Below are 57,671 nucleotides of genomic sequence, written 5' to 3' on the forward strand. Positions count from 1 at the left end.
GGAAGGCTTCACAACGATTTGGTTTGTATCATTCTACAATGTTGCTTAACAATTTACGTTTGTTATATACTTTAGTTTCCTGTCTGTTCATCGGTAAACCTCTATTGAACCACGCGACTATCGCGTGGTTTTCGTTGCACACAATAAATGCGAAAGCTTAACAAAGCTTTCGCATTTTTATTATATTTGATTTTTGTATGCCCCTTCCATCATCTGCGTCAGATGAATCGCTTCGGTCATGCCACAGCCTTCTGTCGGCTCGCCCGAAAGGAACAAATCTATGGGATACGGTTTGTCCTCGGGAATTTCTAAAGGCACAATTTTGTTTTCTGTTGCCTTGGTGCATTTTACCGCGCCCTCGTTGTTTACAAAGCGCGCATAGCCCTTGTCACCGCTTACAATCAGGGTCGTCGGGTCAACGCCCGATACAAACCCCGTTTCGCTCACTGCAATACTGCCGTCCTTATAAGACATCACCGTTACCGCATTATCCTCTACCCCGTCTTTGTTCTTGGGATTGGAATCCCAAAGGGTAAAGACAGAGCTGTATTTTTCGGGCAGTCCCAAAAACCAGTCGATTAAATACATCCCGTGGGCACCCAAATCAATCATGGCACCGCCGCCGCATTCTTTTTTATTAAAAAAGTGTTCGGGCAACCAGTTTCCGATGCTGCCGCTGTGACAGTTTCTGAACCGCACATAATTGATTTTGCCCAGCTCTCCGCTGTCAGCAAGGGCTTTTAACGCCATCATACCGCCACGGAATTTCTGGAAGAGCGAAATAACGAATTTTACGCCATTTTTGTCCACTGCCTCTTTGACACGCAGACATTCCTCTGTGGTAAGAGCCAGCACCTTTTCGGTAAAAATGTCTTTTTTGGCTTCGGCAATGCGTACCATGTAATCTGCATGGGTGTTTGATGCAGTACAGCAAATCACGCCGTCTGCCTCGGATGTAAGCAACTCTTCAAAGCTTTTAAACGCATAAAGCTCGGGAAACTTTTTCTGAAAGCTTTCTCTTAAAGCCTCGTTTTCCTCGTAAAAGCCAAGCATTTCCACGCCGTCGTTGGCAAGTGCTTTTTTGGTATAGTCCACGGCATGAACGTGCCATGCACCGCAAAGAGCAACCTTCATCATTCAAAAATCACCGGCTTTCCGGTCTTGGAAGAGGTGTAGATTGCTTCCAAAATCTGGGAAACCACATAAGCCTGCTCGGGCTTAACTACAGGATCGGTGTCCTCACGGATCGCTTTAATCCAGTTATACGCTTCCACATCCTGGGGAGCGGTGGATGCACCTTCATAAAAGTCAACGCCGCCTGCGCCTAAGTCTACATCGGTTACAACCTGCTTATTAAATTCAACCTTGTTGATTTTAAGCTCGTTGCCACGGATTGCCAAGCCTTCCTTGCTGCCGCAGAGGATACAGCTTGCCGCATCCAGGGGAGAATCCACATTTAATGCCCAGCTGGTTTCCAGCATAATGGTTGCGCCATTCTTCATGCGGATAAATGCACATGCAGAATCTTCCAGTTCGCTGGTGCTTACGCCGTTGTCGCCCCAGATGTTACCTGCTTCGGGATGCTCAAGCTTTTTATGGGTCTTACCGATAACCAGTTCAGGCTCGTAGTTGTTCATAAGCGCCAAAGTCAAGTCTAAAGAATGGGTTGCAATGTCGATGATCGGACCGCCACCCTGCTCTTCTTCGTTCAAAAATACGCCCCAGTTGGGTGTACCGCGACGACGGATTGCGATACAGTTTGCATGATAAATTTCGCCCAGCTTGCCTGCATCAATATACTGCTTTGCATAAAGGGTTGCCTGCTTTTGTCTGTGCTGATAGCCGATGGTAAGCTTTTTACCCGTTTCCTTTGCAGCATCTAACATTCTTTTTGCATCTGCCGCGGTCTTTGCCATGGGCTTTTCGCACATAACGTGCTTGCCTGCATGGAGCGCATCTACGGTCATGTCCGCATGCTCTCTGTTGGGGGTACAAACATGTACCACTTCAATGTCCTCGTTCTTTAAAAGTTCTTTGTAATCCAGATAGATTTTTGCATCGGGTGTGCCGAATTTTTCAGCCGCCTTTTCTGCTCTTTCCTGAATCAGATCGCAAAATGCAATCACTTCCACGCCCGGTACCTTTGTTAAGGCAGGCAAATGCTTACCCATACCGATACCGCCACAGCCGATAATACCGATTTTTACTGTTCTCATAATGAATTCCTCCACTCTTTTTATATTCTTTAAAATAAGTGTAGCATTTTTGAAAAAGTTATGCTATAATATTTTTTAGAAAAAATAGTAAATTTTTGCGTTTTGGAGGATTTTATGAAAAAGGAATATATGGTAGAGCAGGATAATGCACACCTTTCTGCCATGGGTGCGGAAATCTTTATGAGCACATCCCGTAAGAAAGGCATTTATGTTGCGCATGCGCATATGCACACCGCTTTGGAGTTTTTATACATTTTGCACGGAAGCTTCCGCATTGAAGCAGACGGTGAGTATTTTATTGCCAATCCAAAGGATTTTGTGTTTTTCCGCCCCAACACCATTCATCAGATTTTTTCACTGGACAGCGGTGTGACCGACTATCTGGTATTAAAAATCCGTCCGGACATGATTTTGGATTTTGCAGGACGGGACACGGGCGTTTTGTATGTAATGCAGCTTTGTCACCGGCACGACAAAACGGTCTGGACAAAGGAAGAAACGGAAAAGAATGGACTTCGTGAAATTTTAGAGCGGTTGCTGTCAGACTATACCACCCCTCTATACGCCACCGAGCTTTCCTTAAAGGCAAACAGCGTCCTGCTTTTAACCGCCCTTTTGCGCAATCAGCCCGAAAACATGCAACAAAAGGATGCCGTAACCCTCTCTGCTCTGCAACAGATTTATCAGGCAATCAACATTATAAACAGCCGTTATGATGAGAATTTAACCGCCAAAGCCGTGGCACTGGAGGTGGACATGAGCTACACCTATTTTTCGAGGCGCTTTAAAACCATAACGGGCAAAAGCTTTACCCGTTATTTAAACGAGGTGCGCGTAAATCATGCCGAAAAAACGCTGTTACTGACCGACAAATCGGTCACTGAGGTTGCCTATGCCTCCGGCTTTAACGATGCTTCATACTTTATTTCCCAGTACAAAAAGCTTCGGGGCAAGACACCTTACAAACTAAAAACTGAGAACTAAAAACACGCCTTTGGGCGTGTTTTCCTTTTGACAAATATCCTGTCTGTTTTATTTCATAATCATATCCTTCACAGGTGCAGGTACAAATTTGGAAACGTCTTTGCCAAAGCTGTAAAGCTCTTTAACCATAGAGGATGAAACCGCCACATTATCGGCACGGAAATAGACATATTCCAAGTTCGGATTAATCAGTTTGTTGACCTCTGCGATGTTTTCCTCGTAGTTGTAGTCCATGTTGTTCCGAAGTCCGCGAATCATGTAGCCAATGTTGTTTTGCAGGCTGTATTCCGCAATCAAGCCCTCGTAGGCAATCACTTCACAGTTAAAAATGCCCTCTGCCTTTAAGGTTTCTTCGATTGCAAGCTTTACCGCGTTTGCATCATAGCTTCTCTTTTTCTTGGCATTGACACCGATTAAAATATGTACCTTATCAAAAAGCTTTGCGCTTTTTCGGACAATATCCAGGTGTCCGTTGGTGAACGGGTCAAACGACCCGGGATACATGGCAACGTTGCTCATTTTTACGTCCTCCTTAGTTCAGATATTTATTATATTCGGGAAATATTTCCAAACTCCTCTTTAAAATGCCGTTTAAATGTGCAATCAGCACACCGTAATTGGTCATGGCTACGCCCTTTTCCTTGGCACGCGCCATACGGGACGCCATTTCGCGGTCGTTCAGCATGCATCCTCCGCAATGCACAATCAAATCAAACGCCTCGGCATTTTCGGTAAACTCACCACCCGAAGTAAATGAAAATTCAAAATCCTTTCCCGTTTTTTTGCGAATCAGGTTGGGCAGTTTCACCGTCCCGATGTCACCGCATTGTCTGTGGTGGGTACAGCCCTCGGAAATGAGAATTTTTGCGTTTTCTTTTAAATCAAAAATTCTGTCTGCGCCCTCAACCGCGTAGTCCAGCACCCCTTTGTACCGTGCCATCAACACCGAAAAAGAGGTTAGCGGAACGTCCGCTCCCACCGTGTTTGCACAAAAAGCAAACACCTGGGAATCACAAATGACAATTTCGGGCGGATTTTTAAGTTTTTCTAAGGTCTCCGAAAGCTCCGTTTCCTTGCAAACCACAGGAATGCAGCCGCCGTCTAACAGATCGCGGATGGTCTGCTGTTGCGGCAGAATCAGTCTGCCCTTGGGTGCGGATTCATCTATGGGACAAACCAACACCGCAACGCTTCCCCGTTCCAATTTATCCGAAATGATGCGTTTTTCTTTGGTTTCGGGTTTTAATGTGCCGATTTTTTCTTTTAATTCAAAAATACCCGTATTTTCCTTTGCGCTGACCGCCAGTTCGTTTTCCGAAAGCTGTAAACCGGGCTTCAATTCGCATTTGTTGTACACCGTAAGATATGGAATTTCCTTTTGCCGTAAAAGCTCCAAAAACGCCTCATCCTCGGCACTTTTACCAACTGTTGCATCCACAACCAGGATTGCAATATCTGTTTTGTAAAGCACATTTTTGGTCTTTTGCACGCGCAAATCCCCTAAATCACCCGAATCGTCAAAGCCGGGGGTATCAATCACCGTAACAGGACCTAAGGGAAGCAGCTCCATTTGCTTTTGCACCGGGTCGGTTGTGGTGCCCTTCACCTCTGAAACCACCGAAAGACTTTGTCCCGTGACACGGTTGATTAAGCTGGATTTGCCCGCATTCCGCTTTCCGAAAAAGCCGATATGCAGTCTCTCACCATTGGGTGTGTTCATGGCTTTATCCATTCCTTTCTTACAGTCTGAAATCTCTAAGCCCCTTGCCGATGTTTTCTAAGTTTTCCTTGACTAAATTGCGCACCTTTTCCTTGGGCACGTTTTCGATTTCTGCTTTAATAAGCGCTTCGCCGATTTTACGGGTATCCTCGGAAGCGTAGTCCAGTAAATACTCCTTCAAAGTCATCAGTGCATTGGGATGACAGCAGTTCTGAATCTGCCCGTTTTTGCAAAGGGTCATAAAACGGTCGCCCGTTCTGCCCTCTCTGTAGCAGGCGGTACAGAAAGACGGAATAAAGCCAAGCTCCATCAGCCATCTGACTACCTCATCTAAAGTACGGTTATCCGAAACGTCAAACTGAGCAGAATTTTCCTCTTCGGGTTCTTCTTCCGCATAACCGCCCACCGAGGTACGGGATGCACCCGAAATCTGGGACACACCAAGCTCTAACACCCGTTCTCTGCATTCCTTGCTCTCACGGGTGGAAATAATCATGCCCGTGTACGGTACCGCAATGCGGATACAAGCCACAATTTTAGCAAAAATATCATCGTTGATGCCGTTATCAAATACGGTGGGGTCAATATCGTCTGCGCGCTTGATTCGGGGTACCGAAATGGTGTGCGGACCCACGCCATGCACCGCCTCCAAATGCTCGGCGTGCATCAAAAGCCCTGCAAATTCGTATTTATAAAGCTCTAAGCCAAACAAAACGCCAAGACCCACGTCATCAATACCGCCCTCCATGGCTCTGTCCATGGCTTCGGTGTGGTAGGCATAATTGTGCTTCGGACCTGTGGGATGAAGCTGTTCATAGCTTTCCTTGTGATAGGTTTCCTGGAACAGAATGTAGGTCCCGATTTCCGCTTCCTTAAGCTTTCTGTAGTTTTCCACGGTGGTTGCGGCAATGTTTACGTTCACACGGCGGATTGCACCGTTTTTGTGCTTGATGCCGTAAATGGTTTTGACAGACTCGAGGATATATTCGATGGGGTTATTTACAGGGTCTTCCCCTGCTTCTAAAGCCAAGCGCTTGTGTCCCATATCCTGCAATGCGATAACCTCTTTTTCAATTTCCGCCTGACTTAACTTTTTACGGGCAATGTGCTTGTTCTGGTGATGATACGGACAGTACACACAGCCGTTTACGCAGTAGTTGGAAAGGTAAAGGGGTGCAAACATCACAATGCGGTTGCCGTAAAAATCCTTTTTAATCTGCTTGGCAAGTGCCTCGATTTTGTGATTGATTTCTGCATCCTCGCAAACCAGAAGCACGGAGGCTTCCCGATGGGTAAGTCCCTTTCTTTCTTCTGCTTTCTTCAAAATGCTTTCTAAAAGTTCTTTGTTGTTTTTGTTTTGTTCTGCATAGGCTAAGGTGTCTAAAATTTCCTCGTGGCTGATAAATTCTTCTGCCTTTAACGATTTGGGATTATACATATTTGGTTCCTCCTTTGTGGTCAGATTTTAGAATATGCGGCTTTGCAGGTTACCCCGTTTAGGTTTCCGAGCTTACCGCTTAAAGCGCTGATTTCCTGTTGCGGTGCGTCCAGAACTAAGCTGATGACGCTGATTTTCCGTTCTCTGCACGGAATGCCCATTCTGCCGATGATAAAAGGCGCGTAATCATGCAAAATTGCATTTAACGCCTCTACCGACTCGGGTGCTTCCACAATGATGCCTAAAGTAGCAATTCTGTTTTCCATTTTACGTTCTCCTTATGTATTTGTTGCGTAGCGCAATTTTCGCCATTTTAAGAAAACTTTTCTTTCGGGAATAACTTTTCTTGTCTGAAACAAAAAACACGCCGAGAAGGCGTGTTTTTGCTCTTAAAATACAATTTTACACTTCGCCTTCCATCTCAATTTTCATTTTGATGTCAGATTGGTATGTTAGATTGCCTTTACAGGCAGAGCTTTAAAACAAAACTCTTTCTGTGCAGGCAAAAAACGTTTTTTAGTGAATCGGAAAAATGTGTGCAGAATGGACGAAACAAACCCCGAAGGGGTATGCCTGCAATTATACAAAAGTATATTGCAGGTTTGTTTCGTTCATAGCTTATCGGCATTGTTTCAAAGAAACTCTGTTCAACCGAATAGAGTTTCCTCCGATGATTCTTAAACACCAAATCCATCGCAAACTGAATTTATCATTCCCGCCGATAAGCGGTCGGTGCATATTTTTACATTCACTGCGGAATTATAGTTTCTTCGGGATATTTACTTTCAGGACCACCGATGCCATATACAAAACGGTCACCCTTTTTGGTTTCATACAACACTTCTTCATAGCCTTTGGGATCACCGAATTCACCAAAAGCGATTCTGCTGATTTCAATGGCAGTTTCTGTGTTATAAGTCTTTTTCTTGATAATCTTCTTCATGAGAACGTTTCTCTCCTTCCTGTATTTCGATTTTTAGTATATCACAAATTTGTTTTTTTGTCAAATCCATTTCCCGACAGAAAAGCCAATCAGATGTATTGTGTTTCGCCGGGCTGAATCACATATTCCTTTTCTGCAGTGGCAAACCAGATGGTATGCAGGGTCGGGTTATACACAATTGTCTCGTCCGCGCTGAAAACCAGCGACTGATACGCCGTTACATACTCGTAAATTTCGCCGTTTGTGGCATACCATACATCATCCCTGCCCGCAAACTTTTCGCAGATACGATCCAAAAGCGCCCAGTTCTGATCGTTTGTAAATTCATAGCTGTGTCCCCATATGTAAAACAATCTCGGGGTTTCGTACTTAAAGCGGCCACCCTCCACAGGTGCCAAAAATGCGTCCGCCCATTCTAAAAGGTTCGGATTTTTGTGATGACAGGTGGGCACCCAGGCATGCCAGTCAAAAGGCAGCTTAAAGCCGTCGTTATCTCCGTGCAAGGTTCTTGCATAGGTGATGCCAAGCTCACGCAGATACTGCTTAACCTGCGGATAGGTAACGCCGTTTTCAAACTTTATGATGCCCGAATCGGCATATGCCATACCGCGCACAATACGATTATAGGTTTTTTCTAAATTCAATCTGCAATCCAAGACATCCCGTATACCTCGGGTAACAGGCGTAAGACCTGCTGCCATATGCTCTGCACCGTGCACCGCAATTTCGTGACCGTTGTCCAAAATATGTTTTTTTGCATCCTCCACGGAAATTTTCGCCCTTGCCGTAAAGTTAAAAGTTCCCTTTAAGCCATACTTGGTTAAGGTATCAGACAGTCGGATATCATCAAGGCAGCCGTCGTCATAGCTAAACGTCAGCGCTCTCAATTTACCGCCCGGAAATCTTAAGAATCTGTAATGCATACTTTCTTTTCTCCTTTTTCAGTATGAAAAGGCGCATCAAATGCGCCTTTTGCTTATTCTAAATAATCCTTCAGTTTTTTACTTCTGGAGGGGTGACGGAGCTTTCTTAAAGCCTTTGCTTCAATCTGGCGGATACGCTCACGGGTAACGCCGAATTCCACACCCACCTCTTCTAAGGTTCTGGCTCTGCCGTCCTCTAAGCCAAAGCGCAGACGAAGCACTTTTGCTTCTCTGTCAGTGAGTGTGCCGAGCACGTTATCAAGCTGTTCCTTAAGCATGGTAAAGGATGCCGCTTCTGCCGGTGCAGGTGCATCATCGTCAGGGATAAAGTCACCTAAGTGGCTATCCTCTTCTTCACCAATCGGGGTTTCCAACGACACAGGTTCCTGTGCAATCTTCATGATTTCGCGCACCTTATCCAGAGACATATTCATTTCCTTTGCCACTTCCTCAGGCTGAGGCTCTCTGCCGTTTTCCTGAATGAGCTGGCGCTGGATACGCATCAGTTTATTTATGGTTTCCACCATGTGTACCGGGATACGGATGGTTCTTGCCTGGTCTGCAATGGCACGGGTGATTGCCTGACGAATCCACCATGTGGCATAGGTCGAGAATTTATAGCCCTTGGTGTAGTCAAACTTTTCTACCGCCTTGATAAGACCCAAATTACCTTCCTGAATCAAATCCAAAAACTGCATACCGCGACCCACATAGCGCTTTGCGATGGATACAACAAGTCTCAGGTTTGCCTCTGCCAGACGTTTTTTGGATTCCTCGTCACCGGTCATCATTTTCTTGGCAAATTCAATTTCTTCGTCCAGAGAAAGGAGCGGCACCTTACCGATTTCCTTTAAGTACATTCTGACGTGGTCTTCCACGCTCACGCCCTCGGGTACGGAAAGGTCCTCCATTTCCTCAGCGGAAATTTCTTCTGCCTCTATAGCAGCCAGATGTGCCTCGTTCGGCTCATCGATATCGTCCTCGTCCTCTGTATCGCCCTGCTTGTCCTCTGTTTTTGCTTCCTTTTCAGGCACTCCCTTGTCCCCGACAATCTCGATGCCTAAATTTTCAAGGGCTTCGTAAATCGCCTCAATCTGGTCGGTTTCCAAATCGATTGCTTCCAAAGCATCCATAATCTCCTGATAAGAAAGAGAGCCATCCTTCTTACCCTTGTCCATCAGCTTTTTCACAATCGTTCTTCTTGTTTCCTCTTTCGGCATATTAATCCTCCTTATGTAAAGCGTTCATGACGCCTTCTACATCACCTGCTGCTGCAAGCTGTTTTAACATCTCCTGTCTGCGGAGCTGCGAAAGCTTACCGATGATTTGTTTTACGGCTTGCGTTGGTGCTTCCTCTGCACCAAGTCCCTGTACCGCACCTGCTACCTTACCGCTGTATTCCAGCGGGAATTCTGCTATAAAATCCGCCGCCTCGGGAATGGGTGTACCCGATTCCAAAAGGGCTGTCATCTGCTCGAAGCAGTAGCGGAACGCCTCTACCTCAAACAGCTCTGCCCCGCCGTTTTCCAATACTTCGGAAAAGGCGTCTTTGTAGCGGAGTGCCAGCGCAATCAGTCTGCCCTCTGCCGCCTCGTGTACCGCAGAGGTATTTAAGGCATGCTGACGGGTGATGCGCTGAATCTGGGTTGCTTCATCCCGTTGGTCGCTTTGTCGCTGACGCAGAACCGCCTTTTTGACCTGTGCAGAAAGCGCTTCCTCCGAAACCGACATGGAAAGCGCCACCTCACGGGTGTAGATTTCCTGCTCCACCGGTTCTTTCAGCCGGGCAATCTCCTCTGCCGCAGCCTTTAAAAATTCCGCTTTCTGTTCGGGAATGTGTACATCATAGTTTGCCTTTAAGGCGTTTATTTTATACAAAACCGGCGGTTTGGCGTCCTCAATACAGCTCAAGAACTTGTCCACGCCGAATTTTTTACAGTATTCATCCGGGTCCTTTGCCCCATCTAAGGTAATGACCTTTGCTTTCACATCTGCTTCACGCAGAAGTCCGACCGCCTTGTGCGCCGCTTTTACCCCTGCACTGTCACCGTCATAACAAAGCACTACTTCGTTGGCATAGCGCTTTAAAAGCCGTGCATGACGGGCGGTTAATGCCGTACCCAGCGATGCCACCGCGCGTTCGATGCCGTACTGATAAAGAGTCACCACGTCCATATAGCCTTCCACCACTAACACCTGACCGCTTTTGTCATTTTTGGCAAAGTTTAAGGCATAGAGATTGGCACTCTTATCAAAAATCGGGGTGTCTGCGGTGTTTAAATATTTGGGTTTGGAATCATCCAGAACACGTCCGCCAAAACCGATGACATTGCCCACCACATCTAAAATCGGGAACATCACACGGTTACGGAAACGGTCGTAGGTTGACCCTTTTTCGGTGCGGGAAATCAGACCCACTTGCACCAGCAGGCTTTCAGAAAAGCCTTTGGATAAGAGATGCTTTTTGAGCGCGTCCCAGGAATCGGGCGCGTAGCCGATGCCGAATTTTTTAATCATCTCGGCACTTAAATTTCTGTTTTTAAAATATTTTCTGGCTTCCTCGCCTCTCGGCTCGGTCAGGCAGGCATAGAAAAACCGTGCCGCCTCGCGGTTTGCCGTGTACATCTGCTTACGTTTTTGTTCATCCTTGTCCGAGCGGTAAGAATCCTCGGGCACCTGTACACCGCATTCGCTGCCAAGCTTTTTGACCGCGTCCACAAAGCTTAAATTCTCCACCTGCATTAAAAAGTGGATTGGACCACCGCCCTTTTGACAGCCGAAGCAATAGTACATCCGTTTCTGGGGCGTTACCCGAAAGGACGGGGTTTTCTCGGAATGAAAAGGGCAAAGCCCCACAAAATCATTGCCCGAGCGCTTCAGGTTTACATAACGGGAAACCAGGTCGGCAATGTCAGTCCGCTCGTTAATTTCCTGTATAACACTCGACGGTATTGCCATTCGTTTCCCTCCTTTACAAAAAGCCACTTAAATGTTATTCGACAACGCTTTCCATTTTCCTTTTTTGTACGACCGCGTACGAAGTTTTTTCCGACTTTACATTCTCTGCGCGCAAAAGCCGAAAGCTTTTCCCCACACAAAGCACTTTAATCTCTCGCGCGCACGCGCGCTTGTTTTGTTATTGTTATAATTGTTATATTTGTTTATATTGTTTATATATAATAAGAAGAAAAATTCTCAACGGACCCTCAGCGAATCCTCAACGGACTCTCAGAAATTTTCAATGCCTCTCAAAGGCGCATTACAAAAGGATTTCTCAAGGGGTGCAAATTGGACCCTCAACGGACCCTCAGCTTACGCTCAAAAGATCCTCAAATTTAAAAAACTCTTCAAAAAAATCATATGCGGGCGGCAAAAGGACTTGCCGCCCGTCTTAAATTCATGGTTTACGACACTTCAATCACACCGTATTTCCCGTCTTTACGGGCATATACAATGCAGGTCTGTTCGGTTTCCGCATCTTTATACACAAAGAACTGATGGTTCAAAAGCTTCATCTGCAAAACGGCTTCTTCCGCTTGCATGGGCTTTACATAAAACTGCTTTTTCTTCACCACATCAAATACCGTGTCCTCTTCGATTTCATATTCCAAAGGCTCGGGCACATAGGCAGTTTTGATTTTCTTTGCCAGCTTTGTTTTATATTTACGCATCTGACCGTCAACAATTCCCACCGCACGGTCAATGGCGCATCTTGCATCGGTATCGTCCGATTCAGCACGGATGATGACATCCCCCGAACGGATGGTTACTTCCAGGAAAATGCGGTTTTTCTGTGCGTAAAAGGTTGCGGTTACAGAAGCATCTGCACCGAACACTTTTTCAAACTTGCCCAGTTTTTCCTGCAAATAAGCTTTGGTTGCATCTTTTAAATTTACTTTTCTTTCAACAATCTGAACCTTCATACCGATCTTCCTTTCGTTACAGTATCACTGTTTTGTGTCGGGTGACATGACAGCTCATGTTTACCGCCACCGGAAGCCCTGCAATATGTGTGGGATAGGTTAGTATGTTGACACCAAGTGCCGTGGTTTTTCCGCCAAGCCCCGCAGGGCCGATGGAAAGGGCATTGATTTTTTCAAGCAGCTCCTGCTCCAGCTCTTTATAAAAGGGCTGTTCGTTTTCCGAATCCACAGGACGCATAATTGCCTGCTTGGCAAGCATCGCTGCTTTTTCCATGGTGCCGCCGATTCCGACGCCCACCACCACAGGCGGACAGGGGTTACTGCCTGCTTTTTTTACGGTGTCTACCACAAACCGAACCACACCGTCTCTGCCGTCAGAGGGCTTTAGCATACACAAGGCACTCATGTTTTCACTGCCGAAGCCTTTCGGCCCGATTGTGAGGGTGATTTTATCCCCCGGCACGATACGGGTATGAATCACGGCTGGGGTGTTATCCCCGGTATTTCCGCGTAAAATCGGGTCTTTTACCACCGATTTTCTTAAATACCCCTGCTCGTAGCCTTGGCGAACACCTTTTTCCACAGCCGTCTCAAAATAGTCACCGGTGATACACACCTGCTGACCGATTTCGGCAAACACCACCGCCATGCCCGTGTCCTGACAGACCGGCATGCAATCCGATTCAGCGATATTGAAATTCTCAATCAGCTGACCTAAGATTTCACGGCTTACGCCTTCCTCGTTTTCGTAGGCTGTGGTAATTGCCTGCTTGATATCCTCGGGTAAAAAGAGATTTGCCTCGATGCAGGCCTTTGCTACCGCCTCTGTGATTTGTTCCGATGTAATGGTTCTCATGCTTTCATGTTCCCCTTGCTTATATATATTCGACATAAATGTTAAAAATCCTTTTTAAGACTCCTGCAGGTGCCAAGCACCACGTCTTTGCCGTGTACCGCTTTTGCGGTAAACAAAATACTGTCTCCCGAAACGGCTGTTTCAGGCACATCCGCACAGAAAATCAGATTTTTATCGCAGTACACAAAGCTGTTATGCTTTGCATCGGGTGTTCTCCGGTCGCGCCCTAAGAAAATCCCCTCGTGAAGCGTTTCGTCATCCGTAAAGTGCGTTTTTTTCCAGTCCTCGGTGCGTTTTAAGGTCTTATACTCTTCAAAAAACATCCTCTGCCACATACAAATGGCTGTGCGCGAACGGATGATTTCTTTAAACTCCTCTTCGTTTTCTTTGTTCCGGTGCGGATACAGATAATGGTGTATTGACCACTGGGTAAGCACCGAAGCGAAGCTGTCAAAGGGGCATCCGAACGGAATACGAGCGTTAGCGCCTGCTTTTTTGGGCATCAGCACCCGATCGGTCAGATACGGCTCTAAACAGCTTAAAATTTCATTTTTTTCCTCAAATCGGTCTGCTTTTTTTAAAAAATCTTCAAAATATTTGAATAATGCCGAGCAGGCAGAATTATCATACGGAAATGCGCAATCCGTGTCCCCGAAAAGCTTGCAAAGGGCAATTTCTGCCGCCGTCTGCAGGGGATGCACCGCATGCACATCCTTCTGAAGATGCTTTACCAGCAACTGTTGTTCCTTTGTTTCTTTGTCGGTCGTGCACACAATACGGCTTCTGAAAAACGCCACATCTGTTAAAATACCCAAACGGTCTGCCACAAACGAAACGGTAATTGCACGGGCTTTTTCGCCTTTTATAAACCTTGTCCGATTCCGTATCGCCTCAGGCACAAGCTTTGGCATTTCCCCTTTATAGCAAAGGGCTTTTTCCAACGGCTCGAGAGGCAGAATATCGTCCGTCAAATCCGGCACATGCACAAAAACGCGAGTCTTGTCCCCTGCTTTTTCGGTATGAAACGCCAAATCCTCCCGAATCAAACAAACCGCATGATGGGTAAAATCCTTTCGGATATAATTGGTACGGCGCGGTGCTTTTTCGAGGGTTTCTTCCGCATCAGCGGGCAAATAATCCGAAAACCGCTTTTCAATCAGAAACCGCTCAGAACGGGACGCACACACCTGCTTTAAAGCACGGCAAACCCGTTCCTGAGGCGTATAGGGCATAGAATCCCGCCAGTTTTCCTTTAAAGCCCTGGCGGACACCGTTTTAAGCTGTTGACAAGGTGACGCCATTTCAAATGCCTTTTTACGGAGGGCTTCGCCGTTTACAACCTCTGCATACACAAAGCTACCTGCAGGAAGACTGCTTTCACCCTCTGCAAAATAAATTTTATCTCCCAGCTCCTTATCATCCGGCACCACAAAAAGGCCCTCCGCATCCTGCTCTACTCTTCCGCAGAACAAGTCGCTTAAGGGGGCGATAATTTCTTCAATTACACCGCGCAATTCAAAGGCACCCGACTCATCATAGCCGTTTAACGCCACCCGGACCCGATCATTATGCCGTGCGCCGAAGGTGTATTTGGGTTCCACCTCTATAAAGCCGAAAAAGTCATCCGGCTTTACAAAACAAGCACCTTTAATCTCCACCACTCTGCCGGTAAACCGTTTTCTGTAGTCCTTATCCACCCCGTACCGTCCCGAGGGCAGACGCATCAAAAAACGCTTGAAAACCAGATAATTTAAGGTGTATTCCATCCGTTCTCTGGTTTCGTTGTAATAGCACATAAACCAGGAAAGCGGTTTTGGCTCATAGCACGGATGCTGGGTATATGCCTGCACCTTTTTGTACAGTGAAAAACGCGGTTTATACACTCTGTCCGGATTTTTTCCCATACCAATCCTCTTAAAAAATACAAGGGTAAGGCTTTTGCCTTACCCTTTTGAATTATTTCAGCAATGCCAAAGCCACCGAAGTGATGATGAACAAGACTGCTACGATAGAAGTAATCTTGCTTAAAATGCCATCAATTGTTCTGCCTTTGTTCTGACCGAAGAAAGATTCAGCACCGCCCGCAATGCTACCGGACAAACCGGCAGATTTACCGGACTGGAGCAATACGACCAGAATCAGCACAACCGCAATAATAATATGCGCGATGGAAAGAATAGTTGTCAACATTTCATTCAATCCTTTCTTGTTTACAAATGTATAGTGTATTATACCACAAAAATCAGTTTTTGTCAAGTGTTTTTTTGATTTCCGCTAAGGTGTCGCCAATGGTTTTACCCATGCCAAAGTAGCCGATATCATTGGGATGACAGCCGTCTGCTAAGCTGTCCTGCTCCATGCCCGGGAGAAACATTTCAAATCCTTTTACAAAATAAAGATTTTTATCCCCTTCTGCAAGACCTTTTTGGAAGTTGTCCCAAAGGGCATTAAATCGAGCCTCATCATCGCCCTGCTTAAGGTTTGCAACGGGTCTTGAGCACATCACAATAGGCAAATCGGGCTGTGCCTTACGCACCGTTTTGTAAAAACGCATCTGGGTTTCCTTCAAGTGTTCGGGGTTGGGGGAATTGTGGTCATAATCCAGTACAAATATGCTCATTTCAAGTCCAGCCACATATTCTGCCATTTCTTTCTCGCCCTTGGCGTTGCCCGAAAAGCCAAGATTTAAAAAGTCCCAGTCAAAACGACGGGAAATAAATCCCTGATAAATGGTACCCGGTCGCCCTGCACCCATACCCATGGTAATGGATGAGCCATAATATACAACAGGTTTTAAAGGACAGGTGTATTCATCTGCCACCTCTAAAGCTGCACCCTCCGGCACACCGATATAAAGGTCTGCAACAGGGTTCGCGATGGGCATATACATGGTGATATCACGCATTTTGGCGTTGCTCTTTTTTAAGTTTGCAACCACCTCAAAACGACCGCCCTCAAACCCTAACGGTGCACTTGTTGCGCCAACATAAATGTATTCTCCGTTTTCACGGCTGAAAAAGTCAAACCCTGTTCTGGAAAACTGCGAGCTGTTGCAACCACCGTGCCAGTCAACCATAAAGCATTTTACGGCAATCTTTTCCGCATCAGTCTTAAAACGAAGTCTGCCGCCCGAGGGATAGCGATTCATCACATAAACCGCAGAACTTACCTTTTCCGCATCTTTCGAGGGCATACGCACCAAAGAATCTGCACCTTCTTCTTTGTGGGTACCGTACATAGTAAAGGGTGCCTTTGTTGCATCGTAAAACTGAAATCCCTCTACATTGGTTTCGGTTTTCATATTTTTGTCCAGCTTATCTACACCGACATTCATGTTTTCACCTCATTTAAGCAAGCTTTCGCCACTCATTTCTTCCGGTTTTTCAATGCCCATAATATCCAAAAGTGTGGGCGCGAGGTCAGCAAGTCTGCCGTCTTTGAGTTCTTTGTCGCCGCCTGCATAAATCAACGGAACCATATTTGTGGTGTGTGCAGTAAATGCACCGCCGTCTACATCTAACATCTTGTCTGCATTACCGTGGTCTGCAGTAATGAGTGCTACACCGCCCTGATTTAAAATAGCATCTACCACTTCGCCAAGGCAGGTATCGACTGTTTCAACAGCCTTTACAGCCGCCTCAAACACGCCTGTGTGACCAACCATGTCGCAGTTTGCAAAGTTTAATACAATTAAATCGTATTCGTCAGACTTAATGCGGTTCACAACTTCATCTTTAACTTCCACAGCACTCATTTCGGGCTGCAGGTCATAGGTTGCAACCTTAGGAGACGGAATCAAGGCTCTGTCCTCTCCTTCATAAACCGCTTCCACACCGCCGTTAAAGAAGAAGGTTACATGTGCATACTTTTCGGTTTCTGCAATACGGAGCTGTTTCAAGCCCTTGTTGCTTACGATTTCACCCAAGGTGTTTGTAAGCTTTTGGGGCTTAAATGCCACTTCTACGTTGGGCATTTGCGCATCATACTGGGTCATACAAACAAAGAACGGTTTAATAAATTCTCTTTCAAAGCCGCCAAATTCGGCATCCACCAAAGTTCTTGTGATTTCTCTTGCTCTGTCGGGACGGAAGTTGAAAAATACAACCGAGTCGTCCTTTGCGATTTTTGCAACAGGTTTGCCATCCTTTTGCACTACGGTAGGCAGTACAAATTCGTCGGTTACTTCCTGTTCGTAAGAAGCTTTAACCGCTTCATAAGGACAGTCACATGCCACACCGTCACCGTTTACCATTGCATTGTATGCCTTTTCCACGCGTTCCCAACGGTTGTCGCGGTCCATCGCATAGTATCTGCCCATAACGGTTGCAATTTCGCCTACGCCGATTTCCTTGGTCTTTTCGTAGAGGTCTTTTACAAAGTCAGCACCGGAAGAGGGCGGTACGTCACGACCGTCTAAGAAACAATGCACATAAACCTTTGTAAGGCCTGCTTTTTTTGCAAGTTCTAACAAACCGTAGAGGTGCTCGTTATGGCTGTGCACGCCACCGTCCGAAAGAAGACCCATAAAATGCAACGCAGAGTCATTTTTCTTGCAGTTTTCGATAGCAGCAAGCAAGGTTTCGTTTTCAAAAAAGTCGCCGTCTTTAATGGATTTTGTGATACGGGTTAATTCCTGATACACAATTCTGCCTGCACCGATGTTGGTGTGACCAACCTCAGAGTTACCCATCTGACCCTCGGGCAGACCTACGTCCATACCGCTGGCAGACAGCTTGGAATTGGGATATTTTGCAAATAAACCGTCCATAACGGGGGTTTTTGCTTCATAAATGGCATTTACGCCCTTTGCGGTATCGCTGTTTAAGCCATAACCGTCTAAGATAATCAAAGCAACAGGTTTTGCCATGTTTTTTCCTCCTATTATATGCCTATTTTACGCTCAAACAGAGCTATGCTGTGCATAGCTCTGTAAGGAACATGAATTTTTCTTATTTCGCAGCCTTGGTGATTACTGCAAAGTCAGCAGCTACCAAAGAAGCACCGCCAATCAAGCCACCGTCGATGTTTGCCTTTGCGAGCAACCCTTCTGCATTTTTAGCATTCATGGAACCGCCGTACTGAATGGTGATTGCTGCAGCGGTATCTGCATCATAAAGCTGTGCCAATACAGCACGGATGCCTGCGCAAACCTCTTCAGCCTGGTCGTCGGTTGCGGTTTTACCGGTACCGATTGCCCAGATGGGTTCGTATGCAATAACAACTTTCGCAGCATCGGATGCTTCAATGCCTGCAAACGCCTTCTTAATCTGGATGTTGATCAAGTCCATGGTGATGCCTGCTTCTCTTTCTTCCAGAGATTCACCCACGCAAACAATCGGAATCAAGCCCTTTTCCAAAGCTTTGATGGTCTTTTTGTTTACGGTTTCGTCGGTTTCTGCAAAATACTGTCTTCTTTCGGAGTGACCGATGATAACGTATTCAACGCCCAGGTCTTTTAACATATCTGCAGAGATTTCGCCGGTGAATGCACCCTTGTCTTCAAAATGCAGGTTTTCTGCACCAATTTTAACATGTGTGCCTTTAGCCGCTTCAATAGCGGGAGCGAGGTTTACATACGGTGTGCAGCAAACCACTTCGCAGGAAGAACCCTTGGTTGCTTCCACAACTTCTTTTACATAACCAAATGTTTCGGACGGTAACTTGTTCATTTTCCAGTTACCTGCAATAATGTACTTACCCATTTTTCATTTCTCCTTTTTCTCGTTTCGTTTTTTGTCCAGGAAATCCATATAACAATTCCAGTCCTCACGGCTTAAGAAATGTCTGCCCTTGCGGATGTGATAGCCGATTTCACCGTCTATCAGATTTGTGCCCGGTTCAGGCATGGTTTCCTTATTATATACAAGACCTTTAAGTCCGTATTGTTTATAAGCTTCAGATGCCGCAACACAGCTTAAAAATTCGCTTTCGGGGTCTGCGCCCCAGTCTTCTTCCGCACTGCCCACGCAAAGATAACGGGGTGCAATGCACGCCAACAGAAAATGCTGGTCGTAAGGTTTTTCGTTTTCCCTGCACATGTAGTCGGTAAATGCCGGACACATCCAGTCCTTCGAACCGTATTTATCAAACATCGCGATACTTTCGCCTGTGCCGTATTTGGCAATCGCCGCACCACCGTAGCCCGAGCAGTTGGAAATGGTGCAATACACGCGCTCGTCCTGCGCACCGCACCAAAGGGCGGTTTTGCCAAGACGTGAATGCCCGATTACCGTAATTTCTTTGGAATTGATTTCGGGGCGGGTTTCGAGGTAGTCAATCACAAGACTTGCGGCAAACGCCCACATACCGATTTTTCCCCATTCATCTTTCTTGCGCTCATTGTTTTTCACATACATACCTGCCATACCCTTTGTAAAATCGGAATCTATGGTGTCCGGCACCACATCCTGATAACAAATGGTACAAATGGCATAACCACGGTCTAAAATTTCCTCGGTCGGCTGATGACGGTCGGGAATATCTTTTCTGAAATTAATATGCAAAAATGTGGGTGCTTTTTCCACACCGTACGGAATCAACAGATAAAAGTGGAAAAAGTGCATACCGCCGGGGGTCATATAATTCATCTGAAAGCGTTGCTGTAATGCCTTGCCTGCAAAAGCAATTTTGCTTTCTTCTATCAAATCCACATTCCACACTTTCGGTCTTTCGGGTGTGAAACCATATTCATAAGTTGCAAGAATGTTAAGTAACTCTTTTCTGCGTTCTTCCCAGGATTTTTCACCGTCTGAAAGGGGCAAAAGCTCTCTGTCCTCTAACATTTTCATATTGTTTCACACTCCCTTTCTTTGCGTTTTTTATCCAAGAAGTCCATATAATACATCCAGTCGGTTCTGCTTAAGAAATGTTTGCCTTTTCGCAAGTGGTAGCCGATTTCGCCATCCGTAAGTGCCGTACCGACTTCAACCATAGTGTCTCCGTCATATTTAAGACCTGTCTTGCCCAAAGCTTTATAAGCTTCGGAGGCTGCAACACAGCTTAAAAATTCGCTTTCAGGGTCTGCGCCCCAGTCTTCTTCGGCACTGCCGACACAAAGATAACGGGGTGCAATACAAGCAAGCAGAAAATGCTGATCGTAAGGCTTTTCATCATCTTTTCCCGAATAATCGGTAAAAGCAGGGCAAAACCAGTCTTTCGAGCCTGCATCTTCAAACATATAAATTTTTTCGCCCGTACCGCCTTTGGCAATTGCCGCACCGCCGTAACCCGAGCAGTTGGAAATGGTGCAATATACTCTTTCATCCTGCGCACCGCACCAGAGGGCAGTTTTGCCGAGACGGGAGTGTCCGATAACCGAAATTTCCTTGGAATTGATTTCGGGACGGGTTTCCAAATAATCCATCACGCAGCTCGCCGCATATGCCCACATCCCGATTCTTCCCCACGAATCTTTCCTGCGCTCGTTGTTTTTCTCAAACAACTGTGCAATACCTTTTGAGTAATCAGAATCTAAACTGTCAGGCACCACATCGTTATAGCAAATGGTGCAGATTGCATACCCACGGTCTAAAATTTCTTCGGTGGGCTGATATCTGTCCGGAATGTCTTTACGGAAATTCAGATGCAAAAATGTTGGTACATTTTCTTTCTTATTGGGTGTAACCAAATAAAAATAGAAAAAGTACATACCGCCGGGCGAGGTGAAATAAAATTTCAACCATTGTTGTGTCGCCTTGCCTGCAAAGGCATTTTTATCTTCGGTTATCACATCCACATGCCAGATTTTGGGCTTTTCGGGTGTAAAACCGTACTCATAAGTCGCTAAGATGTCTAAAAGCTCTTTTCTGCGTTCTTCCCAGGATTTCTCCTCGTCCAAAAGAGGCAGTAACTCTCTGTCATCCAACATTTTCATATCAATCAGCTCCTTTGTATATTTACATCAATATACAACACGGCATCCGCCTCTGTCAACAATAGCAAAGACGGATGTCGGAAAACGCATCAATTATTTATCGTTGAGTGCAACGATACCGGGCAATTCCTTACCTTCCAAGAATTCGAGGGATGCACCGCCACCTGTGGAAATGTGGCTCATCTTTTCACCAAGACCTGCCTGGTTTACAGCTGAAACAGAGTCGCCGCCGCCGATGATGGTGGTTGCATCGATTTCAGCAAGTACTTTTGCGATTGCATTGGTACCCTTTGCAAAGGTAGGCATTTCAAATACGCCCATCGGTCCGTTCCAAACAACGGTCTTTGCCTTTTTAACTGCATCGGAATACAGTTCGATGGTCTTTTCACCAATGTCAAGACCCTGCCAGCCTGCTTCAATACCGCCACGGGCTACAGTTTTGTGTTCTGCATCGTTTGCAAAATCGGTTGCTACAACTGTATCGATCGGAAGCAAGAGTTCAACGCCCTTGTCTTTTGCCTTCTGAACCATTTCGTTTGCATAGTCGAGGTAATCAGCTTCCAGCAAGGAATCGCCAACTTCTTCGCCTGCAGCCTTCATGAAGGTGTAAGCCATACCGCCGCCGATGATTAAGGTGTCAACCTTTTCGAGCAGGTTGTTGATAACAGAAATCTTGGAAGAAACCTTAGAACCGCCTAAGATTGCAACGCAGGGACGAACGGGGTTGTTTACCGCATTGCCCAAAAATTCGATTTCTTTTTCAATGAGGAAACCGCATACGCAATCGCCTTCGATATAGTCGGTAACACCAACGGTAGAGCAATGTGCTCTGTGTGCAGTACCGAATGCATCGTTTACAAATACTTCAGCTAAAGACGCGAGGTCTTTGGAGAAGGTTTCAATGTTCTTGGTTTCTTCTGCTCTGTAACGGGTGTTTTCCAAAAGAACAACATCGCCGTCCTTCATTGCTGCAACTGCTGCCTTTGCATTGTCGCCAACAACGTTTGCATCTGCTGCAAATACAATTTCTTTACCGAGCTTTTCGGAAAGCTTCTTTGCAACGGGTGCTAAAGAGAATTTCGGAATTGCTTCACCCTTGGGCTTGCCAAGATGCGAGCAAAGGATTACTTTTGCATTATTGTCTACCAAATACTTAATGGTAGGAAGTGCACCGTCGATACGGGTTTCGTCGGTGATTTCGAGATTTTCATTGAGCGGTACGTTAAAATCGCAACGAACCAGCACTTTTTTGCCTGCTACGGCAATGTCTTTAATGGACTTTTTGTTCATGATTTTTCCCTCCGAAAAAATAAATTTAAAATGTTTTTATTACTATCTAATCTATTGTACACTACTTTTAAAAATTTTTCAAGTGTTTTTTAGAATTTTTTATCTACGATACAAAGACCCAAAACCCCCGGACCTGCATGCGCACCGATGGTGATACCTACGTCATGACGCATATCCACGGGTCTGCCGATTTCTTCTTCAATTCGTTTAGCCAGTGCGGATGCCTGTTCTTCTGCATCCCCGTCCAAAACAAAGAACATCGCCTCGTCGGGATTGGGTGCTTTCTGATGTAAAATTTCGATAAATTTAGGCAATACCTTTTTCGCACCGCGTACCTTATCGAGGGATTCCACCACCCCGTTGTTTACATAAAGGATGGGACGGATATCCAGCACACCGCCGATAACTGCGGTTGCAGACTTGATTCTGCCGCCGCGACGGAGATATTCCAAAGTTTCCACCACGAAAAAGCTCTGGGTGTGCGACAATACCTCACGGATGCGGTCTGCCACATCCTTTGCGGAAGCATCTGGATTTTCGGCTAAATATTTTGCACCGCAGATGGTCGCATGTCCCGTGCCGAAGGCTAAGTGCAGAGAATCCACGATTTCTACATTCACAATCCCCTCGTCCTCCACAACGCCTTTTGCAATGGTCGCAGACTGGTTTGTACCGCTGGCAGTCGAGCCGATGGTAACCATAACAATATCGGTATACCCTTCCGCTGCAGCCTTTTTATATTCGTCTTCAAATTCAGCAGGGGTAATCTGCACGGTTTTGGGTGCTTCATTCCCCTCACGCATTCTTTTATAGAATTCTTCCGTCGTGATATCCACACGGTCGCGGTATTCGATGCCGTCACCAAAATTGGTCTTAAAGGGAAGCACACGGATACCGTATTCTTTTGCTTCTTCGGGACGGATATCGCCCGAGCTGTCTGCCATAATCAAAATTTTGCTCATGTTCAAAATTCCTTTCTGTAATGTTTTTTGTGCGATTCACATAATCTATCAGGATAAGTATACTATAAATTCCCGTAATTTTCAAGTTTTATTTTTGCACTTGACAAATTTTCCCTGTTGTGCTATATTAAAGCTGTAATTGCGCAATTACACTTAAACTGAATAGCCGACCAAAGGTCGGCAACGGGGAGTTGCTGTTTGCGACTGAGAGTAGAACTTAAAGTTCTTGACCCTTTAACCTGATTTGGGTAATGCCAACGTAGGAAAACTAACTAATGTACTAAACACGCATCCCAAGGATGCGTGTTTTTTATTGGTATTCCCTTTTCACACAACAGAAAAGGAGGAAAAAACATGAATCAAAAAACAAAAAACTTAACCTTAAGCGCTATTTTAATCGCGCTGGCAACGGTGCTTGCCGTTATTTCCAACATCCTGCCCATCCGCCTGCCCTATGGCGGGTCGGTCACATTGGCATCCATGGTGCCTATTATTCTGATCGGTATCCTGTGCGGTACAAAATGGGGCTTGCTTTCGGGCGTTGTATACGGTGTAATCCAAATGCTTTTCGGCTTTTATCCTGCCCCGACCCAAACCCTGTTTGACAACATCTTAGTGGTGCTTTTGGACTACATTCTGGCGTTTGGCGTGCTGGGTCTTTCGGACGTATTTTTCTGTCTTACGGGCAAAAAAGTGTATTCGGTTGCCTTCAGCGCCTTTGCAGTTACCACTCTTCGGTATATCTGTCACATTTTATCGGGCGTGATTATCTGGAGCGTATACAAGGAAGCTGAACAAACTGCCCTTGCATATTCCCTGATTTATAACGGAAGCTACATGATTCCCGAAATCATCTTAAGCACCGCGGTTACAGCCCTTTTGTTCCCGCTGATTCAAAAGCAAAAAGCAAGATAATTTCAAAATACCCTTTGTGCAATTTTATTGATAGAAAGTGCAAGACTTTTTTTGTCCCGGTATGCTATACTGAAAGCAGGAGGGATATTTATGAAACACACACGAAAAGACAATACTGCGTTGGATTTCCTTGTCCCGGTTGCCATAGACGGCGACTGGCCAACCACCGATGAAATTATACAAAATCTTTTGGAAATGAAAGAAAAATTCGGACAAAAACGCTTTTTGTTATGCGGTCCGTCTGGCGGCTGGCGCGCAAAAGGGCTTCCGCCCATCTCCTTTTATGAGGAGCTTGCACATTTTTTTAAAACCGTAAAGGACGCGGTTGCACCATACGGCATTCAATGCGGCTGGTGGAACTGTCTTACATTAAAAGCAGGCACAGACAAAGCTTATCAGCATGTGGTTAAAAGCGACGGCACCGAGCATCCCTTTGGCTGTTGCCCTTTAGACCCGGCTTTTCAGAAAGCATTTGCCGAGAGAAATGCACGGTTTTGTGAAATCGCAAAGCCTGCTTTTGTAGCCTTTGAGGATGACTACGCATTAGGCGCCTCGGCAGGTAGCTTTGGATGTTTTTGCAAATTCCATTTGGACGAATTTGCAAAACGCGAAGGCAAATACTATACACGCGAGGAACTGGTTGAAATTTTTAACCAAAGAACTCCCGAGAGCTATGCCTTAATGAAAAGATGGCGCGATTTTCGGGCAGATTCCATGGTCAGCATTTCGGAAGCCGTGCGCAAAGCGGTTGACGTAAAAAGCCCCGAAATTCCGTTCGGGCTTATGCAATCGGGTGCTTGTGATGTAGACGGCAACTGCACCGAACGGGTCTGCCGGGCACTTGCAGGACCCAATCATACCCCCTTTGCAAGATTACACGGCACCGCTTACTGCGATGTAACGGGTGCAAAAAACATTCCCACAATATTATATCATGCTCTTTACGCAAGAGAGCATATCAAAGGCGATTTTGCCTACTACCATGAATCGGACGTATTTCCGCACACAAGATTTTTTATGCCTGCGGTAAAAATGCGTGCATTGGAATCGGTTGTATTTTCCAACGGCTTTGACGGAGCCATTTTCTACAATTGCCAGATTTTAGACGACCGACTGGAAGAGCCTGCATACAGCGATATGCTCGCCTGCGAACGGGAACGCTTCAACGAAATCAACCGCATCAGCAAAAAGTGCAAAAGAGAGGGCGTTGAAATTCCGTACGACCCCTTCTGGAACACCGCTGAAGACATTACATTTGTGCCGTTCTGGACAGAGAGTGTAGCACGGTTCGGCATTCCGTTTATCACCGCCGAATCGAATGTGGCATTCTGGGATTCCCGACAAGCCAAATACTATTCCCACGAGCAGATTATGCACGGTCTGCAAAAAGGTCTGTTTTTAGATGCTGCTGCCGCCAAAGCTCTATGCGATCGCGGTTACGGCAAGTATTTAGGTGTTCAGATTGGTGATGCTGTTATAAAAGGAAACATGCAATACGATATTGCCGCAAAAGAAGTGATAAAAGCGCCCTTTGATATCTACAGCAAAGGAAAGGATATGCCCATTTCCTATTTCTATTCTCCCCTCGGTACAGGAACATCTCTCGAAATTCAAATAACCGACCCCAAAACAGAGGTTATTTCGGAAAACTACACCTACCAGAAAGAGCTGATTTCCCCTGCCATGGTGCGGTTTGAAAACGAGCTTGGCGGTCGCATTGTTATTTATGGTACGACCATGCAGGGCAACCGTTCCCACTCTTTGTTAAACTACCGCCGTCAAAGACTGTTTCATGCCCTTTTGAAGTGGTGTGATGATGCCTATATTTTTGCAGAAAATCAGCCCAACATCTATACGGTTGTCAACAGAGCGGAACATCCTGAGCAAGACGGCTTTTACGGCATGCTTACCCTGAACAATCTCGGGGAGGATAAAATTGAAAGTGTCACCTTTAATCTGCCCGAAAAATGGCAGAACGCAACCGAGTTTTTGGTGTTGAATCGGGAGGCAGCCTGGGTAAAAGGAAATATTGAAAAATGCAAAAATAAGCTTACCGTAAACCACACCTTTAATTACTGTGACCCGATATACATACTTATAAAGTAAAAAAAGACTCCCGAGGGAGTCTTTTTATTTTTTCATATTCAGAAGTCTGCAGGAATTTAGGACCACCAACACCGAAACGCCGTTATGCAACAGCGCACCGCCCACGGGGCTTAAGTACCCTAAAAAGCTTAGAATCACCGCAATAACATTCACCGTCATGGCAAATATAATGTTGGTTTTGATGGTGAACAACACCCTTTTTGCGCTTTGGATAAGCCACGGAAGCACCGTCAAATCCTCGGTGAATAAACAGATGTCTGCGTTTTGTGTGGCAATGTCACTGCCAAGCACGCTCATGGAAATGCCCACATCCGCGGTTGCAAGGGCAGGCGTGTCATTGATGCCGTCCCCCACATACACCGTTTTGCCTATATCCTTTAAAAATGATACAATTTCGGTTTTCTTCTCGGGCATAAGGGAATGCTCTACTTTTGAAATACCCGCCTGATTTGCAATAAATTCCGCTGTACCGCCATTGTCCCCTGTCAGCATCACAGGTTCAATCTGCATGCCTTTCAACGCTGTGGCAGTATTTTTCGCTTCTGCTCTTAAGGTATCTGCCAACGCACAAAGCCCGATTGTTTCGTTGTCCACCGTCAGAGTGATAACCGTTTTGCCCTGCTGTTGCCAGGTCTGCACCACAGCATCCGCATCTGCTTTGGCACGCATTGCCTTTACCGCCTTACCGTCTATCACACAGCTGACACCCATGCCCCGATGCACCGCCTGCTGTTCACAAGGGAGTACGCTTCCCCGTTCATCTTTTAATATTGCCTTGGCAATGGGATGCTCCGAAATGCTTTCAGCGGTTTTCAGCAGGCTGAAAAAAGTCTCCTCTTCTACGGTTAACAACTTGATATCGGTTACCGCAAGCATGCCTTTCGTAAGGGTTCCCGTTTTATCGAACGCCACATATTTTGTATCGGCAAGTGCTTCCACCGCACCGCCCGACTTTGCCAGTACGCCTTGCTTTGAAAAAGCACCAAAGCTTGCGGAAATGGCTGTGGGGGTTGCAAGGGTTAACGCGCAGGGACAAAAGACCACCAGCACCGAAACACCGCGCACCAGCGCATCAATCAGGCTTACCTGCAAAACAAAATATGCAGTCAGAAAAATCAGCACCGCGATCAATGCCGCAACAGGCACTAACACCGATGCCCAACGGTCTGCCGTACGGGCAATGGGCGCTTTTTTGCCCTGTGCCTCTTCAGTCAGCCGAATCATGCGCGAAAGTGCCATATCCTCACACTTTTGCGTAATCTGTACTTCCAATACACCGTACACATTCCGTGCACCACCGTAAACAAAATCGCCCTTTGCGACGTCTGCGTGTACCGACTCGCCCGTCATGTGACTGTTGTCCACTGCACTTTCACCTTTTATAACCACACCGTCTGCAGGCACGGTTTCTTCGGGGTTAACCAAAATCACATCCCCGATATGCAATTTAGAAACCGCAATTTCTGTCCATTCGCCGTCCCGCATCGCTTTTGCAGTATGCGGCAGAAGCTTTGCCAGCTTCTGTACACCGCTTTTGCTCTTTTTAACGGTCTTTTCCTCTAAAAATTCGCCTAAACACATCAGAAAGGCAATTTCCCCTGCAGCAAACAGATAGCTTTCCCCATGATGTCCCCCCGCAAAGCCGAGTAAACAGAAAATCTCCAGCGCCACCGATGCCAGAATCGCCACCGACACCAGCAGGGATGAGGTGATTTTCTTTTGGCGGATGGCTTTAAATGCCCCGATAAATATATCCTTACCGCAAAGCAGAATGGCAATCCAGGCAGGGTCTATGTAGGGTACAAGTTTAAAAAAGCTCAGCACCAGCCCAACCAGAGACAATCCTAAAACCAAATACTCCAAAACAGCTGCCTTTTCTTTATGGTCATGACCGCAGCCGCAGTCACAACCGCAGTGCGCGTGTTCATGCTCGTGTGCCATGTATAACGCCTCCCTTTAAAGATAACTTTCCAGCACTTTATTAAAACGGTCTAAAATATCCCCGTCTCCGTTTTCAACACCCTCTTTGACACAATGGTTCAGATGATGCTTTAAAATCAGTGTGCCTGCATTATGCATCGCACTTTCTACTGCACGGATTTGGGTCATCACTTCTTCGCATTCCCGACCGTCCGACAGCATTTTGCGGATGGCACGGACGTGACCTTCAATGTTTGCAAGCCGTCTGTCCGCCTGCTCATACACTTCATTACACATACTATGCATCTCCTTTTTTCTTATACCCCCTCCCAGGGGGTGCGGATAAAGTATAACACAGTTTCTTTATTTTGTCAACAAAAAAAGCACCGCGATGCGATGCTTTTGCTTTGCTTGGTTTTTATTCTTCTTCCGGCTCGTTCATAGCCTCTTCATATTTTGCCAAGACAGCTTTCTGAAGCGATTCTCTCATATCCGCATGAATGGGATGTGCGATGTCTTTGAATTCACCGTCAGCAGTTTTGCGGCTGGGCATTGCGATAAACAATTTGTCCTGACCTTCGATAACTTTAATGTCGTGTACAACAAAAGCATCGTCGAAGGTTACGGAAACAACCGCCTTCATTCTTCCTTCCGAATTGATTTTTCTTACTCTGATATCAGTGATTACCATGATGTTACTTCCCTTCTCTTTTTAAATATTCTCCCGGCAAACATGTAAATTTATTTACCTTATGTTGATTTTAGTCCTTTCGCCCGCATTTGTCAAGAGATTTGACGGCATTTGGTCATTTTGCACAATAATTTTGGTCATTTTCTACATTTGTGTTGAAAAGTGCCATAATCCGTGTTATAATAAGGAAAAAAAGGAAAGGGTGCTGATATGCAACACACAATTTGTGTAAAAGAATTTGTCGCTTTACCCACAAACGATGCCACACCCGGCATTTTAAAAGCCATACAGAAAGCAAAACAGGAGCAGGCGTCGGTTTTAGAATTCGAGGCAGGCATTTATCCGTTAAAATCCCACAACCCATTCAAAACGGATTTAACCGCACACGATGCAGGCGCAGAGCTTCTGCCCGAAAAGGATGTACACATTCTCCTTTGCGGTTTAAAAAACATCACGATACGCGGTGCAGTTGACAAAGAGGGCAATCCCGCAACCGTCTTATCTGCAGACAACAACTTAGAACTTCACAGCCTTCTCCCCTCTTTGCTCTGGATGACCGACTGTGAAAATATCACCGTCGAAAATTTCAAATTCAAGCGCGACCCGGAATTCTGTTCGGCAGGACGCGTGACCAAAATCGAAAACGATACCCTTTTCTTAGAGGTTTTCGAGGGCAATCCCTGCTATGATAATATGGGTACCCATTGCATGAACCGCTTCACCCCCGAAGGGGAATTAAACGGCGAAAGCCTTTCCTACGGACCGGGGCTTGCGGAAAAATTCAGACTGGTGGGCGACCGTCTGCTTTCGTTAAAGGACGAAAAAGTTGCCTCCCGCGTAGAAACCGGTGATATCATAACCTTCCACCAGGGAGCAAAAACCGACTTTCAATGCTACTTTGGTGCAAGCAAAAACGTAACCTTGAAAAATTTACACACCGTAAATGCCAACGGCTTTGCCTTTCTTGCCTTTGACATTCGCAATCTCACCATTGAAAATGTAAAATTCAAACCGGAGGGCAACCAGTATTTCACCGCCCCCAGAGATGCTTTTAAACTGCACAAGTGTCAGGGCGATATCTTTGTAAATCAAATGTATATCGAGGGTGTGCGCATGGACGGGCAGAATATGCACTCCAATTTTCTGTTCCCCGTGGCACAGAAGGATAAAAACACCCTTGTTCTGTTTTCCCGCTATGCCTACCTCAAGCTTCCCGAAAACACAGAAATGGAATGCTATGCAAAGGGCGAAGAATCGCTTTTTAACATCCTTAGCGTAAAGAACGCAGAGCCTGCAACCTTAGATGACTATCCCGGCTACAACTACACCGTTACCTTTAAAGAATCTCTTGAAGGCATGGATATAAGTGAAGCTCTGTTTTTAGCCCGTGCCTGGGAGCCTGATAGCTATGTTTGCGAAAATTCCGTATTTACAAACATTGCAGGTGCAGGTCACCTTTCCAGAATTGACCATATGCGTATCCGCAACTGCACCTACAAAAATTTAATGAACAGCGGTATCTGGCTGGGTGTGGAATTCCCGAGCCATGTGGAGGGCGGAAATGCAACCGATATCGAAATCGAGGGCTGTACCTTTATCCATTGCGGAAACACCTCCCGTTGCGGTGCCGGAGGCTGTATCGGTATGAATTCTTATCAGTTCGATGCATATCACAACAGAGATATCCGCATCCGCGACTGCATTTTCAAAGACAGCGACATCGGTATAGACGTTCAGAACGCACAGGATGTACATATTGAAAATTGTACTTTTTCGGGCGTAAAAAACGAAATCTGTACAAATAATTGCAATTCGGGAAAAATTTATGTTGATTTGCAACAGATTTTGTGATATACTATATTATCATATAGAATGCAAAATTTGAATCATATATACTGGAGATTTCGAAATGGAAAAACTACTGATAACCGGCGGAACGCCTTTAAAGGGTGATGTAACCATCGGCGGAGCAAAAAATGCCATTGTGGCAATCATTCCCGCAACCCTTTTGGTTGAAGGTAAGTGCGTGATTGAAAACGTACCTGCCATTAACGACGTTTCTGTCATTATGGGCATATTGTCCCAGCTGGGTGCCGAAACCCGCTGGATTGATGAAACCACCATTGAAATAGACTGTTCTTGCGTAAACTCCTGCCGTGCTACCTTTGACCTGGTTAAGAAAATGCGTGCCTCTTATTATCTGATGGGCGCACTTCTGGGTCGGTTCAAGCACGCAGTTGTATCCTCACCCGGTGGCTGTAATTTCGGCTCAAGACCTGTGGATCAGCACTTAAAAGGCTTCCGTGCTTTGGGCGCTGAAGTCAGCGAGCATCACAGCTACTTTGATGCAAGCCTGAACAAAATGATGGATGATTACTATGAACTGGAAACCGACCAGCTGGTAGGCGGTCAGATTTTCTTTGACGTGGTATCGGTGGGCGCAACCATCAACGTAATACTGGCAGCTGTCCGTGCCGATGGTATTACCATCATTGAAAATGCTGCAAAGGAGCCCCACATTGTAGACCTTGCCAATTTTTTAAACTCCATGGGTGCACAAATCAAGGGTGCAGGTACAGATGTCATTAAAATTAAGGGTGTGGACAGCTTACACGGTGGTACATACTCGGCAATTCCTGACTATGTGGAAGCCGGTACCTACATGCTGATGGCGGCAGCCACCAAAGGCGAAGTGATGATTAACAATGTCATCCCCAAACACTTAGAGTCCATCACCTCCAAAATCCGCGACGTAGGCGGTCAGGTGGTTGAATATGACGACGCGGTATTTGTAAAAGGACCGCAAAAAGTGCGTTCTGCCCGTGTTAAAACCCTGCCCTATCCGGGCTTTCCTACAGACCTTCAGCCCCTGGTCGGCACATTGCTTGCCATCGGTCAGGGCACAAGCTTTTTAACCGAAGCTGTATGGGACAACCGTTTCCAGTATGTGGAGGAATTAAACCGCTTTGGCTCTAAAATCACCGTCAGCGGTAGCACGGCGGTTATTGAAGGTGTTGAAAAGCTCCACAGTGCAAGAGCACGCTGTACCGACCTTCGCGGCGGTGCGGCAATGGTTATGGCAGCACTGATGGCAGACGGCACTTCGGAAATCAACAACCTGATTCATGTAGACCGCGGTTATGAAAATTTTGAAGAAAAGCTTCGGGCTCTGGGCGCAGACATCCGTCGCGTGAATTCAGACGACTAAAAACTTTTTTGGGGGTAGCAATGGCTACCCCTTTTTTCAAAACAGAAAGGAGATAAAAAATGAAACGGACATTTTTCTTACTTGCACTCTGTTTCGTACTGCTCCTGTCCCTTTTGCCCGTACAGGCATTGAACGTGGGCGATGTAGTCGGTACCATTTACAACACAGATATTCTGGCCTTTGTGGACGGTGAACCGATCCGCTCTTTCGCATTGGACGGCAAAACCGCAATTTTAGTGGAAGACCTTGCCCGTTTCGGCTTTGTGGTGGGCTACGACGATGCCTCCCGTACCCTTTATGCCTATGTTAAGCCCAATACCTTTCCGCACCGTCCCGAAGAAAACATCACGCGTGGCACAGTCGGCGGCACAGCAGGCAATATTTATCATTCGGACATTCAAACCTACATAAACGGTGTTTTAGTCCCCTCCTTTGCACTGAACGGCGTATCCGCTGTTGCCATTGAGGACATCGCAACCGACAGCACCACCGACAAAAGCTCTCACACCTGCATGACCTATACCTGGGACGGAGAAAACCGCACCATCCGTTTAAATCCCGTGTATGACAACACCGCAAAGGTGGCAGGCGCAGGCAATTTCTATATTGAAAACAGCGAAATTCATTTCGTGCAGGACGGACGCGTGCCGGAAGGTGTTTTTGCTTCCATCCCCGACAACGCCTATGCCCTGCCCTTGACCTATGAAAATCAGGTAGTTGCCCATGCGTATCAGACCTATATTACTGTGCCCGACCAGAACAATTCGGACACTCACCATCTTCGCACCGACAAGCGTTTTATTATCGACTGGGATTACGAGGCATTTCTGCAGCGAATCGCAGAAAGAGAAAATCCCGTTTACACCCATGCTCAGCTTTTCGCGCAGGAAAGTGCAAAACTGACCGACCCCAAAACCATGGAATTTGAAGAATACACCTTGCTGTATGACACCCAAAGCATTCTTTCGGTTTCCAAATCAGAACCCTCTTACGTTACCGATTTTTCCGAGCTGATTGCGCTTGACGGCATGGTGGACGTTGTAACAACCTATCAAAAACCGAATTTCACCGTAAAAACTGCTCAAAAAAATGAGAATTTCGGTATATTCTTCATTGAAAGCGATAAAGGGCTTTTCATGCTCCGGGCAGAAAACGGCTATGGCTTTCTTTCAAGATTTGAGCCTGCCCAAAGCGATATCGGCACGGTATATACCAGAAAATCCACGCGCACGGTGCAAATGCAAAAGGGCGCGGTAACGATAGACGGAAACCAAACGCCCATTACCGAGATTGTGTACTACGGTATGTGGCGGTATCTGCCCTTAAAAGAGCTGACCGATGCCATCGGCGGTACGGTTACTACCGACGGGCTTTCGGTTTCGGTTACTGCAGAAGGCAACCACACCTATTTTTGCGAAACAGAGGATGTAAACCACTTCCCCGAGGTTTATCCCCTTGCGGATAACGGCTATCATCCCGTATTTTTGGTAAACAATACACCAAAACAGCTTACCACTCAAATCACCACGGGACATTTTGAAAACACATCCCTCCAGACTGTGGAGTTGCCTCTTATTTGTATGAACGGCAAAATCTATGTTCCCGTAGCACCCCTAGACTTTTTAGAATACAAGGAGAATTAACCTATGCAATTTTGTTCGGTAGTCAGCGGCAGCAGCGGAAACTGCTTATATGTCCGGGAAAAGGATACCCGTCTTTTGATTGACTGCGGTTTAAGCGGAAAAAGCACCAAAAGCGGACTTTTCTTCAACGGCATAGACATAAATGACATTGATGGGGTTTTAATCACCCACGAGCATATTGACCATGTAAAAGGCATCGGCGTGCTGGCAAGGCAGTATAAGATTGATATTTACCTTACCAAGCGTACCTATCAGGCGATGCCGTTGTCGGTAGGCGTGATTCCGTCTGAGAAGCTTCATTTTATCTCGGACACCCCTTTTCGGATTAAAGACATTTCGATTGAGCCATTCCCCATCCCGCACGATGCGGCAGACCCCCACGGCTTTCAGCTCTGGGGCGAAAAAAAGGTGTGTATCGCAACCGATACAGGTAAAATCACCCCCGAGCTTTTAAGTGCTGTAAAGGGTGCGGATTTTGCGTTGCTCGAGTCCAATCACGATGTGCATATGCTAACCCACGGTCCTTATCCATGGAGCTTACAGCAACGTATTTTGTCAGACTTCGGGCATCTGCCCAACAGCGATGCTGCACAGCTTTGTGTGTGGGCGGCACAAAACGGCACCAAACGCATTATGCTGGGTCATTTAAGCGGTGAAAACAACACCCCCGAGCTTGCTTACAAAACCACCCACACAGCGCTTTGCAACGCAGGCTTTACAAATGTTGCCAAAACCTTAGAGGTTGCCTCCCGCTCGTTCCCCTCGGAGTTATTTGAAATCCTGTAAAGGTACAGAATAAGGAGTGAATTTATGAAAAAAATACTGATTGTTGTGGATATGCAAAAGGATTTTGTGGACGGTGCACTCGGTACAAAAGAGGCGGTTGCCATTTTGGACAATGTGGTACGCAAAATCGAGCAGTTCGACGGAGATATTATTGCAACCTATGACACACATCCCGAAAGCTATATGGAAACGCAGGAGGGCAAAAATCTGCCTGTCCCCCATTGTATCAAAGGCACAGACGGCTGGCAACTTGACCGAAGAGTACAGACCGCGCTGAACAAAAGAACTTACAAAGCCATTGAAAAGCCTACCTTTGGTGCAACCGCACTTCCCGAATACATCAGGCAAAGCTACAACCCAAATGAAATCGAAATTGAATTAATCGGACTTTGTACCGACATCTGTGTGGTATCCAATGCGCTGTTACTCAAAGCCAACTTTTTGGAAACAAAGGTAAGCGTAGATGCTTCCTGCTGTGCCGGGGTAACCCCAAAAAGTCACGAGGCGGCACTTTGCACCATGAAAATGTGTCAGGTGCATATTCTTTAAAAACGGAGGAATTTTATCATGTTCAATGCAGAAAAAGTAAAAAACGACTGTGTTTTATGGATTCGGGATTTTTTTGAAAAGAACGGCCCCGGTTGTAATGCAGTGGTCGGCATCTCAGGCGGTAAAGACAGCTCGATTGCCGCGGCACTTTGTGTGGAGGCTTTGGGAAAAGACAGAGTTTACGGTGTTTTAATGCCCCAGGGCAATCAGCACGATATCGACATGGCATATCTTCTTGTCAACCACCTAGGCATCCGCCACTTCGAAGTCAATATCAAAGACGCCGTAGACGGCATTTTAAAAGGTATGCCTGAAAATCTTGAAATCACGGCACAGACCGTACAGAACATTCCGCCCCGCATCCGCATGACTACGCTTTATGCAGTCTCCCAGAGCGTAAACGGCAGAGTTTGTAACACCTGCAATCTCTCGGAGGACTGGGTGGGTTATTCTACCCGTTACGGCGATTCTGTGGGTGATTTTTCTCCCCTTTCACATCTTACCGTAACCGAGGTCAAGCAAATCGGACATCTTCTCGGCTTACCCAAAGAGCTGGTGGAAAAAACGCCCATCGACGGACTTTGCGGTAAAACCGATGAGGAAAACTTAGGCTTTACCTACGCAGAGCTTGATGTATACATTCGTCAGGGCATCATGGAGGATGCCGATAAAAAAGCACTTATCGACCGCAAGCACAAAATGAATCTTTTTAAGCTGGAGCTTATGCCCGCCTTCAAGCCCGAGCTTTAAAAGAGAATGTAAAAAAAAAGACTGTAAAATTCACTTGAATTTACAGTCTTTTTTTTATTACTCAATTATATCACCGAGTGGCGTAAAGCTTCCGTTTCCGTACATGGAACGGTTCCACAAGAATGCTTTCTGATTTTCTTCTAAAGTCAGCTCATAGCCGTCAAAGAAGCTTGCGTAGCCGTTTTCCACATGGTCAACGCCTAAGAATGCACCGTTTTCGTCATAGTTTGCCACAACGATTCGAATCAGGCTTGCGCCGTTTGCCAGAAGCAGGAATTTGCCCTCCTGCATCTTAAAGTCAAACACCTTGCCGTCGGCATTTTTGTTTGCCAGATACAGGTTGCTGTGGTCATACACCTCATTTACGAATACGCCTTCTTTGTGGAGGTTGCCGTTTTCGGTTGCATATACCCAGTCATCGCTTTCCTTGCTCACATTCAGCATACTCTGTATATGCAAATCGGTTCTGTCATCCGCACGCACAACCGCATCCACCGGCACGCCCTGCATAAACAGCTTTTCGCCCTTTTTAACCGTATACCCGCCGTTGGTGGTTACATTGGTTTTCAGCGAAACAAAGCCTGTAAGCTTTGCACCCTTAAAGAATGCCGTTGCACTGTCGGTATCGCCAAACTGCATCAAGCCGGGAAGCTTAGAAGTTGTCAGGCAATATTTAAGCTTATTGTCCAACGTACCTGTCGCACTCAGCACCTCGGACGCGCGAATGGGTGCAAAGTTTTCTGCCGTTTCCGCTTCCTTTTCAGCGGTTGTAATCACTGCATTTTGCGGAATGGGCAGCATGGATGCCGCATATACCCGCTTACCGTTTACAAAAATATCGTTTGCGGTCACATCAAAGTCGGCATCTGCCGTTATCACCGCATCCAAAACGGTCGCTTCTTTCTGTATACCGCCCAAAACGCTGTTTATATCGCTTGTTTTTCCGTTCACCTCTGCCGTATACGGCTTTGCGGTAACAGAAACACCGTTTACGGTAGCTGTGCCTTCTGTAAGCGTAACCTTTTCAAAATGATTCTGACACAGTTGGTCAAGCAAGGAATGGTTAAACAGATTCTGCTCATAAAGCAATGCTGAAGGACTTTCGTTCACCGGAACAAACGCAAAAGCTTCTACTCTCGCATGTCCCGAAGAACTGTTGTCTATCTGTACAAAAATCGGTTCACCTGTCTTTACATCCACCGTTGCAATCGCACCGCTTACTGTCATGCCATCATCCCAGAACCAGCTGTTGATATTAAAATCATCACTTGCTTTTGTCGGTGCTGTGTCGAATCTGAAAGTTTGTCCGTTGATATTGGCTTTGAGTGGCCGACTGCCTGCGTTTGTATCCTTGCGAAGCGCATACACCTTATATTTTCCTGTCATGTCGGACGTAAATACCCCGAACGGACCTTTCAGTATCGAAATGGTGGCATTATTATAATAGAATGTAAAGTTACCCTCGCCTGCACCGCCATTGACTAACTTATAGGCGTTTGCTTCATAGCCGTATTCGCCACGGTCAAGGGCTTCTGCCGTTAAGAATTTTGTGCCCGTGGGGAACGAACCTATCTGTATGGTCCCCTCGCCACGTTCTGCAGTAATCTTACCCCCCAAAACGGTCATAGCCGGTACAGAAACCAGCTGACTTGCCGTAAGGCTTTCAACCTCTGCAGGCTGTGCCACCCCGTTTGCATCATACACCGTTGCAGAAACAGCATGCTCTGCAATATCCGCAAACGCAAGCTCTAAACACAGCATGGTTTGGGCAGAATTGAGTCTTACATACCGAACCGGAACATCCGCAAAGGTAATTTCTGCTACTCTTCCCTCTTCCACAAGACCTGTGTTTTTCAGGGTTGCACGCACGGTCATGCCCTTAAGGTCTGTATTTTCGATACTGCCTGCGGTAAAGTTGTCAAAGCTCTCATAGCCGAGGGCTTTTTCCTGACCTGCCTTAAGAACAACCGCAACGCCTTTTTGTCCCACATAGCTTGCAGAGCCTGTGCCGTTTGTGGTAAGCTCTACACCGTTTTTCGGAATGCTTGTGGGTGCTGTAACCGTTATTTCGTTATTCACCGTTTCGGTTGCAACAGGTTCAACTGTAGCCGTTTCGGCAAGAGTTTTCACCGAGCCGTCTCCAAAGGTGGTTTCTACGTTAAATTCAATGCCCTTTGCAGTGTTTTCCGCAGGAATAAAGAATTCATACGGGAATGCAGTATCGGTCACCTCATTAAAATTCTCTTCGCCTGCAAAGCGCCATTTCAAAGTGGTGCTTACAATACCCTCATCGGCACCGTCACCGCCACCTACTGCACTGTTTCCGTCTTCATCCACAAATGCAACCTGCTCGGTGGAACGACCGCCCACAAAGATATAACCCATATAATTTTCGGGGTCGAGTGCCAAAGCATACGCCTTTACATCATATCCGGTATTCGCACTGTAAATATGACTACTGTTTACAGGTGTATAGGTTTCGCCCTCATACATCAAACCGATGGCAGAATTGCCCATATCCATCTGCGCACCGTCGGAGGACGCATCAAAATCAATGGAGGCATAAGCAGGCTCCGTAATGCCCGTACCGTTTACCGCAACAGTTACAAGACCTTTTTTCGGAACGGTTACCGTCAGCGCGTTGTTTTTAACGGTGGCCTCGGTCACGTTGCCCTCTGCATCGTAAATGGTTGCTGTACCTTTTACATTTAAGTCTGCGTTAAAGGTAAGGGTTACCGTTTCATTGTTGTCCCCTGCGTTGGAAAGGGCAAAAGCCGCTCTGCCGTTCTTTCTGCCTGCAATCCAGTCGATTTGCTTGTTATCTACCGTTACCGTGCCTTCCTTCAGCCACGGCCACATATCGGTTTCATCATACATTTTGCCCGCTTCTGCGCCGTATGTACGGTTATTAAACCAGGCATAGCCTTCTGAACGGACATACGGGAAATCAATCGCACCGTCTGATTTTACATAGGCATTGGAGAACAGATAATCCTGTACAGAAGCCAGCAAAACAGGGATGTGATGGAAATAGAACTGTGTGGTGTCATATCCTTTATAGGGGTAATCCGCAAGACCCGGAGTCGGATTATAATTGAAGATATAATAACCCGGATAGTTTGCAAATCTGCCTACCAGCGAGGATCTTGCAAGGTCCATCATCAGCTGATCGTCCGAATGGTAACCCAGTCTTAACAGCTCAGGTGCAAAGGTAGACATATAAATGTTATCATTTCGGCTGCCGCAAGTGCTGAACTGTTCCAAAGAAAGACCAACCCTTGCCGTTACCCATTCAGGATATACTGCCGCACTGCCGTCTGCACTTAAGGCGCCGGGCGCATACGCACCTTCACCCAAAGCATTGGCAGGCACCTTTCTGTAATACTCGGAATCGTTTTTGTAGGTGGGATTTGCATAATCCTTCAGCACCGCACCGCGTCTGTAGCCTGTATTTCCGTACCACCAGCAACCGTTTCTGAACAGTCTGGTTTCCAGCCACAGTTCTTCGGTATCTGCGGTACGCATAACCTCTTTGCTTTCGGACATATCGGTCGCACGAAGGGTTGGAAGTAATCTTCTCGCGCCCTCGATTGCCGCATCTAAATATTTGGTTTCGCCCGTTGCCTCATACACATCCATCATAGACGGGAAATGCGGGAAATAGCTGATGTTTATAAAGGTTGATTCATCCACAAAATTGCTTGCAGAGCTGAATGCTCGTTTGCTGTAATATTCATCCGCCAACGCTTTTGCATTGGTTAAGTCGGAATTTCCCATGGCATAATCGTAAAAGAGCGCTTCAGCCGGACTTTTTAAGGAATTCACACCGCCCTTTTCAATATTGGAGTTTTTAATGCCGTCCTGCGCTAAGTTGCGGAATACGGGCATCAACCCACGCGACAAGCGGTATGCACCTTCAAAGGTTGTGTTGCCGGCCGGTGTATCGCTGGTAACCAGAGATTTGTTGATGGGACCCTCCGAACGGTATTCGTAGGTGTATTCTCCACTCATATGCGGACCGCTTCGGGTGAGCATGGTTGCCATCATGGGAAGCGTTCTGTCCATCAGCAAATCCTTATCCTCGGTTAACAGATAATACTGCAAATACGCATGGGGATTGGAATTGGTAACGGTGTAGGTATCTTCAATGTTATAATGGCCAATCAAATCCTTGTCCCAACCGCTGGCAGAATCGTCTTTTAAGAGATTTAACAGATTGAATGCGGTATCGGTCATGGAGGCATAGAAATTGTCACGGTAATCGTAAACGCCTCTTAAATCGGTCGCCACATGCGCATACATTTTATACCAGCCCTGATTTTCACCCTCAGACGAAACGGATGCCAACGGACGGTAGGTAAAGGTATAGGTTGTACCCACCTCAAAATCTGCATCGGTTGTACCGAAAAGGGGTGCAAAAATGGAGGGCTGTACGCCGCCGTTATAACCGACCGTACCCATACCAAAGCCCGAAACTCTGTCATACATATCAATGTAGATCGCTTCTCTGTCCGCGGTTTCCTTGTTGTCATAAAATTCGCGGTTCTGATGCCATACGTTGTCAATCTCTGCTTCATCCGCCGCAACACCCAAGGAAATCTCCTGCCCTGCCTCATTCATCTTATAGGTCATCTGGGTGTGGTTGGTGGTAGAAGTTGCCTCACGGATTAACACACCGGGGTCGGGATATCTGCTTTCCTGATAACGGAACGGATTTAAGATGTAGCCCACTTCTTCTTTATCAATTTCATTGACATTGTTAAACATACCAAAGGAATACACGCCTGTTTTTTTAGCGGTGTAGGTTACCGCAACCTTTGGTTCTTCATCGCCTTCTGCCAAAGACCAGATGGCTTCTGCTTTGGCATATTCGCCCTCGGCAGTCATTTTCACACTGCCGTCAGAAAGCTTTTCCATGCTGCTTGGTACTAACCATTCGGGTATACCTGCACGGAACACGTTCTCGGTTACAATTTCGTAATTGCTTCCGCTGGGGATGGTAAATACGTTTCTGAAGTTTGCGTAATACGCGGTGGTCTGGTCATCGGTGGTTTTATTTGCAAACAGGGATAAAAAGCCAAAGCCCTCTTCAAAGGTATTGGTTGTAACCCCGTCGGTTACGGTTTGGCGCTGTACGGTTTTTGTGCCGTCTGAAAGCGTACCCTCTTTAAAGGTAACCGAAACTTTAGCATTGGAAAGGGTGATTTCTTCTTCTACAGAAGAAAGCGCAGCCTGATATTTTTCGGGAAACTTTACTTTATCATCATACGGCGAACGCGCATCAAAGTTCAGACCAAACTGCATTGCGGTTTCCATATCGTTGCTCGGCACATAATAGGGATCACGGGTCAGCACAATAGCATCCACTCTTGCGTACTGACTCTTTGCTTTAAGCTCGATTTTAAGCTTGCCGTCGGTTACCGCCACGGTATCACCGGGGTACCCCATCTTTTCCCATGCCCACAAAACCTTTGTTTCATCCTCGGGCTTAGAGGTATCCTGGGGATAGCAATGGGTACCGAACTGAGATAAATACACACTGCTGTCACCCGTCTTTTTAAATTCATTGCCGTTAAGCTTTAAAACAAAACGGCGTGAGCCTGTTCTGTAATAGGGATAGTCACCGGTATGTACATACACATAATAGTTGCCGTTTGCAACCTCAAACTCCTGATATGCTGTGGTACTGTCGGTATCTACAGCGGTCGAGCGAAGCATCAGCTCCTTATATGACTCAGGGGACGAATCGCGAAGCCAGCTTCCCAACTCATGAAAATTATCGGGCGAAATTGCATAGGATTCATAGGCATTCGGCACCAGTTTAATTGCAGAAAAACGAGTCACTCCCGTATGCGCGTCACCGGTTACCTGAACGGTTTTTGCACTGCCGTCTAAATAAACCGTACCAATTTTAAGCCAGGAATGCGCCTGTCTGTATGCCGATGCATGACAAAAGCTTTCTTCTGTTTCGGACTTGGCATTCAAAAGATTCACTTTCACGCCCATCTCTGTGGTTTCAGCATTGCCGACAGAGGGGATATAGTAATAAATATCCACCGCGCCGTTTAAAGCGGTCGGCACATCCCAACGCATATTGATGGTAGTGCCTGCACCGTACCAGTTGACGCTTTGCTTATAGCCTGCAACGGTCGTGCCCGATTTGGTCACACCTGCAGAAACCGAAGCATCCGCCTGATAGAAAATATATTCTTCTCTTTCGGTGATGCGGAGTGCACCCACACATCTGTTTGTATTGTTTGCGGTAATTGTTACCGTTCCGCCTGCCGTAAAATCGAATCTGCCAAGGGCATAATAGCCGTTACTGCTTGCAGTAACAGATGTTTCCTGTTCTCCGACTTTTGCGGTAATGTGCATCCCGTCATACAGATAAATTTCTGCATCCGAGGTGGCAGAGGTGGTGTTACCCACCGTAAAAGTCAGGGTTGCCCCTACCTCGTTGGCGGTTGCCTTGTTATCGCTTACCGTAAACTTTGAAGCCACAGCCTGCGATACCTCGTAAACCGTTTCAATTGCCTGTGCGGGCACAATCTCCGCGCCAAATGCCGAAACCGGAAACAGCGCCAGACATAAACTGCACACAAGCAATACGCTTAACATCCTTTTCATAATGTATCCCCTTTCAATTTAAATGCATATCTCTATTTTCCATTATATCACAAATCTTAAAATTTTATAGTAAAAACGTATCTTTTAATTGTAAATGCGTTCCATTTTTACATTTAAGTATATCATAAAAATAAAATACAGTCAATTGCTTGACATATAAAAATTTGGTGCTATAATGAAAACAAAAAAGGTGATTTTTATGAAACACGAGCGTTATTTCGGTTTGCATTTCGACTTTCACGCAGGCAATACCGCAGAAATTGGTTTAAACACCATCCCCGAAGATATTGAAAAATATATTACAGACAGCGGAATTGATTTTATTCAATGCGATTGCAAAGGGCATCCGGGCAACACTTGTTATCCGTCTGCTTTGGGTAATTCTGCCGATAATTTAAAGGCAGACAATTTAAAAGTGTGGGTAGATACCGCCAAAAAGCATAATCTCCCTATTTACATGCACTATTCGGGCGTAATGGATACCCGATATCTGGAAAAACATCCCGAACAACAGGCAACCCCCGGCAACCACAGCAATGCCGTTACTTTGTTTGGTCCTTATGCAGACGACCTGCTTATTCCGCAGCTTAAAGAATTATCCGATAAATACGGCGTGGCAGGGGTCTGGATTGACGGGGACTGCTGGGCAGTAGAGCGCGATTCTTCCGCATACGCAAAACCGCACTTAAAAGAAAATATGACCGAGCAGGAACACAACGAAATGATGCGGGAAGCGTACACAAAATATTTAAAGCATTATGTGGATGCCCTACATGCCCATAACCCCGATTTTGTTGTGGCAAGCAACTGGGCTTACACCTCTTATATGCCCGAATCCATCAAAGCGGATGTGGACTTTTTATCGGGCGATTACCCCAACTATAACAGTGTACATATCGCCCGCTACGAGGCGCGCTGTATTGCAAACCGCGGAAAACCCTGGGATTTGATGGCATGGGGGTTTGAATGGACACACGGAACCGAAAAACCGGCACCGCAACTGATGCAGGAAGCCGCTATGACACTGTCTTTAGGCGGTGGTTTTCAGGTTTATGTAACCCAAAACAAAGACGGCAGTGCCAAACGCAGTTTAAATCCGCGCTTTATTCCTTTGGGCAAATTTATGAAAGAGCGCAAAGCATTAAACTTCAAAAAAGAACCCTTTGCAGAGGTTGCCCTTTACTGTGACGAGCATTCCCGTTATGCAAACAGCAATATTTATAATGCCGCAGGTGCTACAAACGCTTTAATCGGCGGTCTGGAATGTGTATTGGACGCACAATACACCGCAGGCATTTTGTATACCTATCAGTTAGACGAACAGCTTAAAAATTACAAAGCAGTTTATGTGCCCGAATGGGAAGAAATCCTGCCCGAAAACAAGCAAAAACTGCTTGAATTTGCCAAAACGGGCGGTCACTTAATTGTAAGCGGTGCCAAAACCTGTATGCAATTTTCCGCCTCTCCTTTGGGCGATTTGGTTGAAAACACGCGGGTAAATCTATTGGGCAACGACCAAAGCTTTGCGTTGCTGAACGAAGGGGACACCATTAAACTTACCGAAGGAAATGGTGCACTCTGCGCTTTAGCCGATTTACGGTATCCCTTCGGCAAAGCTTACCGTACCGATTCGCTTGAAAAGGGTAAAATTACCTATATTCCTTTTGCTCTCGGCTTGAATTATTATGACCATAAAAACTATATGTTTACTGACCTGATTCGAAACATTTTAGGTACACCTGTCGTTGAAATCAACCAAAAATACATAGACATCACCTTGCAGAAGGATGCTGACGGCGTGACCGTGAACCTGATTAATCTCCTGCAGGGCAGACACAGCTTAAACTATACCGTTTACGATTTTGTGCCCGAGCGGTACGGTGTAAAGGTTAAAATCCACGGTTCTTTCACCGATGTAAATCTGCCTCTCGGCGAAGCCCACACCGTAAAAATCCACAGAGATTACGTAGAAATCGCGTTAGAAAAACTTGAAATTCATTCTTTGATTCAACTGAAAGGAGACCTAAAATTATGTTAATTTCAACCGAAATTGCTTCCGCCGCAAGGCTTGTGGGCGAAGAAAAAGCCATTGAATTTTACGCAAAGGCAGGCTTTGATGCCTGGGATTTTCCCACACATCTCATGCTTCCCTTTGATTGGGATACCATGAAATTTACCAAAACCAATCACCCTCTTGCAGGCAAGGATTATCTGAAGCATGCAAGAAGGCTTAAAAAAATCGGTGAAGACAACGGCATACATTGCAATCAGTCCCACGCACCAGCTCCGTCCTCACTCGGTATTTGTGACCATTTAAAACGTGCCATTGAATGTACCGCAGAGGTTGGTGCGGAAATTTGTGTTTTCCATCCGGACATCTACACGGATGTGGCAGGCAACACCGAGTTATTTTCAGCTCTTTTGCCCTTTGCCAAAGAGCATGGGGTGAAAATCGCCATTGAAAACCTGTTTGCCTGGGAAAAAGGAAGCCCCGATGCCTCCCCGACCGCCTGCTCAACCCCCGAAAGCTTTGACGCCCACTTAAATGCGATAAACGACCCGGATTTTGTGGCGTGTCTGGATGTGGGACATGCAGAAATGCTAAAGGATGCAACCTCTGCCACCCGATTGATTTACACTTTAGGCAATCGGTTGCAGGCCCTGCACATTCATGACAATGACCGCCATGGTGACAAACATCAGATCCCCTTTTCCATGCAAATTGATTTTGATGCCATCGTTAAAGCCCTGAAGGACATCGGCTATACCGGCTACCTCACCTTAGAAGCCGACCGTTATCTTGCTGATTTTACCCCTGAAACCGCTTTTGAGGGCTGTAAAAACTTAGCTGCCTCCGCAAGAAAACTCGCCGGCATGTTTTAAAAAGCAAAAAGACTTTCGCGAATTGCGCGAAAGTCTTTTTTTATCTACTTTAACTCCATTCTCTGTCGTTTGCCCATTCATCATTCCATTGGTCGGTGGGTTCAAACACACCCGGATATTTGTCATGAATGTGCTCCGCAATCAGTTCTTCGTTGAGTGCATCAATGCCAAGACCCGGCTTATCGGGCACATCCACAAACCCGTCTTTGAACAGCGGATTTTCAATGCCAATTGCCAAGTCATTCCACCAGGGCACGTCCACAGAATGGAATTCAACCGCCATCACATTCTGGATTGCCGCCGCAGTATGGATTGCCGCCATGCAGGCAATGGGGCTTTCTGCCATGTGAATCGCCATACCCACGCCATACTGCTCGCACAGATCTCCAAGCTTTTTGGTTTCCAATGCGCCACCGATGGTGAGCAAATCGGGATGCGCCACCGAAATACCGCCACAAGCCATCAGAGGTTCAAAATTCTTTGCCAAATAGATGTCCTCGCCCGTTGCCAGCGGTACGTTACAGCTGTTTGCAATTTTTTGGTAGTGTCCTGCCAAGTGCCAAGGCTGAATATCCTCAAGCCACGCAATATTATACTTTTCAAGGCGCTTTGCAAACTTGATGCAGTCCTCAATTGCCACATGCCCGAAATGGTCAATGGCAAGGGGCACTTCATAGCCTGCCACCTCACGCACCTGACGCACATACTCTTCTAAGTAATCCATCCCCTTTTCGGTAATATGTATACCTGTTGCATAATGGGGAATGGTAAAAATCTCATAGTTTTTGCCCAGCATCAGCTCTCTGTCAATGGAACCGCTCTGATGCTGAATGGCTTTTGCGGAGTATTTCTGAAAATCCCGAATCATCCCTAAGGGCGCATTGATACACCCCGGCTCATCATACAAAAGCTCAATTCCAAGGTCCATTTTCACAATGGTAAAGCCCATATCCATTCGTTTTTTTATGGCATGCCCCATATCGGTCCCGGTGTGCTTACCGTCCACATCGGTATCCCCGTACACACGCACCTTGTCACGGAATTTACCGCCCAGCATCTGCCAGAGCGGAACACCCCACGCCTTACCTGCCAAATCCCACAGCGCAATTTCAATCCCCGACACACCGCCACCCTGACGGGACGGACCGCCGAATTGTTTGATTCTGCGGAACAATTTGTCTACATTGCAGGGATTTTCGCCAATCAGACGGGACTTTAGCATCAGCGCATAGGTCGCACTCGAAGCATCACGCACCTCTCCATAGCCCACCAAGCCCTGATTGGTATAAATTTTAATGAGCGGACAATGCTTGGGCGCACCGTTTAAGTTTGCCACACGAATGTCTGTTATCCTAAGCGCGGACGGATTCGAACATACATTCACGTTTTCTGAAATCATTTCATTTAAATTCAGATTTTTTTCATTGGAATTCAGATTCATTTTGCATCTTCTCCTTGACATTTTCGTTTGATTTTACTATAATATAAATAATAAGGCAAATCATCAAATTTATTTCGTAATTTGCAAAATATATTTCGATTTGAGGTGAGTGCTTGCATCAGATTGTCACCGACAACACCGTTTTGCTCAAATGCTTTTACGCAAGGGTAAAAAAGGGCATCCGTTTAAACCGGATGCACCGCCACACCGAATTTGAAATTTCGATGGTTTTAAAAGGAAAAGGCGAATACACCACCGAAAAGGCTGTTTATCCCATGCAGGAGGGGGATATTTTCCTCTTTTCCACCGACGAACAGCATTGCATCACCAAAACCGAAAGCGAAGAGATGGAGCTTTTAACGTTGCAGTTTTCGCCCCGTTTTATCTGGGCAACCGGCAACCGCATGTTAGATTTTAAATTCTTAAAAATATTTTTTGACCGGAACGAAAATTTCAGCAACCGCCTCTTGGGCGATGCGCCGGAAGTACAGGCACTCCACCCTTTGCTTCGCACCATTGAAGAGGAGTTTTTAACCCGGAAGCCCGAATACGAGCTGATGGTCAAAGCCACCCTTTTATCGCTTTTGGTACACCTGATACGGGATTTTGACTATGTAAAGGATTCGGAGTATGCTTCACCCCGAAAGCAAAGCATTGAAAACATGGAAAAGGTAATGGTTTATATAGACAGTCACATCACAGACGTCTTAACCTTAGACGCGCTTTCTAAAATTGCCATGATGAGCAAAACCTACTTTTCCACAACTTTTAAGCACTTAAACGGCATCAGTCTCTGGGACTACATCACCGTAAAACGCATTGAGCTTGCCGTGGAATATTTAAAGCAAACCAACAAAACCATGCTGGAAATCGCAACCCTTTGCGGGTATAACAACACCGCAAATTTCAACCGAGCCTTCCGCAAGGTGACGGGCAAAACGCCCAAAACATACAGAAAGGATAAAGAATTATGAATTTCCAAGAAAAAATGTTACCCGTAAACAAAGAAGTCGGTACCTTTAGAGACCGCGGTTATTATACCTGGTGCGGTGCTATGACCAAGGAAGGTGACAAATACGGACTTTTGTATTCCAGATGGCCGTACAAAACCGGCATGAACGGCTGGGTTGTATGGTCTGAAATCTGCCTTGCAACCTCCGACTCTGCCACAGGCCCCTTTAAATTTGAAAAAGTTCTTTTAACCCGCGAAGAGGGTGACGAAGCCTGGGACAGAGACTGCTTCCACAACCCCTGCATTCTCTGCCACGAGGGTAAATATTATCTGTATTACATGGGCAACCACGGCAACGGCGAGTTCTGGCCCCACAGAAACAACCAGAGAATCGGCTTAGCTGTAGCCGACAGCATGTACGGTCCCTACAAGCGTATGGATAAGCCTGTTTTGGACGTTGGTGAAGAAGGCTTTGACAGCCTGATGACCTCCAACCCCACCGTGGTAAAACGTCCCGACGGCAAATTCCTTATGATGTACAAAGCGGTAAATAAAGAAGGCAATCCCCCCTGGGGCGGTGCTGTACTGGTGGGCACTGCACTGGCAGACAAGCCTGAGGGTCCTTTTGTAAAGGCAAATGTACCGCTGATGTACAACCCCAACAATTTCTTCTCTATTGAAGACCCGGGTCTTTTCTATTACAACGACACCTGCTACTGCTTGGTTAAAGATATGCATGGCTTTTTCACCAAAACCAACGAAAAATCCATGGCTCTCTTTACCGCAGAGGACGGTCTTTATAAATTTGAACCCTGTGAAGATTTTCCGCTGGCATCCGACAGAACGGTTAAATTTACAGACGGCACAACCATGAAAATGTGCAATTTGGAAAGACCGCAGGTTTATATTGAAGACGGCAAGCCGAAAGTGCTTTGCTGTGCCGTTGCGGAGGACCCGGAATGGAAAATAACCTACAACATCCAGATTCCGCTGGATTTTGAATAATACTTTTGGAGGAACCGAATGGCAAACGGACAGGAAAACATCAGAAATTTTTGCATCATTGCCCACATCGACCATGGCAAATCCACGCTGGCTGACCGCCTGCTGGAAGAAACGGGTGTGTTAACCGCCCGTGAAATGGAAGAGCAAATCTTAGACAATATGGATTTAGAGCGAGAGCGCGGGATTACCATCAAGGCCCGCGCTGTTCGGCTTGTTTATAAGGCGGATGACGGCAAAGAATATCTTTTAAACTTAATCGACACCCCCGGACATGTGGACTTCGGCTACGAAGTATCCCGTTCTCTTGCGGCATGCGAAGGAGCAATTTTAGTCGTGGATGCGGCTCAGGGAATTGAAGCGCAAACCCTTGCCAACACCTATCTTGCTTTGGAACACGATTTGGAATTGGTGCCGGTTATCAACAAAATAGACTTACCCTCGGCACGTCCCGATTATGTAAAAAATGAAATTGAGGACATCATCGGCATTGAAGCCCAGGACGCACCGCTCATTTCCGCAAAGCAGGGCATCAACATCCATGAGGTGTTGGAAAAGGTGGTGTCGGGCATCCCTGCCCCAAAAGGCGACCCCGAAAAGCCTTTGCAGGCGTTGATTTTTGACTCGTATTACGATTCATACAAAGGCGTAATTGTGTATGTCCGCGTAAAAGAAGGCTCTGTAAAGCCGGGCATGAAAATCCGCTTTATGGCAACCAATAAAGAGTTTGAAGTGGTGGAAACAGGCTACATGAAGCCTCAGGGCTTAGTGCCTGCAGACAGCCTTTCCTGCGGTGAGGTAGGTTATATTGCTGCCTCTATCAAAAACGTAAAGGATACCCAGGTAGGCGACACCGTAACCAACGCAAACAAGCCTGCATCCGAGCCGCTTCCCGGCTATCGCAAGGTTAACCCGATGGTTTTTTGCGGTATCTATCCTGCAGACGGCGCCAAGTACGGTGACCTGCGCGATGCTTTGGAAAAACTGCAGTTAAACGATGCGGCACTCATTTTTGAAGCCGAAACCTCCCAGGCATTAGGCTTTGGTTTCCGATGCGGTTTCTTGGGACTTTTGCATATGGAAATCATTCAGGAGCGGTTAGAGCGTGAGTTCAACTTAGACTTAGTGACCACCGCCCCCAGTGTAATTTATAAAATCATCAAAACCAACGGTGAGGTTATGAATCTGGATAACCCCACAAACATGCCCTCACCCACCGAAATTGAGTATATGGAAGAGCCCATTGTAACCGCCTCCATTATGATGCCTGCCGAATACATGGGCAACATCATGGAGCTTTGTCAGGAGCGCAGAGGCGTGTATTTAAACACCGAATACATTGACTCCGACCGTGTAACCCTGACCTATGAGATGCCCCTCAACGAAATCATTTACGACTTTTTCGATGCATTAAAATCCCGCACCAAGGGCTATGCGTCCTTTGACTATGAATGGAAGGGCTATCAGCGCTCCAATCTGGTAAAACTGGATATCTGGTTAAACGGTGAGGTGGTAGACGCTCTCTCGTTTATCATCCATTCCGAAAAGGCTTATGCAAGAGCCAGAAAAATTGCAGAAAAATTAAAGGAAGAAATCCCGCGCCAGCTGTTTGAAATTCCCATTCAGGCAGCAATCGGCAACAAAATCATCGCCAGAGAGACCGTTAAAGCCATGCGCAAAGACGTATTGGCAAAATGCTACGGCGGTGACATTACCCGTAAGAAAAAACTGCTTGAAAAGCAGAAAGAGGGTAAAAAGAGAATGCGTCAGGTCGGCTCTGTAGAAGTGCCTCAGGAAGCATTCATGGCAGTACTGAAATTAGATTAAAAAAGGAGGCGTACCATGCAGGACATTGGTTTATACATTCATATTCCCTTTTGCTTGCAAAAGTGCGCCTACTGCGATTTTTTGTCCTTTGGCGACCACACCCAAAAGGAAACTTATATGAAAGCTCTTTACAAAGAGCTTTCTTCTTTACAAGACCTTTGTAAAGACAAAACCGTTTCTACCGTCTATATCGGAGGCGGCACGCCTACGGTGCTTGAAACTTCCGAATTGGAACAGCTTTTGGAAGCGGTACACGCCTTTCCTTTAACTCCCGATGCGGAAATTACCGTTGAAGCCAATCCCGAAACGGTAAGCCTGCCTAAAATGCGTGCCTTAAAGAAAGGCGGTGTCAACCGCATCAGCCTTGGCGTGCAGGCAATGGACGACGAAATTTTACAGAAAATCAACCGTCCGCACAACGTGCTTAAAGTACTGGAAAGCTATGCAGCCCTTACCATCGCAGGCTTTACCAACATCAGCTACGATTTGATTTTCAACCTGCCCGACCAGTCCCAAGAATGCTTTTTAAACGGTCTGCAGATGCTTTTAAAGCTAAATCCTAAGCACATTTCGCTCTACAGCCTGCAGTTGGAAGAAGGCACACCCCTTTTTGAAAAGCAGGACAGCTACCTCTTTTTAGAAGAGGATGCCGAGCGGGAAACCTATCATAAAGCCCGTGCCATTTTAGCTGAAAACGGCATTTTTCAGTACGAAACCTCGAATTTTTCATTGCCGGGCTTTGAATCCAAGCACAACAACCGCTACTGGGAGGGCAAAGAATATTTGGGCGCAGGACTTGGCGCGTCCTCGTATTTTGAGGGTGTCCGCTATGAAAATCCTTTGGATTTTGATGCCTATTTTGCCCATTGCGAACATTTTTTCCCCCTGCACACAAAAGGCACTCCCCTTTCGGATGCCGAACGGCAAAGCGAGTTTTTCTTCTTAGGCTTACGCAAAACAAAAGGCGTGTCCCTTTCGGATTTTGAGAAAAGGTTTGGGCAGAGCGCCGAATCGGTATACGGAAACGCGATTGAAAAGCACTTAAAAAACGGACTATTAGAGCAAACGGACGACAACCTCCGCTTAACTGAAAAAGGCATAGACCTTGCGAATCAAGTCTTTCAGGACTTCATATAAAAGCAACACCGTGTCAATGACACGGTGTTATTTTTATATGTTGTTTTTATTCTGCTGTTTGTTCTGTTGTTTCGGTCGCTTCGTGCTTTGGCTCTTCCGTCTTTAAGGAAGAAATCATCTGCACCGAATATTTGCCGTCCTCGCACAAAAGCTCCAAAACTGCCTTGTCGCTTAAATAAAATGCACCCGAAAAGGAAATTTCCTTTTCTGCTTCGTCTGTTGCTACCACCGTGAATTTTTCGTTTGCAGGGGCTTGTAATGCCACCGAAACCTCTGCACTCGGCATCAGCTCACCGGCTAAAGCCACAGGCATATCGTAATCACCACTGCCCGACTTCAATTCAACGGTATAAAAAGGCATCTGGGTTTCATTCTGAATGCGAAGTGCATAGGTCTTTTTGTCCGCATCCTTTTTCGGTTTCACTTTCTTTACCGGCTCCTGTGCCAGAGAATCCAGAATGCGGATTTGCTCGTCCATCTGCTGAATCAGCTTCTTCACGTCCTTTTTGCTGTAATCATCAAATTTCGCATCTATCACTCTGCCTGCAGAACGGTACACCTTCCCCGCCTCTTCATAAAGCTTTACCGCAGAATCATCAGACACCGCCACAAACGGTGCCGCTTCATCATACACCTGTTCAAGCTCCTCAAATGTTTTAATTGCATCGGCAATCGTGCCATCATCTGCGTTACATCCCATAACCCAAAATGCCATAGCGACACAAAACAGTATAAGTACAATTTTTTTCATTTCATAATCCTCCCTTTTTTAAATACCGACAATCAGAAGCAGATACATCAGGGGCAACGTAACAACCGAAAGAGCATGGGAAATCATCGCCATGGACGCACCCGTTTTGGTGTCTCCGCCATATGCCGCAGGATACACAATGGTATTTAAGCCCAAAGGTGTCGCAAAGGCAACCAGAGCCATGATAATAATTTCCCTGCTTGTCCCGAGGGCATAAAGCGCAAGCACCAGCACCGCAGGAATCAAAATCAAGCGGAACGCCGTTACCGCATACACCTTTTTGTTTTGTATCAGCTCTTTAAAATTGTATCCGCCAATCACAACGCCTGCCAGAAGCATAGCAACAGGCCCCTGACATTTGCTGGCATTTCCAAAAGCATTCATTAAAAAGTCCGGCATATACTGCTTTGCATTCATAAGACCTAAAAGGATGCCCAGCACCAACGAAATCATAGGGGGTGTCAGCAAGCCTTTTTTTAAGCTTTGAAGCAAGCCTGCATTCTGTTCCTTAGGCACAAGCACGAACATGCCCCAGCTGTACCCCACCGCAAGCAACGGAAAGGTAAACAGCGAATAGCGGAAGAAAAACGCCTCACCAAACACACCTAAAATAATGAAATTCCCCATAAACCCATAGTTGCCGAAGGTTAAGGCGTATTTAAAAATGTTTCGCTGATAATTGTCCGCCGGGCTGTTTAACCGCTTTGGGATAAACAGACGGGACAGCGGATAGGCAATCAGCACCGCCACCAACACAATCCCGAGTCCGTATAAAAATAAGCTTGCGTTTTCCTTAAAGGTTTCGGGTGTACACTGGGTCATCTGATTGAAAAGAGATAACGCAGGCACAAACGCAAAGGTCTCCAGGCGTGCTAAGGTGATGTGTGCATTATCCGGCACAATCTGCTTTTTCCGAAGCACAAAGCCCACCAGAATCATGGTAAACATCATCAGCATTTGTTTGAGTGTAAGATAAAAAATTTCCATAGATTGTCATTCCTTAACAGTTATTGATCTTTATAAAGCGGTTTAAAGCTTGTCATGTTCTGCCAGAAGAACAAGCGATAGGGATTTTCTGCATCCTGCAAAGGAAGCTCGGTTACTGCCTCTTCAGGGGTGATAAACTGATAATTTACACCGTTTTCTGTGTTTTCTGCCAGAATAATTTTGCCCACATAGTACATGGCATGTCCTAAATCCACCGAAAGCTTGCCGTCGGTTTTGGTAACCTTCGGGGCATCGTAAAGGGGTACGAGCCGAACGCCCACAATACGCATAAATCTCTCTGTGGAGGAAATTTCCATATTCACCGTTTCATTGGCATCCATATCCAGCACACAAAGCTTGTGCCAGCCGAGCGGTGCGGTTTTCTGATTTAACAGATACTCTGTAATTTTGCCCTGTGCATAAACCTCTATCGTCATATTTGCAGAGGCGGTTGTATAGGACGCCGAATAAAATTCAACTGCATATTTACCTTGCTCAGGCGCCTGCAAAGTATATTTCACCTTCACATCTTCCCATTTGATGTTTTCTGAGCCGGTGCCGTCCAGATACGTGTTCTTTACAGGTGTGTTGGAATCCTTCCACACACCGCCTGCATATTCTGCTTTTGTTCTGTCCAGCATAATCTGTCCGCTTACATTTTCATTATTTACAAAAATCGCATGCTTTGCATTCTGGGGTAGTGCAAAAGACGTCATGTCTTTTAACGCCCGTTGCAGAACACTTTCGTTTATCAGCGCATCGGTGTCGTGAATCATAATTAAAGAATCGGAAACTGTTACCCCGTATCCTGCCTTTTTCAGGTCGTCCGCGGTTATATACACAGCATCCTCTTCCACATCCGCCACAATGCCTGCATCTATCTTTAACGCCTGATACGGAATGTAATACACCCCATCCTCATAATACGGCACCACTTGCTCATTGTTTTTTTCAAAGATGTAGGGGCTGTTTTTATACATAAAAATGCAGTTGCTGAGCATAACGCTTACCGCCTCATACACCGCATGTACCTCTTCATCATTGAGACGGAATCTGGATACGCGAAAATGCCCCGTCTGTCCTTCAACAGATTTTAAGGTCACCTTAAGCACTTCTCCTGCGTTTAGACTGTACCGTCCCAAAGAAAGCCACGCATCTGCAGAATTTACCGAGGTATCCAGCTCAACGGTTTTTTGCGTACCGTCGGGCAATTCGATAAGATAGGTTTGCTTTGAAACGTTACCGCCTGAGGGGAGATTCCGCCATTCCAGACGATACTGCCCCGTAAGCTCTGCCGGGATTTCCCAGTAAACCTCTATCGGCTCGCTGTCTTTTGTCAGCGTGGTATAGTAGGCATTCTCCAACAAACCGGATGTTTTCCATCTGCTTTCATCATACCGCACCGCATCGGTCAGAATAAAGTGCGGACCGTTTAAGGGGTCAACACCTCTGTAATTTTCGTATTTACGCACCCCTTCGCTTTCGGGTAGCACCAATCCTTCCTGTCTGTAAAATTCCAGACAATCTATCGAAAGAATTGTCTCTCCGTTCGACGCGGATTCCACCGCCACATAGGCGTAATCTGAAATCTCAATATCGGTAAGCGCAACTTCTGTCCACTTTCCGCCTGCCGAAATGGCTTTATAAGCAATTTCATCACCGTTTTTATCATAAACCACAAGGCGTGCCTTGTTCAATACGCCCGAAGTTTTAAATTTGCCCTTAAAAGTGTATTTGCCGGGCAGCAGATAGTTAAATTCCTGACCTGTAGACAAGCTGTATGGCTCTGCACTCTGGTGAATGTGATAACATATACCTTCCTCGGCACGAGGTGTTTTCTGTACTCCCGAAGCCTCTAAATCCCCTTTCACTTCAAAGCCCGAGGGATATTTGCTCGCTACAGGACGATTGTTCTCAAAATTGCCGTTGCTTAAAAGATTTGTATCCTGAATGGGCAACTGATAATAACGGAAATAATCAAACTGTGAACTGCCGAACAAGCCGTTTTCATCCGCTTTATCAAAATCTACATCGTATGTCCCATCTTCATTTAAAAGCTTTTCCGGTTGTGCAAGCGCAGTCAGCCACATATAAGCCTGACCATACTCCTGCAGGTTTTCCACAGTTCCCCAAAGCTCACCGTTTAAATAGTAATTAATTCTGTCGGGCAACCATTCCATACCCATAACAAACCATTCTTCCGAGCAGTCAAAGGTAAGCTCTTTGCCATTATTTATAATTTCGCCTCTGGTGTGGTCACCCACAAAATAGTGTACGCATTGCGGTATTTTAGGATACTCCCCGTCATCTCTGGAATCAATTTCAAATATGTCAATTTCCATAAAGGTATTATTTACAGGCGCATAGGCAGGTTTAGGTGTCAACGCACCATACCCGTAACCCGAATTCCAGAACGAGGTGTGCAATCCCCTTACACCGCTGTAGGCTTTTGCACGCACTTCATAGTAGCCGTAACGCAGAGTGTGATTGGTAATGATACCACCGCCCGTAAACGCATACTGCTTCGGCGGTTCAGTTTGCTCTGTGTCTGCTTCCGCATTTGTTTCTTCAGCGGGAATTTCCGCATATTTATAATCAATATGCAAAATACCGTTTTCTACGCGGACATTTTCTTTGCGGTTTGTATCACCGCCCCGATAACCCCAGATTTCGGTATTTAACGCATCTCCGTCAAACTCGTCTGCTAAAACCAGCTGATAATCCTCGCGCGGCGGTGCCGCAAAACAATGTGCAGCACAAAAAAGCATCGTACACAATATTAAACTGCAGAAAAAAACTTTTTTCATAAATTCATTCCTTATTACCCCATATATTTCCTCATTTTAATTTTACCAAAATTTCCGAAAAAAGTCAATAAAAAACAAGTCTGAAAACTTTGCATTTTCAGACTTGCTTTCTTGTCTTTCATTAAATTTTCGTATTTTGCAGAAATTCCTGCAACCGCTCGGTTTTGGGATTGGTAAAAATTTCTTCTGCCGTACCCTCTTCCGCAATAACACCCTGGTCCATAAAAATAACTCTGTCCGAAATATTTCTGGCAAACAACATTTCGTGGGTTACAATAATCATGGTAATGCCCTCGTCCGCTAAAGACTTAATAACCTTTAACACTTCATTGGTAATTTCGGGATCAAGTGCAGAGGTCGGCTCGTCAAAAAACAGAATTCTCGGCTTTAATGCCAGCGCACGCGCAATGGATACACGCTGTTTTTGACCGCCCGACAATTCCCAGGGGTAGTTTTTCAGCTTATCCGCAACCCCGACCTTGGTTAAAAGCTCGGTTGCAGTCTTTTCAATCTCTTCAAAAATTTCTTTTTTGTTTTGCTTAAAATCAGGTCTTTCCTTCGCCAGAAGCTTGGGCGCCAACATAACGTTATCTAACACATTATACTGGGGAAACAGATTAAAGTCCTGAAACACCAGACCGAAATTTAACTGTTTTTTACGGATTTCCGCAGGCTTTGCATGCAGTTGATTTTCGCCGTCAAACAGTTCTTCACCGTCTAAGTAAATTTTACCCTTGTCTGCCTTTTCCAAAAAATTGATGCACCGCAAAAGGGTTGTTTTACCGCTTCCCGAAGAACCGATAATAGACAAAACCTCCCCCTCTTCCATAGAAAAGCTTACGTTTTTCAGTACAGAGGTTTTGTCAAAGGATTTCTGTAAATTTTTAATTTCCAATATTTTCATAACACACCTCTTACTTAAAGTAACTGAGTTTCTTTTCTATGTAGCCGAACAACAAGGTTAAAATGCCGCAGAATGCTAAGTAAAATACGCCTGAATAGAACAACGGCCACAAAATATGCTCGCTGTTCATAAAGCGTTTTGCGTTCCAGGTGATTTCGTAAATCATAATGGTGTTTGCAAGGGATGTATCTTTAACAAGGGTTAAAAACTCGTTGCTCATGGGCGGAATGATGCGTTTAACCACCTGCAACAGAATAACCTTAAAAAACACCTGGGTCTTGGTCATGCCCAACACCTGTCCCGCTTCATACTGCCCTTTCGGAATACCCTCAATACCGCCACGGTAAATTTCCGAAAAATAGCAGGAATAGTTTAACACAAACGCCATCATAACCGCAACGAACGTGTCCATGCCGTCAATTCCCAAAAGCCCGGGACCGAAGCCGAACACCACCAGCTGTAACATCAGGGGCGTACCGCGGATAATCCAGATTAAAATTTTAATAGGCCACTTGATTACCGCAATCTTGCTCATAGAGCCAAAAGCGATTAAAAGGCCTAACGGGATTGCCATAAGCAACGTCAGCCCGAATATTTTCAGTGTCATCATCAAGCCTTCCAGCAGGCTGAGTGTAACTGTTATAAACATTGACATTT

46 protein-coding genes and 1 riboswitch are annotated in these 57,671 nt (G+C 46.0%); of the genes, 15 read left to right on the forward strand and 31 right to left on the reverse strand.

Features of this window, described 5'->3' with window-relative positions:
- Nucleotides 1-180: 180 nt before the first annotated feature.
- Both IJE10_09305 and IJE10_09310 read right to left on the reverse strand, forming a co-directional pair.
- Nucleotides 181-1,137, reverse strand: coding sequence for a Gfo/Idh/MocA family oxidoreductase (locus tag IJE10_09305; GenBank protein ID MBQ2968300.1), 957 nt, complete (start codon nucleotides 1,135-1,137; stop codon nucleotides 181-183).
- Complete coding sequence (locus IJE10_09310) at nucleotides 1,134-2,216, reverse strand: Gfo/Idh/MocA family oxidoreductase (protein ID MBQ2968301.1); 1,083 nt, start codon at nucleotides 2,214-2,216, stop codon at nucleotides 1,134-1,136. The genes IJE10_09305 and IJE10_09310 overlap by 4 nt, the downstream gene beginning before the upstream one ends.
- A 114-nt stretch (nucleotides 2,217-2,330) precedes the next feature.
- Between IJE10_09310 and IJE10_09315 the strand changes: the two genes are divergently transcribed.
- The gene (locus tag IJE10_09315) at nucleotides 2,331-3,200 is read left to right on the forward strand and encodes a helix-turn-helix domain-containing protein (protein ID MBQ2968302.1); all 870 of its coding nucleotides are present in this window, start codon (nucleotides 2,331-2,333) and stop codon (nucleotides 3,198-3,200) included.
- A gap of 48 nt (nucleotides 3,201-3,248) precedes the next feature.
- Here the strand turns inward: IJE10_09315 and coaD are convergent, their stop codons facing one another.
- The 19 genes from coaD to IJE10_09410 form a co-directional block, all read right to left on the reverse strand.
- Nucleotides 3,249-3,719, reverse strand: a complete 471-nt coding sequence (coaD, locus tag IJE10_09320) for a pantetheine-phosphate adenylyltransferase (GenBank protein MBQ2968303.1) — start codon at nucleotides 3,717-3,719, stop codon at nucleotides 3,249-3,251.
- A gap of 13 nt (nucleotides 3,720-3,732) precedes the next feature.
- Nucleotides 3,733-4,932: a [FeFe] hydrogenase H-cluster maturation GTPase HydF gene (gene hydF / locus IJE10_09325; protein ID MBQ2968304.1), complete on the reverse strand. Its 1,200-nt coding sequence runs from the start codon at nucleotides 4,930-4,932 to the stop codon at nucleotides 3,733-3,735.
- A gap of 7 nt (nucleotides 4,933-4,939) precedes the next feature.
- The gene (hydG, locus tag IJE10_09330; protein ID MBQ2968305.1) at nucleotides 4,940-6,358 is read right to left on the reverse strand and encodes a [FeFe] hydrogenase H-cluster radical SAM maturase HydG; all 1,419 of its coding nucleotides are present in this window, start codon (nucleotides 6,356-6,358) and stop codon (nucleotides 4,940-4,942) included.
- 20 nt (nucleotides 6,359-6,378) lie between these two features.
- Entirely contained in the window at nucleotides 6,379-6,624 is a 246-nt protein-coding gene (locus IJE10_09335; protein ID MBQ2968306.1) for an iron-only hydrogenase system regulator, read from the reverse strand.
- 482 nt (nucleotides 6,625-7,106) lie between these two features.
- Complete coding sequence (locus IJE10_09340) at nucleotides 7,107-7,301, reverse strand: hypothetical protein (protein ID MBQ2968307.1); 195 nt, start codon at nucleotides 7,299-7,301, stop codon at nucleotides 7,107-7,109.
- 89 nt (nucleotides 7,302-7,390) lie between these two features.
- A complete protein-coding gene (locus IJE10_09345) occupies nucleotides 7,391-8,224 on the reverse strand; it encodes a polysaccharide deacetylase family protein (protein ID MBQ2968308.1) in 834 nt (277 codons plus the stop codon).
- 53 nt (nucleotides 8,225-8,277) lie between these two features.
- On the reverse strand, nucleotides 8,278-9,444 hold the full coding sequence (rpoD, locus tag IJE10_09350) for an RNA polymerase sigma factor RpoD (protein ID MBQ2968309.1): 1,167 nt from the start codon (nucleotides 9,442-9,444) through the stop codon (nucleotides 8,278-8,280).
- Nucleotide 9,445: 1 nt separating this feature from the next.
- The gene (locus tag IJE10_09355) at nucleotides 9,446-11,182 is read right to left on the reverse strand and encodes a DNA primase (protein MBQ2968310.1); all 1,737 of its coding nucleotides are present in this window, start codon (nucleotides 11,180-11,182) and stop codon (nucleotides 9,446-9,448) included.
- Nucleotides 11,183-11,628: 446 nt separating this feature from the next.
- Nucleotides 11,629-12,147 (reverse strand): ribosome-associated translation inhibitor RaiA, encoded by a 519-nt coding sequence (raiA, locus tag IJE10_09360; protein MBQ2968311.1) that lies wholly within the window; start codon nucleotides 12,145-12,147, stop codon nucleotides 11,629-11,631.
- A gap of 16 nt (nucleotides 12,148-12,163) precedes the next feature.
- Nucleotides 12,164-13,003: a fumarate hydratase gene (locus IJE10_09365; GenBank protein MBQ2968312.1), complete on the reverse strand. Its 840-nt coding sequence runs from the start codon at nucleotides 13,001-13,003 to the stop codon at nucleotides 12,164-12,166.
- 41 nt (nucleotides 13,004-13,044) lie between these two features.
- On the reverse strand, nucleotides 13,045-14,907 hold the full coding sequence (locus IJE10_09370; GenBank protein MBQ2968313.1) for a hypothetical protein: 1,863 nt from the start codon (nucleotides 14,905-14,907) through the stop codon (nucleotides 13,045-13,047).
- A 52-nt stretch (nucleotides 14,908-14,959) separates the two neighbouring features.
- A complete protein-coding gene (gene secG, locus IJE10_09375; protein MBQ2968314.1) occupies nucleotides 14,960-15,193 on the reverse strand; it encodes a preprotein translocase subunit SecG in 234 nt (77 codons plus the stop codon).
- A 52-nt stretch (nucleotides 15,194-15,245) separates the two neighbouring features.
- The gene (locus tag IJE10_09380) at nucleotides 15,246-16,337 is read right to left on the reverse strand and encodes a hypothetical protein (GenBank protein ID MBQ2968315.1); all 1,092 of its coding nucleotides are present in this window, start codon (nucleotides 16,335-16,337) and stop codon (nucleotides 15,246-15,248) included.
- Between the two features lie 9 nt (nucleotides 16,338-16,346).
- Complete coding sequence (locus tag IJE10_09385; protein ID MBQ2968316.1) at nucleotides 16,347-17,870, reverse strand: 2,3-bisphosphoglycerate-independent phosphoglycerate mutase; 1,524 nt, start codon at nucleotides 17,868-17,870, stop codon at nucleotides 16,347-16,349.
- Between the two features lie 82 nt (nucleotides 17,871-17,952).
- Entirely contained in the window at nucleotides 17,953-18,705 is a 753-nt protein-coding gene (locus IJE10_09390; GenBank protein MBQ2968317.1) for a triose-phosphate isomerase, read from the reverse strand.
- A 3-nt stretch (nucleotides 18,706-18,708) separates the two neighbouring features.
- Nucleotides 18,709-19,791 carry an acetylxylan esterase gene (locus IJE10_09395; protein ID MBQ2968318.1) on the reverse strand — a complete coding sequence of 361 codons (1,083 nt, stop codon included), beginning with the start codon at nucleotides 19,789-19,791 and terminating at the stop codon, nucleotides 18,709-18,711.
- A complete protein-coding gene (locus IJE10_09400) occupies nucleotides 19,788-20,876 on the reverse strand; it encodes an acetylxylan esterase (protein MBQ2968319.1) in 1,089 nt (362 codons plus the stop codon). Before IJE10_09400 ends, IJE10_09395 begins: the two co-directional genes overlap by 4 nt.
- Before the next feature lie 93 nt (nucleotides 20,877-20,969).
- Nucleotides 20,970-22,166, reverse strand: coding sequence for a phosphoglycerate kinase (locus IJE10_09405; protein MBQ2968320.1), 1,197 nt, complete (start codon nucleotides 22,164-22,166; stop codon nucleotides 20,970-20,972).
- A gap of 89 nt (nucleotides 22,167-22,255) precedes the next feature.
- Nucleotides 22,256-23,128, reverse strand: coding sequence for a DegV family protein (locus IJE10_09410; GenBank protein ID MBQ2968321.1), 873 nt, complete (start codon nucleotides 23,126-23,128; stop codon nucleotides 22,256-22,258).
- Between the two features lie 174 nt (nucleotides 23,129-23,302).
- Nucleotides 23,303-23,413, forward strand: a riboswitch (TPP riboswitch).
- Nucleotides 23,414-23,482: 69 nt separating this feature from the next.
- Between IJE10_09410 and IJE10_09415 the strand changes: the two genes are divergently transcribed.
- Entirely contained in the window at nucleotides 23,483-24,043 is a 561-nt protein-coding gene (locus IJE10_09415; protein ID MBQ2968322.1) for an energy-coupled thiamine transporter ThiT, read from the forward strand.
- A 90-nt stretch (nucleotides 24,044-24,133) separates the two neighbouring features.
- Nucleotides 24,134-26,149, forward strand: coding sequence for a hypothetical protein (locus tag IJE10_09420; protein MBQ2968323.1), 2,016 nt, complete (start codon nucleotides 24,134-24,136; stop codon nucleotides 26,147-26,149).
- Nucleotides 26,150-26,173: 24 nt separating this feature from the next.
- Here IJE10_09420 and cadA read toward each other — a convergent pair whose 3' ends face one another.
- The 3 genes from cadA to spoVG form a co-directional block, all read right to left on the reverse strand.
- Nucleotides 26,174-28,090: a cadmium-translocating P-type ATPase gene (gene cadA / locus IJE10_09425; protein ID MBQ2968324.1), complete on the reverse strand. Its 1,917-nt coding sequence runs from the start codon at nucleotides 28,088-28,090 to the stop codon at nucleotides 26,174-26,176.
- A gap of 15 nt (nucleotides 28,091-28,105) precedes the next feature.
- Nucleotides 28,106-28,375, reverse strand: a complete 270-nt coding sequence (locus tag IJE10_09430; protein MBQ2968325.1) for a metal-sensitive transcriptional regulator — start codon at nucleotides 28,373-28,375, stop codon at nucleotides 28,106-28,108.
- A gap of 112 nt (nucleotides 28,376-28,487) precedes the next feature.
- Nucleotides 28,488-28,760 carry a septation regulator SpoVG gene (gene spoVG, locus IJE10_09435; GenBank protein MBQ2968326.1) on the reverse strand — a complete coding sequence of 91 codons (273 nt, stop codon included), beginning with the start codon at nucleotides 28,758-28,760 and terminating at the stop codon, nucleotides 28,488-28,490.
- Between the two features lie 210 nt (nucleotides 28,761-28,970).
- Between spoVG and IJE10_09440 the strand changes: the two genes are divergently transcribed.
- From IJE10_09440 to nadE, 6 genes are read left to right on the forward strand one after another with little or no spacing between them, the layout of a single operon-like run.
- Complete coding sequence (locus IJE10_09440) at nucleotides 28,971-30,611, forward strand: right-handed parallel beta-helix repeat-containing protein (protein MBQ2968327.1); 1,641 nt, start codon at nucleotides 28,971-28,973, stop codon at nucleotides 30,609-30,611.
- A 58-nt stretch (nucleotides 30,612-30,669) separates the two neighbouring features.
- Nucleotides 30,670-31,968, forward strand: coding sequence for a UDP-N-acetylglucosamine 1-carboxyvinyltransferase (locus IJE10_09445; GenBank protein MBQ2968328.1), 1,299 nt, complete (start codon nucleotides 30,670-30,672; stop codon nucleotides 31,966-31,968).
- Between the two features lie 59 nt (nucleotides 31,969-32,027).
- On the forward strand, nucleotides 32,028-33,611 hold the full coding sequence (locus IJE10_09450) for a hypothetical protein (protein MBQ2968329.1): 1,584 nt from the start codon (nucleotides 32,028-32,030) through the stop codon (nucleotides 33,609-33,611).
- A gap of 3 nt (nucleotides 33,612-33,614) precedes the next feature.
- Entirely contained in the window at nucleotides 33,615-34,397 is a 783-nt protein-coding gene (locus tag IJE10_09455; GenBank protein MBQ2968330.1) for an MBL fold metallo-hydrolase, read from the forward strand.
- Between the two features lie 24 nt (nucleotides 34,398-34,421).
- Nucleotides 34,422-34,946 carry a cysteine hydrolase gene (locus tag IJE10_09460; GenBank protein MBQ2968331.1) on the forward strand — a complete coding sequence of 175 codons (525 nt, stop codon included), beginning with the start codon at nucleotides 34,422-34,424 and terminating at the stop codon, nucleotides 34,944-34,946.
- An 18-nt stretch (nucleotides 34,947-34,964) separates the two neighbouring features.
- Entirely contained in the window at nucleotides 34,965-35,696 is a 732-nt protein-coding gene (nadE, locus tag IJE10_09465; GenBank protein ID MBQ2968332.1) for an NAD(+) synthase, read from the forward strand.
- Between the two features lie 57 nt (nucleotides 35,697-35,753).
- On the opposite strand, the gene IJE10_09470 is transcribed toward nadE, so the two are convergent.
- Nucleotides 35,754-42,323, reverse strand: coding sequence for a hypothetical protein (locus tag IJE10_09470; GenBank protein MBQ2968333.1), 6,570 nt, complete (start codon nucleotides 42,321-42,323; stop codon nucleotides 35,754-35,756).
- Between the two features lie 199 nt (nucleotides 42,324-42,522).
- Between IJE10_09470 and IJE10_09475 the strand changes: the two genes are divergently transcribed.
- Nucleotides 42,523-44,361: an alpha-L-fucosidase gene (locus tag IJE10_09475; protein ID MBQ2968334.1), complete on the forward strand. Its 1,839-nt coding sequence runs from the start codon at nucleotides 42,523-42,525 to the stop codon at nucleotides 44,359-44,361.
- A complete protein-coding gene (locus IJE10_09480; GenBank protein ID MBQ2968335.1) occupies nucleotides 44,355-45,206 on the forward strand; it encodes a sugar phosphate isomerase/epimerase in 852 nt (283 codons plus the stop codon). The genes IJE10_09475 and IJE10_09480 overlap by 7 nt, the downstream gene beginning before the upstream one ends.
- A 49-nt stretch (nucleotides 45,207-45,255) precedes the next feature.
- Here the strand turns inward: IJE10_09480 and IJE10_09485 are convergent, their stop codons facing one another.
- A complete protein-coding gene (locus IJE10_09485; protein MBQ2968336.1) occupies nucleotides 45,256-46,647 on the reverse strand; it encodes a mandelate racemase/muconate lactonizing enzyme family protein in 1,392 nt (463 codons plus the stop codon).
- A 113-nt stretch (nucleotides 46,648-46,760) separates the two neighbouring features.
- On the opposite strand from IJE10_09485, the gene IJE10_09490 reads away from it, so the two are divergent.
- From IJE10_09490 to hemW, 4 genes are read left to right on the forward strand one after another with little or no spacing between them, the layout of a single operon-like run.
- Nucleotides 46,761-47,621: a helix-turn-helix transcriptional regulator gene (locus tag IJE10_09490; GenBank protein ID MBQ2968337.1), complete on the forward strand. Its 861-nt coding sequence runs from the start codon at nucleotides 46,761-46,763 to the stop codon at nucleotides 47,619-47,621.
- Nucleotides 47,618-48,604: a glycoside hydrolase family protein gene (locus IJE10_09495; protein MBQ2968338.1), complete on the forward strand. Its 987-nt coding sequence runs from the start codon at nucleotides 47,618-47,620 to the stop codon at nucleotides 48,602-48,604. Before IJE10_09490 ends, IJE10_09495 begins: the two co-directional genes overlap by 4 nt.
- Nucleotides 48,605-48,622: 18 nt before the next feature.
- Complete coding sequence (lepA, locus tag IJE10_09500; protein ID MBQ2968339.1) at nucleotides 48,623-50,428, forward strand: translation elongation factor 4; 1,806 nt, start codon at nucleotides 48,623-48,625, stop codon at nucleotides 50,426-50,428.
- 15 nt (nucleotides 50,429-50,443) lie between these two features.
- Nucleotides 50,444-51,565: a radical SAM family heme chaperone HemW gene (gene hemW, locus IJE10_09505; GenBank protein ID MBQ2968340.1), complete on the forward strand. Its 1,122-nt coding sequence runs from the start codon at nucleotides 50,444-50,446 to the stop codon at nucleotides 51,563-51,565.
- 46 nt (nucleotides 51,566-51,611) lie between these two features.
- Here hemW and IJE10_09510 read toward each other — a convergent pair whose 3' ends face one another.
- From IJE10_09510 to IJE10_09530, 5 genes are all read right to left on the reverse strand, one after another.
- Complete coding sequence (locus IJE10_09510) at nucleotides 51,612-52,316, reverse strand: hypothetical protein (GenBank protein ID MBQ2968341.1); 705 nt, start codon at nucleotides 52,314-52,316, stop codon at nucleotides 51,612-51,614.
- Nucleotides 52,317-52,334: 18 nt separating this feature from the next.
- The gene (locus IJE10_09515; GenBank protein MBQ2968342.1) at nucleotides 52,335-53,303 is read right to left on the reverse strand and encodes an AEC family transporter; all 969 of its coding nucleotides are present in this window, start codon (nucleotides 53,301-53,303) and stop codon (nucleotides 52,335-52,337) included.
- A gap of 20 nt (nucleotides 53,304-53,323) precedes the next feature.
- A complete protein-coding gene (locus IJE10_09520) occupies nucleotides 53,324-56,110 on the reverse strand; it encodes a family 16 glycosylhydrolase (protein MBQ2968343.1) in 2,787 nt (928 codons plus the stop codon).
- A 121-nt stretch (nucleotides 56,111-56,231) separates the two neighbouring features.
- The gene (locus tag IJE10_09525) at nucleotides 56,232-57,008 is read right to left on the reverse strand and encodes an amino acid ABC transporter ATP-binding protein (protein MBQ2968344.1); all 777 of its coding nucleotides are present in this window, start codon (nucleotides 57,006-57,008) and stop codon (nucleotides 56,232-56,234) included.
- A gap of 16 nt (nucleotides 57,009-57,024) precedes the next feature.
- Nucleotides 57,025-57,669 (reverse strand): amino acid ABC transporter permease, encoded by a 645-nt coding sequence (locus tag IJE10_09530; GenBank protein ID MBQ2968345.1) that lies wholly within the window; start codon nucleotides 57,667-57,669, stop codon nucleotides 57,025-57,027.
- Nucleotides 57,670-57,671 lie beyond the last annotated feature (2 nt).

Source organism: Clostridia bacterium (assembly GCA_017410375.1).
GTDB lineage: Bacteria > Bacillota > Clostridia > RGIG6154 > RGIG6154 > RGIG6154.

Excerpts from the sequence above, each read along its gene's own strand:
- IJE10_09405 (MBQ2968320.1), bottom strand. The coding sequence starts at position 22,166 with ATGAACAAAAAGTCCATTAAAGACATTGCCGTAGCAGGCAAAAAAGTG.
- IJE10_09415 (MBQ2968322.1), top strand. The coding sequence starts at position 23,483 with ATGAATCAAAAAACAAAAAACTTAACCTTAAGCGCTATTTTAATCGCG.
- IJE10_09450 (MBQ2968329.1), top strand. The coding sequence starts at position 32,028 with ATGAAACGGACATTTTTCTTACTTGCACTCTGTTTCGTACTGCTCCTG.
- IJE10_09310 (MBQ2968301.1), bottom strand. The coding sequence starts at position 2,216 with ATGAGAACAGTAAAAATCGGTATTATCGGCTGTGGCGGTATCGGTATG.
- raiA (MBQ2968311.1), bottom strand. The coding sequence starts at position 12,147 with ATGAAGGTTCAGATTGTTGAAAGAAAAGTAAATTTAAAAGATGCAACC.
- IJE10_09515 (MBQ2968342.1), bottom strand. The coding sequence starts at position 53,303 with ATGGAAATTTTTTATCTTACACTCAAACAAATGCTGATGATGTTTACC.
- spoVG (MBQ2968326.1), bottom strand. The coding sequence starts at position 28,760 with ATGGTAATCACTGATATCAGAGTAAGAAAAATCAATTCGGAAGGAAGA.
- IJE10_09460 (MBQ2968331.1), top strand. The coding sequence starts at position 34,422 with ATGAAAAAAATACTGATTGTTGTGGATATGCAAAAGGATTTTGTGGAC.
- IJE10_09530 (MBQ2968345.1), bottom strand. The coding sequence starts at position 57,669 with ATGTCAATGTTTATAACAGTTACACTCAGCCTGCTGGAAGGCTTGATG.
- IJE10_09440 (MBQ2968327.1), top strand. The coding sequence starts at position 28,971 with ATGCAACACACAATTTGTGTAAAAGAATTTGTCGCTTTACCCACAAAC.
- IJE10_09335 (MBQ2968306.1), bottom strand. The coding sequence starts at position 6,624 with ATGGAAAACAGAATTGCTACTTTAGGCATCATTGTGGAAGCACCCGAG.
- IJE10_09420 (MBQ2968323.1), top strand. The coding sequence starts at position 24,134 with ATGAAACACACACGAAAAGACAATACTGCGTTGGATTTCCTTGTCCCG.
- rpoD (MBQ2968309.1), bottom strand. The coding sequence starts at position 9,444 with ATGCCGAAAGAGGAAACAAGAAGAACGATTGTGAAAAAGCTGATGGAC.
- IJE10_09520 (MBQ2968343.1), bottom strand. The coding sequence starts at position 56,110 with ATGAAAAAAGTTTTTTTCTGCAGTTTAATATTGTGTACGATGCTTTTT.
- IJE10_09445 (MBQ2968328.1), top strand. The coding sequence starts at position 30,670 with ATGGAAAAACTACTGATAACCGGCGGAACGCCTTTAAAGGGTGATGTA.
- IJE10_09400 (MBQ2968319.1), bottom strand. The coding sequence starts at position 20,876 with ATGAAAATGTTGGATGACAGAGAGTTACTGCCTCTTTTGGACGAGGAG.
- IJE10_09345 (MBQ2968308.1), bottom strand. The coding sequence starts at position 8,224 with ATGCATTACAGATTCTTAAGATTTCCGGGCGGTAAATTGAGAGCGCTG.
- IJE10_09370 (MBQ2968313.1), bottom strand. The coding sequence starts at position 14,907 with ATGGGAAAAAATCCGGACAGAGTGTATAAACCGCGTTTTTCACTGTAC.
- IJE10_09480 (MBQ2968335.1), top strand. The coding sequence starts at position 44,355 with ATGTTAATTTCAACCGAAATTGCTTCCGCCGCAAGGCTTGTGGGCGAA.
- IJE10_09355 (MBQ2968310.1), bottom strand. The coding sequence starts at position 11,182 with ATGGCAATACCGTCGAGTGTTATACAGGAAATTAACGAGCGGACTGAC.
- IJE10_09395 (MBQ2968318.1), bottom strand. The coding sequence starts at position 19,791 with ATGAAAATGTTAGAGGACAGAGAGCTTTTGCCCCTTTCAGACGGTGAA.
- IJE10_09365 (MBQ2968312.1), bottom strand. The coding sequence starts at position 13,003 with ATGAGAACCATTACATCGGAACAAATCACAGAGGCGGTAGCAAAGGCC.
- secG (MBQ2968314.1), bottom strand. The coding sequence starts at position 15,193 with ATGTTGACAACTATTCTTTCCATCGCGCATATTATTATTGCGGTTGTG.
- lepA (MBQ2968339.1), top strand. The coding sequence starts at position 48,623 with ATGGCAAACGGACAGGAAAACATCAGAAATTTTTGCATCATTGCCCAC.
- IJE10_09390 (MBQ2968317.1), bottom strand. The coding sequence starts at position 18,705 with ATGGGTAAGTACATTATTGCAGGTAACTGGAAAATGAACAAGTTACCG.
- IJE10_09305 (MBQ2968300.1), bottom strand. The coding sequence starts at position 1,137 with ATGATGAAGGTTGCTCTTTGCGGTGCATGGCACGTTCATGCCGTGGAC.
- hydG (MBQ2968305.1), bottom strand. The coding sequence starts at position 6,358 with ATGTATAATCCCAAATCGTTAAAGGCAGAAGAATTTATCAGCCACGAG.
- IJE10_09430 (MBQ2968325.1), bottom strand. The coding sequence starts at position 28,375 with ATGCATAGTATGTGTAATGAAGTGTATGAGCAGGCGGACAGACGGCTT.
- IJE10_09410 (MBQ2968321.1), bottom strand. The coding sequence starts at position 23,128 with ATGAGCAAAATTTTGATTATGGCAGACAGCTCGGGCGATATCCGTCCC.
- nadE (MBQ2968332.1), top strand. The coding sequence starts at position 34,965 with ATGTTCAATGCAGAAAAAGTAAAAAACGACTGTGTTTTATGGATTCGG.
- IJE10_09340 (MBQ2968307.1), bottom strand. The coding sequence starts at position 7,301 with ATGAAGAAGATTATCAAGAAAAAGACTTATAACACAGAAACTGCCATT.
- coaD (MBQ2968303.1), bottom strand. The coding sequence starts at position 3,719 with ATGAGCAACGTTGCCATGTATCCCGGGTCGTTTGACCCGTTCACCAAC.
- IJE10_09495 (MBQ2968338.1), top strand. The coding sequence starts at position 47,618 with ATGAATTTCCAAGAAAAAATGTTACCCGTAAACAAAGAAGTCGGTACC.
- IJE10_09470 (MBQ2968333.1), bottom strand. The coding sequence starts at position 42,323 with ATGAAAAGGATGTTAAGCGTATTGCTTGTGTGCAGTTTATGTCTGGCG.
- hydF (MBQ2968304.1), bottom strand. The coding sequence starts at position 4,932 with ATGGATAAAGCCATGAACACACCCAATGGTGAGAGACTGCATATCGGC.
- IJE10_09475 (MBQ2968334.1), top strand. The coding sequence starts at position 42,523 with ATGAAACACGAGCGTTATTTCGGTTTGCATTTCGACTTTCACGCAGGC.
- cadA (MBQ2968324.1), bottom strand. The coding sequence starts at position 28,090 with ATGGCACACGAGCATGAACACGCGCACTGCGGTTGTGACTGCGGCTGC.
- IJE10_09510 (MBQ2968341.1), bottom strand. The coding sequence starts at position 52,316 with ATGAAAAAAATTGTACTTATACTGTTTTGTGTCGCTATGGCATTTTGG.
- IJE10_09485 (MBQ2968336.1), bottom strand. The coding sequence starts at position 46,647 with ATGAATCTGAATTCCAATGAAAAAAATCTGAATTTAAATGAAATGATT.
- IJE10_09455 (MBQ2968330.1), top strand. The coding sequence starts at position 33,615 with ATGCAATTTTGTTCGGTAGTCAGCGGCAGCAGCGGAAACTGCTTATAT.
- IJE10_09315 (MBQ2968302.1), top strand. The coding sequence starts at position 2,331 with ATGAAAAAGGAATATATGGTAGAGCAGGATAATGCACACCTTTCTGCC.
- IJE10_09385 (MBQ2968316.1), bottom strand. The coding sequence starts at position 17,870 with ATGGCAAAACCTGTTGCTTTGATTATCTTAGACGGTTATGGCTTAAAC.
- IJE10_09380 (MBQ2968315.1), bottom strand. The coding sequence starts at position 16,337 with ATGAATGTCGGTGTAGATAAGCTGGACAAAAATATGAAAACCGAAACC.
- hemW (MBQ2968340.1), top strand. The coding sequence starts at position 50,444 with ATGCAGGACATTGGTTTATACATTCATATTCCCTTTTGCTTGCAAAAG.